The sequence below is a fragment of the Deltaproteobacteria bacterium genome, from assembly GCA_016874735.1.
GTDB lineage: Bacteria > Bdellovibrionota_B > Oligoflexia > Oligoflexales > CAIYRB01 > CAIYRB01.
Genome location: VGTI01000001.1, coordinates 1 through 57,671 on the forward strand (window position 1 = coordinate 1; position 57,671 = coordinate 57,671).

Here is a 57,671-nt window from a genome sequence, read left to right on the forward strand (position 1 = left end):
TTTTTTGATCCAACAAATCTCGTGCCAAATCCGCCAAGGTAGGCAACGTCACGTCCGAGTTGTCCAGAAGATCGCGGTCCGAGTTAAACTAAGAATTTGGGGCTATAAAATCGCGGTAGGTAACAGGGGGGCCCCTCTCGAATGCATTCTGTGCAGGGCGCCGTCGTTCTTGCAGGCGGCGCTTCCCAATCCAACAAGGCTGGTAAGGATCATCACTATAAACTGGATTGAGTTGCGCTGAGCCATGGCTGATTCCAACGATAATTTCAACGATTCGCATTCTTTACTCGCACCAAGACTTGGTCCCAGACCACGTCAATGGGCGATGTTTTAGGTGTGACGACGAATCTTAACCACACACTTGCTTGGCAGAGGCGAAGGTTGCGTCAAATCCAGCCTTGTAGATGTTGTACGCCGCACCAGCTTCGACATCCGTCGGTGCATTCTCCAGTGCCGTACGGAAATTCTGGTACAGGTTTTCTAGACTAGGAACAAAGCTGGCTCTGGCTTGCTCGCATGTTAGGCTCGACTGAAGATTCCGTAGTGTATTCGCCTGGTCTTGGATGGTCAACTTAGCGTTTAGAATTTCAGCCTCGCGCTGTGCGCCCGCGGCGCGCATCTCCTCAATCTTCCGTTGTGCAGCAAGACGGTCATTGAGAAGAGCTCCTACGGGACCACCCAATATAAAGCCAGACCAAGTGGCATTCATGCCGGGGATTTCGATGGGGCCGCACCCCCTACATCTCCAGTGGGACGGCCCAAATTCGTTTGCTATTCCGACGATACTCACATCGGTAGATGTATCGTTGATTTGGTCAAAATCGAAAGCGGCATTACGGTCAATTGCCTGCTGGTAGCCAAGATGAATACCAACCACCAAGTTGCCCTCTAACATCGGGGCGCCAGACATCCCAGGGATAGTGTCACAGCTGTGAGTAAACACTCCAGAACGTGGAATGCGCTTCTCGAGTTTGCAGCCTTCATTTGTGTAAAGATCTTGTTTGCCTGGTGTAGAATCATATCCTACAACTTTGAGCCTGGTGCCCACTGCTTTACCCACATTTAAAACTTTATCAAAGGAGTGTACCGTAGTTAGGACCAAGCGATCCTGCTTCGCATTAACATCAGCTACATCAGAAAGAGCCGTAGTGACACCGGTTCCCGTCCGAAAACTCAATTTGCGATAATATTCGCGGTCGGTAAGGCTCTTTGCTTCGGTGATACAGTGGGCAGCTGTTGTGATTTCGTTCTTGCCGGTTACAAATGCGGTACATACACCTTTGTCAAGAGTTAGTAATCCCACTGTAGCTCGTAGAGTCTGATCTTGTTCTGGTACAAGGTCATTATCACCGATGACCTGCTTAACTCCAGAGCTTCCCGCAGTGCTGCTGGATTTGCACCCTGTCCAACTTAACATAGTCGACATCAAGCTGATGGTGAGCGCTAAATTGCTGCGTCTATTTTTTTTGCTTTTGATGAAGTTTCTCGCAGATTTTTTGCCCTTCGCTTTTGCAGATTCGTTGTTAGTGGTTCGAACGGATAACCTAAAGACGCATCGAAACTTATTTCTGTAATCTGCAACGAGTGGGACAAGGAGTGAGTAAACGCAAGAAGAGAAGCAAAACTATGCTCTTTATTTTATCAGTTCGATTTTCTCTCGTGCAATTGCTGTGCCGGCTGTCGGCGTCCCATAAGATTTAATTCTTAGGTCGCGCCCATCTGGGCGATGGGAATTGAGAATTTTTTCTTTCGGCGTACTTCAAATGTCGCGAGTGTGAGTTTAGTTGGCAAGCAACTGTCCAAGACGTTGGCAGAAGACCAAGGTGGCGACGTCTTGGAGTCATAAAAGTACGAGCAAATATTTGCAGGTAATATCTGGATAGGGCAGGGCAGCATGAGTCGTTATGTGTATAAAGCCGATCATTTTTGGGCAGATGGAAGCGCAGCCTGATGCTGGTCGTGGCAGTGAGTAAAGTTATTTGTCACCCTGTATATTACTTAGCCACCTTTAGAGAAACCTGTACGCATGAGTCATCTAAACAAAGGATGCCGATGGACGACGGCGCCAAAATTGCTCTAGCGGCGTTCAAGGATAGGATGCGGCAGGTTTGCGTGTTACTGGGATGGCGCTGTTGATGGGCATGATTTTGGATTGAACCTCTCAGAAAATGGGAGTTTTTTTGTTTATAAACGCACTTGAATTTCATCAGCGGGTCATGTAAGGGGTGGTCGCGCTGATCGCGCCCAACCCCTGACTCCGGGGAATTCATAATGTTCAATATAATTGTTGGCTTGCCTTTTCTTTGGATGCTCTGGGGATGTGGATCAAGTGATCAGAATGGATACACGCTGAAGCATGAGGTGGGCCAAATCACTTCAGGTGATCCTAGAGACTGGGTAGTCACCACAGATGAGATTTATACACTCGCTCACCCCGGTGCAAAGCTTTTGCCGGTCGACCACCCCATAGTGAAACGTATAGGTTGGTGGGTAAGTTGGATTGATAGTGGCCTGCGTAGCCACCCCAACTACCAAGCTCAAATGGCTCGTGTGCCAGTGCCTGAGTTAGTGGTTTCGCACAAATACCACGAAAACGCCTGGTCTAGCGGCGTTCCCGTTTGCTATCCGAATATAGTGGTCAGCTTTCCGGGAGTAGCTGGCGAAGAGGTCGAGTCCATGGAAGACTGCTTACGACTGCCTGCGACCAGTGTGGACGACGTAATGAAGATTTTTGAGGACTTGTCGACTAACTGGTCGCAGTCAAGTGGCTGTGACTTGTCGCAGCAGAATATCTCGCTAGAGGACGACGGAACCATCAAGGTAACTCCTCCCGAATCGTGCAAAGATCCAGATGACGTGAATATGCGTGGTTTTTTGGGCACCAAGACGAGCAATCGGATAACTGTAGATACACAGTTACTGTCTCAAATAAATGAACAGGAGCTTGTGGCAACACTTGCCCACGAACTAGCCCATTATTATCGTGCCCATCAGACGCGTGCCGTGAGCTATTACTACGTAATGAGTGACGAGGCTATAGTGTCGAGGCCAACGCCCATTACGCCGGCTTCTGATTTGTGGCAACTTACGCTGGAATTAGATAAAATGCGGAATGCCAGCGCGAGGTTTGTGGATCTCTATAACGCTTTTTCATCAGAATTTCCGGAATTCGAAAAAACACAGTCACCTGACTTTAAAACGGCAGCGACTTTGGCGACAGTTTACGGGATTAGCAAACACGAACTGGTGCCGAGACTCGAAAAAGTTACTTCGTTTTTGACGGACCACATCCCAGCTCCGAGCGTCAAAGTTTATGTTGATAAAATATTGGCCTTTCTGACGGAGTGGACCAAGGAGCCGACTGATACCGTTGAAATTCTGTCTCGCGCAAACAAGGCGCGACTTGGCTGGTATACAATAGAGCAGGAAGCGGATGATGTCGGTGGCGAGATTTTAGCGGTCCTAGGGTTTGATTTTGGCGAAATCACTGATCTCTTGCTGCGCGGCGATCTCATGAAAGGCTCTTGTCTCCAGCGTAGATCATCCGGTTGGATGACCAATGGGAAGATCGAAGTTGAGCCGTTGCACCGGTATATAGACAATCACCACACAGGATGTTTTCGAGTGTTCAATATCGACCGTGAGAAAACGGCGCATCAGTACCAGCCACTGACTGGTACCAAGTGGAAAGAACTCTCCGAAGTCCCAGGCTGGAATCAGCTAAATGCCGCGTTTACCTGGGAGCAAATTCAAGCCAAGGCCCGTGAATCCGTTAACAACTGAAGCTAACAGCAAACTCATTGTTAATCTTCAGGAGGCCACTGTTAAGGAAATGCCTGACAGTATGGCGCGCAAACTCTCGCAGCTGCAGGGCTCGGTGTTATCGTATGACGCTAAATCGGAATGAGCTCACGATGCGCGATAGATTGGTCCCTTCAGAAACTTCAAGTGCCGCATGATGCAGCACTTGAAGTTGAATTTTGGGCAATAGAATCAGAGAATTTGCGTTTGCTTACTTTACTGGAATTGTTTCATCCAACTTGGTCGCCAGCCAAAGCTCGGCGCTCACGGATTCTTGACTGTCGCTGTCAGTCAACGAAATCGATTTTGTGTATACGCTCGACTTTGAGATTAATGTCTTAGAAACATTAACTCGTGTCTTAGCATCATCGCCGTCAGAAAAGAGAACTGCAACCATCATCTCGTTTTGACCTGTGATCGGATTATATTGCTCTACTTCCGGCATCGCTTCCATCGTTGACTTATGAGTACTCGCCTCGGCTACGAATTCATCCTCTAGGGGAAGTTTATTTTTGATGAATGTCAGTGGGTCACGAATAAATTCTATAGATGCTTCTGCACTGTGCTTTAGTAAGGCCACTGGTACGGGATTAGAAGTTGACGGAAATACTTTGTCTGGAGCAGACCAATATTTGGTAGAGGTCTTGACCTGACCCGTGTCCTTGGTGCTCCAGTCATAGGTATAAATGGACGCAGAGCTTGGTGTTTCGGCACAGTCGTTATCGACGTCAATAAAGTAGCCCCGAGTGAGTTCTGAAATCCTTTGTCCATCCTTGACGTAGATCACTTCGACGGTACGAGTTAGACCCAACCTCTTGGTAATCGAGTAGGGATACAGCCGAAGATGGTCGGCATAGGAAGATCCTGCAAGTGGTCCCTCAAGTATATCGAGAGAGGCGTCGATGTGGATGATTTTACCGTCTTCGAATGAGCGGTCGTATGTGATCTTATCGGGCTTAGTTGCGAGGATAGTATCACCGCGAGATTCAGCCGTCTCACCAAAGTCTTGGTTTGTTATTGCAGGTTGGAGGTCAAAATTCGGCACCTTAGCCTGGAACCGAGCGACACAGCGGGCTAGCGCCGATTCCTCCGCCGGTACATCCGCTTTAATACTTGCCGCGGACTGTAGGCGGCCGGTTGAGCAGGCGGCTAGGCCAGCGGCTAGTAGCAAGTTAGTACTGTAGGCAAGTGCATTCTTTGATTTCATGATAACGACCTCTATGACTTTAAGTTGCTCCCCAACCGTAAAAGCTCCGAAGAAGCTCTACGGATGTATGACTAATCGCAACCTTCGTGCCAAATTGCGGAGGTGTCTCATGCTCTGTTATTACTGGGTCTTAGGCCGGACCATGAAAAGTGGCTGGTAACGAATTGAATCGAAAATAGGTCATTTGTGGTTTTTCGGTAAAGTAATGATACCGCTCCGAGCAAAATGATCCTGCAAAGCGTGCACCCCGAGTCCTCGTTCAGCAGCACAACTACCCTTAAGAATTGCAGACTTTAGATGCGCGCTTTTGGCATGTAAATTGCTGATGCCATTTTGCCACAGTGATCGAAGGCTAATGGTGCTGGTATCGCGGATGTCGAGATTGCTGGTGCGCATAATCCGGATCCAAACTTTAGTTTCACGAATACAAACGGTAAAGGAACCGCAATGAAACGGATTTTTCAAATTGGTATCGTCTGTGCAGTTAGCCTGCTTATGACTCACTGCATTCACGTGGAGCCATTGACGCAGAATGACATCCAGCGGCTGACTACTTGTCGCCACACAAGTCTCGATAATATTCGCAAATCTCTAATCTTGTCTGGATTCGAGATCAAATCCAAAACTGCCACCGACTTAGTCACTGAGTACAAACAAGTCGGCGGTTACAATGATTATCGTTATTTTAGGCGTGTAACAGTGTTCCAAGACAAGCCCAAAGTCTTCCGGTTTGCCGTCCGCGAGAAAACTATTGTACTGGAGAGAGAACGCCCTCAACAAACCAACACCAATCCAACTAACGCAACGGCTGTGACTCCAGCCACCATCGTGAACGTCAATATGCGTGATCAGCAACCTCGCCAATTCGAGAACGAATTCGGTCCAAGTTATGACGAGAGCACCCGCGATTTACACGAGGGTATTAAATCTCAAGTGTGCGGCAATTAAAGTTAGATCTCTGATTGGCACCTCAACGGTGGCGCTATGATCACTGTGGCAAACAAAAACCCACCGACCCCAGAGCGAGGTCGGTGGGCTTACCAATACTTTAGTTGCCGAGTAGGCCAGGCTGTAGGTTCACGAACAAGCTGACGTCGGACTCTGCCGGAGCAAAGCTGTGCTTGAGCTGGCTCGAGACCTTTTTGTTAGTAACGCGAATCGCGTCTTCAAGCTTCATGCCTTTGCTCAGACGTGCGGCCTCAAGAGCGCGCGGCGTATTGAGCACACCACTCGACTTGACCTTGCCTTTGAGCTCAGGTGTGACGTCGACAGTGGACTCGACCGAGACACCAACAGCGCCGAAATCCACACTAGCCTCGCCGTAGTTGGAGAACGGAGCTAGGCGACCGTCTTCAAACGTAGCAGCGACGGAAAGCTTATTAGCGATACTTGGTGCGTCGCCACCTTTTTCAGGAAGTAAGCCGGCAGCTTATCGACCTGCGCTTGATTTGGTTCAGAGCCGCGTAGTGCAATTTTTAGAATGCCGCCGATGAGCATCCTTGCCTGCTGCGGTTCGAATCCAAAAGAGCCGTTAGCGACATCCGCATGCTCGAGCGAGGCAGACATACCGATTGGCTCAAGTGCTGTGCGAGGGATACAGAGGCAATCTAGTCAAAGTCTGTGCCGTCACAGAACTCATGCAAGCTAGACGTTATCTAAAATACGTGCGCCTAAACTACGAGTTCCCGTCACGGGCACCACAGAGAATTGAGAAATATTAGTGGAGCTACTTGCTTGAAGCCGAAGCTTCTCGCTTTCTCATCTTTTTTGACGCTTCGCCGTCCTTGCCAGATTCGCTTCGCTAAGTTGGTTTTATGTGGACTCCACGTCCGATACCCGCCTTGCAGCGAGCAACCCCGTTCCAGGGTCTAAAATGATTTGTACGCTAGAAAGTTATTTCAGTTTTAATCCGCGTTGGCGGAGTGAGTGTAGCCACGTACAGGTACACTCGACACAACACTAAGGTTTTTACCCATGCCATGTTTTGAGCATCGAACCCGTACCTTACTTATCAAAGAGCGAGGGGATAATACTCGATACAATTTGCTAGTAAAAACGGATTTAGCGGCGGTATTCGCTAACGCGAAACTTTAGCAGATCGCCTTGACCGCCCCATAAATAAGGCGGATTGCGGCGATCATATGTTCAAATCTGCTCAGTAAAAAAAGAATGGCAAGTGCGAAGGCTAGTTTCGTAGATTAAAGACTTGGGCGGGCTGCTAAGTCGGCACGGTTGATCAAGAAGCGTGCTTACAAACAACCCTTGATTGCCCCGCAGACGATGCTCTTTTTTTATTTTTTATTAGTCTCCAATTTTGTGGAGGCGATTGGCTAAAATAATAAATGGTTGGATATTAGCCAGTGAATTTAAAGTTTCAGGATAAACAGTTGAATTGTCGCTTTTTTTTCCAGTCAAAGACGGATGATTTTAGTGTTGCTTCGCTTGGTTGCAGAGACCCACTTTTTGCCTCTCTTTGTTTCTTCCACTCGCAATGCTACACTCAAAATCTCGCCTATTAGCACCTCCAAGAATGGGATCCATCTATGAAAAATTTCGCCCTTACGCCAGCTATTGTTGCCATAGTTGGTCTGTCAGCATGTAAAAAAAATGACTCGGACACTGGGACCGGCACGGCTATTACAACTGTTGCGAAAACAAATGCGACGACTGAAGGCGAAGGCGGAAAAATTCCCGCCGATCCTAGATTCGGGGCACTTTATGCCCAGCTCAAAGGACTAGACTACATCGCAAGAGGCTATCCAAAGATAGCTGTTTTCAAAGACGCGAGCGGCAATGAACTGGCAACATTTACAAATACATTTGACGATAAGAAACGCATCGTCTCTCAGTCATACACAATAGCCTCAGGTAAAACTGAAAGCGATCTAAGGAGCTGGACAGGTCATAACTTCTACTCACAAGCGCAAGCGTACAGTAGCTTTGGGCTTTTCGCAGCTTACGTAACTGGAAACCCCTCTAAAAATGGTTCCCGGACTTACTCAGCAGCCGGTACAGGCTGTCCAGATTGGCTTGAAAATTCCGAAGAGGTAGCGGGAGAGAACACAGTTTCGACCACATTCACCTGTGAAGGCACTAAAGTTTCATTGAACCAAGTGCGGATCGAGGCGCTAGGTAACAACAATCTGGTTAAGTACACCAACACCTTGCAAACCGAATTCGATGCGAATTTCGTGGTACCCATGAAAACATCGGGGACCTGGGTGAGTGAAGCCGGCAATAACGGAACATTTACGACACAATCAAATTCAACCAATACCTCCGAGTACACCTATACCGGCGACAAAGTAAGCGGGTTCAAGGCAGACTCTTCATCAACTGGCAGCTCGATGCCAGCCAGCAGCTCGGCGCGCGAGTGCGCACTCGTCGATACAGATTTGACATGTAACATAACACTCACATCTGGTTCGACGTCGTCAACGTCTACCTCGGTGGTTTCGCTTCAGGCCAATAAAGTTTGGCCGTGGGTCAACGGCTATCTGACCCAGATCACAAAGTCGAATACCACGACGGGTGGAACCCCAGTTCCCCAGCAGGAATTCGACGAAAAAGGGCGATCGACGGTCATAGTAAACATGCGGATTGATCAGAACGGAACGAAATCTTACCTTTACTATGCACTCGAGTATCCTGACGCGACCTCACTCAAGGCGACCAAGATGACTGTGCTCGGCAACGATAAAGCCACGGCTCAAGGTACGGTTGAGTTCACCTGGGACTGATACCGACGTAAGCCCCGTTTGAATGCGAACATCCCGACTACGCAACATTTGGCGAGGTCGGGATTTTTAATAGTTGGAGTACGGATAATAGGGAGGGTAGGACTATCAATCCCCATAGTCCCCGCAACCAGACTTGGTTCCCACGCCAACCTGTCCTCATCCTCAATCCAATCTCTGCGTAAGTGGCAATATTGCTCTGTACCAGGCGCCGTTGCGGCTACCTGGACTAGAGCAATTTCCGCGTTGGTTCCTGGCATCGGTATTCGCAGCAAGCGCACCTGAGCCCATGAGCTAAATGGACTCTGCCTCACCATCCAGCACATGCCTCCTTCAGCTCAGGTGTTGACTGTGACAGTCATGAGGCCCATACGTGAACTCCCCCTGCTCGTGTCTCGGCGGTAAGTTTGGCAGAGGCTCGTAGCCCATGCCCTTATGTTTCAGATTAAACTCGGACGGCGTGAAGACTTCGTTCTAAGTGTCAGGATCGATAGTTCGAAACTGTGCAACATATACCAATTTTGTGTAAACACCAGGGCTGGGTTAGTGCGACGCCGCCCGGCGTCGCTTTGGCGATTGATTCAAACATCGACGCTCAAAACATGTCAGGTTAGACTCGTGAGATACTTTGTACTCACTCGGGTACGTGCCTTATTTGTCCGCCTTAAAGGATAGAGTAGTGCGGCACAAGAGATTAAAAAACCCACCGACCCCAGAGCGAGGTCGGTGGGCTTACGAATACTTTAGTTGCCGAGTAGGCCAGGCTGTAGGTTCACGAACAAGCTGACGTCGGACTCTGCCGGAGCAAAGCTGTGCTTGAGCTGGCTCGAGACCTTTTTGTTAGCAACGCGAATCGCGTCTTCAAGCTTCATGCCTTTGCTCAGACGTGCGGCCTCAAGAGCGCGCGGCGTATTGAGCACACCACTCGACTTGACCTTGCCTTTGAGCTCAGGTGTGACGTCGACAGTGCCGAGGATCACTTGCTTGATACCTTGCGCATCAAGGGCTGGGTTGATGGCCTTGACGGCGCCTGCGGTCCCCGCAACATGTGGTGACGCCTGGCTGGTGCCCGACATGGCAAGGCGGCGGTTGTCAGGGACAGTGGACTCGACCGAGACGCCAACAGCGCCGAGATCCACACTAGTCTCGCCATAGTTGGAGAACGGAGCTAGGCGACCGTCCTCAAAGGTAGCAGCGACGGAGAGCTTATTAGCGTGGTCGATGCTAGCAGGGCTGGTGGGATAGATGTCGTTATTGCTGCCGTCATTACCAGCGGCGAAGACAAACAGGGTGTCTGGAGCCGCTTTAACAAGCGATGCTTGGTGCGTAGCTACCTTTTTCAGGAAGTAAGCCGACAGCTCATCGACCTGCGCTTGATTGGGTTCAGAGCCACGCAGCGCAATTTTTAGAATGCCACCGATGAGCATCCGTGCCTGCTGCGGACCGAATCCAAAAGAGCCGTTAGCGACATCGGCGTGCTCGAGCGAGGCGTACATACCAACTGGCTCAAGTGCCTTAGCCTGAAGTTTCGCAAACAGCGAAAGTCCGGCCTTGATGGTGCGCTTGACAATCCAGTTCACGTCCTTGCCTGCAGCCACGTCCTTACTGACTTCGTCACTGAGCGCCTGCAGCGGATTTTTCGTCGGGATCAACTTAACGCCGATGACCTCGACGTCGTCACCTTGACGCGAGACGATGCCCGAGACGTGTGTGCCGTGGGAGTAGTTGCCGTAAATCGATAGTTGTTTGATGAATTCGCGATCTTGCGTGCGTTCTTTGGCCCAAGCTTTTTCCGCGTCGGTAGCTTCGCCCTTGAGTCCTTTAGCTTGGATCTCAAAAAAGCGCTCGATCTCATCATTGAAGATACTTGAATAAGCGCGGTCGATGAGGTCCGCCGAGTTTTCGGCAAAATTCCATCCATGAATGTCGTCCATGAAGCCGTTCTTGTCTTCATCAACGTTGTTGGAACTACTGTCGACGGGATTGAGCCATACCTTCTCAAGTAGCTCAGGATGCTCAGTATCAAGACCACTGTCGATAACAGCAACGGTAGCCGCCTGGGCAGAAGTTATGCCAAGACCAAAACCAATAAATTGGCCGAGGAGAGCGATGCCGGGTTTCCATGCTTTCGATTTCATTAATGCACCCCCTTGTTACAGAAAATTGACTGAACTTTAACACAGGGCTACGGGGCGCAATAATGAATTCTGCAGCTAAGGGGCAAAATGAGAAATAAGGTCAAGGAAACGCACGCAGCATCTGGAAGGTGTAAATCCCCGTTGCATGGCCATCGCTAAAGTGAATCTTCAGAGCATAGGCGCCCACGGATTCAATCTTTAGCGGCCTGACCGTGTCGGGAACATCCTCAGGCTTTAGCCTTTGCTCCCGTGTCCACTCATCAATACAGGAGGCGCAGGGACAGCTGCGTCGCAATTTTACTACATCAAATTGGTCCTTGTGCCCGTCGCTCCAGGTGATCGCTAGCGTGCGCGGTCCAGCCTGCTCGATAGCAGAAACGCGAATATTGTCGGTGGCTAGGCTCATGTCGGTGCTTCCACTTCGTTGATCTCTTAGTTCTTCCACTCGAGGGCAAACTGATTCAGGATGCCGCTAGCTTGAGCATTCAATATCGATAACTGCTGCGCCGCCGCACCAGCTGCAGCGATATAGGCCTGCGATGCAGGTGCATCGGGGAACGCCGCTACGTGTGGACGACCCTCGTCGCCACCCACTGCCACGCGCGGATCAATCGGTATCGCGCCAAGCAGACTGACGCCAGACTCCCGCGCAAGACGCTCACCGCCACCGCTACGGAATATCTGGTGCTTTTTATCGCAACCATCACACACGAAATAACTCATAGTCTCAATGACGCCGAGCACCGGCACCTTGAGCGTCTTAAACATGCTCATGGCCTTGCGCACATCGATGAGCGATACTTCCTGCGGCGTGGTCACAATCACGGCTCCCGTGACAGGTGCCGTCTGCGAGATGGTCAGCTGAATGTCGCCGGTTCCCGGTGGGTAGTCGATCACCAAGTAGTCGAGCTCTCCCCATTGCACCTGAGTCAGAAACTGCTTGATCACACTGCCGGCCATCGGCCCACGTAGGATCGTCGCATCACTCGCCTGCGTAAACATCCCAACGGAGATCACTTTGATGCCATCAGCCAATGGCGGGATGATGACATTGGGGCCACCCTCTTCCGCCAACTGCGTGATCCGTACCATGCGCGGAATCGATGGGCCGTAGACGTCAGCGTCAAGCAGACCAACCTTGGATCCAGTACGCGCCAGGGCATAAGCAAGGTTGACGGCCGATGTAGATTTACCGACACCGCCCTTACCGCTCGCAACGGCGATGATGTTTTTGACGCCAGCCAGCGCCGGTACCACTGCCGCATTGTTATCACGCTGCGCTGCACGCGTGGTCGCTGTCATCGTCACGTCGGCTTGAGCGAGGCCTGGGATCTCCTTAAGCACAGCTTCGCACTGCGCCTTAAGCTGCTCTTTCACAGGACAAGCTGGGGTGGTCAAATTGACCTCCACCGACACCTTGTCACCTTTGATGACGATGTTGCGGACAAAACCGAGGGCGACAATGTCCTGATGCAAATCGGGATCCTGCACCTTGGCGAGCGCCTCTTTAACCTGCGCTTCGGTAATGCCGCTGCGAGTGCCACCGCCACCTAGTTTGTCTTTAACGCTGGAGAATAAACCCATAAACTAAGCTCTCTTTATCTCGGTAAACTACTTTCAGTAGTGCTCTTCAATGAAACGAATCGCTTGCATCCCCGCCTGACATCCCATGCCAGCCGCCGTGATGGCCTGGCGGAAGACGTGATCAGCAATGTCACCAGCCGCAAAGACACCCGGGACATTGGTGGCGGTAAAGTTGTGTACTTTCAAATATCCGTTCTCATCTGTGGCAAGTTGGTCAGCGAAGACGGTGGAGTTCGGCCTATGACCGATGGCCATAAATAAACCGTCAACAGCCACTTCTTCGCGCTTGCCGCTGTCAAGATGACGCAGTACTGCATGCGTGAGCCCAGCATCGTTAGCGATGGTGTCTTCGACCTCGTAAGGGATCATCAATTTAATCTTCGGGTTCTTTTTCGTGCGTTCCACCATGATGTTGGAGGCACGGAATACGGGACGGCGGTGGATCAACAACACTTCGCTAGCGAGTTTGGACAGGTAGTTAGCCTCCTCCATCGCGGAATCACCACCACCAACGACGGCGACGCGCTTGTTCTTATAAAAGAAGCCGTCACAGGTAGCACAGGTCGAAAGCCCGCGCCCCATCAGTGGACCTTCTGACGGAAGTCCTAAGGTCTTCGCTGTGGCACCGGTTGCAATGATGACTGCTTTGGCCTCGATCTCACGATCGCCGGCCCAAAGACGCAGCGGCTTTTTTGAAAAATCGACCTTGGTGATCTCCTCGTAAACGATCTCGGCCCCAATGCGCTCAGCCTGCGCTGACATATCTGCCATCAACTGCGGACCCATGATGCCCTCGCGGAAGCCAGGGAAGTTCTCCACCTCAGTCGTTGTCGTCAACTGCCCACCGTGCTGGATGCCAGCAAACACCGTGGTCTTAAGACCACCGCGCGTGGTGTAAATCGCCGCGGTCAATCCGGCAGGTCCTGTACCAACAACTACGACATCGCTCATCGCCACGTGCTCCCTGGAGAATGGTCAAACTGCGGGGGTACCCCGTAGGGCCCTCAACTTAGCGCGATGGTCGCCAAAAGGAAAGCCGTGCGCGACCTCTAAGCCCCCCGGTCGGCACCGGGACAGAAATGTGCTAAAAATTTAGGATCACCAAAGGAGCCATCATGATCAGTCGCCTAGCTCGCCTCGGACTTGCCGTCGTCACCGGAACGCTGAGCTTGAGCTTCAGTGCCAGTGCGGCTAGGGGGGATATCACCAAGGCCCTCACTCAGGGAGGCTATTCCGTCCAGCAGGGCGTTCTGGTTACCCGCCTTAGCGACGGCAAGGTGCTCTTCGAGCGCGAGGCCGATACGCTGCTGGCTCCAGCATCTTTAACCAAAGTGCTGACCTCAGCTGCGGCGCTGGTCAAATGGTCCCCTGTCCATACACTACCGACTACGTTCTTTCACACCGGTCAGCGCAAAGGTCCCAAAATCAGTGGCGATCTCGTGGTGGTCGGTAATGGCGACCCCTTCGTGGTGTCCGAAAAGCTATGGCAACTCGCCGCTGACATACGTGGACTCGGGATCAGCGAGTTTGCGGGCGATCTAGTCATCGATAATAGCCTTTTTGATGACGAGAGCCGCGACGAGTCTCGTGAAGAAGGCCGACTCCGCTCGCGGCACGCCTACGATGCTCCAGTGTCTGCTTTTGGCGTGAATTTCAACACTTACGCCGTTGGTATCGCGCCCGGTGAAAAACCAGGCCACGCGGCATCCGTGTCGCTCGACCCCTACCCTCTAGGCGGCGTTATCATCGAAAACAAAGTGACAACCACGGTAGCAACCGGATCTAAACCGAAAACGGGCACCATCAGCGTGACGCGGCAAGTGCGCAAAGACGGTGTCGAGCTGCTCAAGGTCACCGGTCAGATTGCTGCCGACTGGCCCACGCAAAAAATCTATCGCTCTGTGGCTAATGATCTAACTGCTGCGGGCGCATATGTCAGGGCCTTCCTTAAAAACGAGGGCATCAACGTCAGGGGTACCATCAAGGCCGGCGTTAAACCGGCCAATGCCACACCGCTCATCAGCATGGACAGCTACGAGATGCGACGTATCGTTGCCGGGTTGAACACGTTCTCGAATAATTTCATTGCTGATGTTCTGATCAAGCGCCTGGGGGCTGATTTTCCCACGTCGGGTCAGCCCGGTGCCCCGCGGTCAGGGACCTTTTCCAATGGTCTGGCAGTGCTCAAGGACTTTCTCGTGAAGGACGTGGGCATTAAGACCAATTTTGTCCTCGAGAACGGCTCGGGTCTCGATACGGATAATCGCCTGAGCGCACGTCAGATCAATGCGGTCCTAGCGCATATGGAGCGGCATATGGATGTGTTCCCTGACTTTCTCGCCAGCTTGCCAGCGACTGGGTGGGACGGCACCTTGAAGAAGCGGTTTAACCGCAGTGCCACCGAAGAATTTAAGGGTATGTTCCGCGCCAAAACGGGCACTCTCACAGAGCCCATCGCGGTGTCCGGTATCGCCGGATATTTTCGCCACCCCACCCAAGGCATGGTTAGCTTCTGCGTTATCGAGAACGGTCATGGTGGCCAGCGCCAGCCCTCAGTCGTTGATCTGCGCAATCGTCAGGACCACATCCTAACGGCGTTCCTTAACGATCTATAGTGACTTTGTTGACGCCCTCGCTGATCGCTTCACTGCGACGCCGCTGCGCTCAAGGCAGCATGCCAAGACTTAGCCGCCAATGCTGCAATGGCCTTGAGCGTCCTGGACCGGTGGACCGTGTGTTTAAAGGGTGCCGCGTATTCAGCTAGAAAACTCTGCCCGCCCACGCGCCAGCCCAAGGTCCAGTTGCCGCTGGCATCGACACCCGCCACAGCCAGTACCAAGGCAAACCGAGGGGCCTTATCCAAGGCGTCCGTGACGGCGTCCTTAGGTGACTTTTGGGCGGCGCGCCATTGGGTTTGGACGAGGATGTCACGTGTCGCGGCGATCTCACGGAGCTGGTCTGTGAGCATGGCGGCCAGATGACCATGGGTGGCCATATCGATCACTGCAACACTGGGGTAGGTCGCTAACAGGGCGACGAGCTGTGACGGCGTGTCTTCCTTGTCGGTTTCGAATAACCAGGGCCTGAGCAGCGTCGTCAGCTGGTCGCAAAGTGCTGCATGACGCGCCTTATCGCTGGCAGGAAAGCTCACCTTGAGTTCGACATACGGTGCATGCACCCGGTAGGCAAGGCCGACATCGTGTCCATGCACGACTGGCGTGACAAGCTCCGCCAGGTGCGACTCGCCCTTGCCAATCATACGCCACATTTTGGTGATCTTGCGGTCACGCGGCGGCACACGTCCCTCAAGCTCGCCGTGCATGTGATCTTGCCAGAGCGCCTCGATCTCGCGCGGTGGTCCAGGCAACACCCAGATCTCTTTGCCTTTGGCCGAGAGCCTAAAACCGTTGGCCGTACCGGCGCTATTGGTGAGTATCTGTGCTCCAGTCGGAAAAAAGCACTGCTGCCTATTGGCCTCGGGCACAGCAACCCCGACGCGTGTGAGCTGTGCTTTCACGTGTTCCCAGGAGTCAGGATCAAAGATGAGCGGCAAGCCTGCCCACTGGGCAACAGCATTACGCGTGAGGTCATCCGAGGTAGGCCCTAGCCCGCCAGTGATAAAAAGAACGTCGATTTTTGAGGTGAGCTGTGCGATGGCAGCGACGATGTCAGCCTCGATATCGTCCACCGTCAGGTGATTCGTAACGACTAGACCGAGGTCTCCAAGGCGCGTCGACAGCCAGGCAGCGTTGCCGTTGACGATTTGGCCGGCAAGTAGTTCGGAGCCCACGGCCAAAATGGCAGCAGTTGCGGTGGCATGAGTCATGATCGGTCCTCACGTGGTCAGGAACTTCGAGCATAACCTATTTGTCCGGATTCGTCCGGCCCGTCCTGTTGCCTTGGCCAGAGTCGACGAAGAGCCGGATTGCCAGGGATTATACGGATTATAGCGTTGATCAGGAGGCGCGAAACTCGCATGATACGGACTGACTGACCCACAAGCGGAGTGACTGTCATGTTGCACGAGTCCCACCTCACCTATTTTCGTAAACTCCTCGGTGATGCCTTTGTCCTCACCGGAGCCAATGATTTAGAGGCCTACGGTCGGGACTGGACGCGCATCCATACACCCAATCCAGGGGCAGTAGTTTTGCCGGCATCGACGGCAGACGTTGCGGCCATCGTCAAGTACTGCAACGCCAATCAGTTGGCAATCGTACCAAGTGGAGGACGGACAGGACTCGCAGCAGGTGCGGTCGCTGCCAACGGCGAGGTAGTGCTGTCGCTCAACCGCATGAACCAGATTGAAGACGTTGATGCCGTCGGTATGACGATGCGCGTGCAGGCTGGGGTGACCACGCAGCAGGCGCAAGAGGCTGCCAAAGATGTGGGCCTATTTTTCCCGCTAGATTTAGCGGCTAAAGGTAGCTGTCACATCGGCGGCAACATCGCGACTAACGCTGGCGGCGTTAAGTTTATCCGCTTCGGCGGCATGCGCGAGCAAGTGCTTGGTCTTGAGGTTGTACTCCCAAGTGGCGAGGTTCTCGATCTCAACACCGGCCTGCGCAAGAACAACACAGGTTACGACTTGCGTCAGTTATTTATCGGCTCCGAAGGTACACTCGGGATCGTGACCAAGGCGACCATTCGATTGACGCCACCACCGCGGAATATGCAGGTCAGCGTGATGGCCGTGCGCAAGTTTTCCGATATTCCGGCGATCCTTGGCGTTTGTAATCGCGCTGGCGTGCAGCTCACGGCTTTTGAATTCTTTACCCGCGTGGCGCATGAGATCGTACTAGAGCATGCGATGGGTGCCCGGACACCATTTGCTGAGATTTCGCCTTACTACGTGCTCCTAGAGGTTGAAGAAGGACCGAGTGGCCAACAGGTGATGGAGCCACTGCTTGAGCAGATCTTCAACGACGATCTGATCACCGATGCCGTGATTGGACAGTCCTCGGCACAGGCCAAAGAGCTATGGGGCCTACGCGAAAACATTACAGAAAGTATTGCCAAGCATGGACACGTGCGGAAAAACGACATTTCGCTCGCCATCAACCAGCTCACGGATTTTATTGCCGACCTCGAGCCGATAGTGCAATCTGCGCCCAAGGATATGCAGCTAGTAATCTTCGGTCACCTTGGTGATGGCAATCTGCACATCAACTATGTTGGGCCAAAATCGCAGGATTTTGCCGCCTTTCAAGCCCGTGCTCGGGAAGTTGAATTGCAAGTTTTTGCGTTACTTGGGCGTTATAAAGGGAGCATCAGTGCCGAACACGGCATTGGGCTTTTGAAGACTAAGGATCTGCATTTTTCTCGCAGTGATGCTGAAATTGCGCTGATGCGGCAGATCAAGTCGCTGCTGGACCCGAAAGGGCTCTTCAACCCGGGGAAGATCTTCCCGGGGTGATTTTTTAAGCATCTGTATTTACTTGGGTTTTTCTTTTCCCATCAAGCCTGGCGGACGATGTCTGATAAGGTCTAAGTCTGCCTTTGGTTCATATTTCAGACACTTGGAGTCTATATGACGCAGCAGACCACAACGATCAAAGAGACCCTCAAAAAACTTGGCCTCGATAAGCTTGGCATTCACGATGCCACCGAGCTTATTTACAACCCCAGTTACGACCAACTCTACACCGACGAAACCAGCCCTAAGACGCCAGCGGCTGAACGCGGCACGCTGACCAAGACCGGTGCGGTATCGGTCGATACCGGTCGTTTCACCGGTCGTTCACCGAAGGATAAGTATCTCGTTGTTGATCCGAATAATAAGGACAACGTTTGGTGGGCCGGTACCGGCTCCGACAACCATGCAATGAAGCAAGAGACGTGGACCAGTCTCAAATCGCTAGTGACCAAGCAGCTGAGCGGCAAAAAGCTCTACGTGATAGAAGCCTACTGCGGCGCTAACCCAGCGACGCGGATTGCTTTGCGTGTCGTCACGGAACTCGCATGGAAGGCGCACTTCGCCAAGAACATGTTTATCCGCCCGACAGCTGAGGAGCTTAAGACTTTCAAGGCTGACTGGACGATCTTGGACGGATGTAAGACTCAAGCGGATAACTTTAAAGAGCTGGGTATTCGCTCCGAGGTATTCGTGGCGTTTCATCTAGACGAAAAAGTGCAGCTCATCGGTGGGACCTGGTACGGCGGTGAGATCAAAAAAGGCATCTTCAGCGTGATGAACTACGTCCTGCCTCTTAAGGGCATCGGATCGTTCCATTGCTCTGCCAACCAAGGCAAGAGTGGTGACACGGCACTCTTCTTCGGTCTCTCCGGTACCGGCAAAACGACGCTCTCCACTGACCCTAAGCGCGCCCTGATCGGCGACGATGAGCATGGCTGGGATGATGACGGTGTCTTCAATTTCGAGGGTGGATGCTACGCGAAATGCATCAATCTATCGGAAGAGACGGAGCCTGAAATCTTCCAAGCGATCAGGCGTGACGCTCTCCTTGAGAACGTGGTTGTCAAAGCCGATGGCACCGTTGACTTTAACGATCAGTCGAAGACGGAAAATACCCGCGTTTCGTACCCGATCTACCACATTGAAAATATCGTCAAACCAGTGTCTAAAGGTGGTCACCCGAAGAATATTATCTTCCTCACCTGCGATGCCTACGGTGTCTTGCCACCAGTGGCTAAACTAAGTTTTGAGCAGGCGCAGTACCAATATCTGTCAGGCTATACTGCTAAAGTTGCGGGTACTGAGATTGGTGTCAAAGAACCAACGGCGACATTCTCGCCGTGTTTTGGCAATGCCTTCTTGTCGCTGCATCCTACGGTTTACGCCAAAGTGCTGGCTGAGAAAATGCGCAAGCATGGGTCCCATGCTTACCTCGTCAATACGGGTTGGAGTGGTGGTCCCTACGGCGTCGGCAAGCGTATGAGCCTCAAGATCACGCGCCGCATTATCGATGCGATTCTAGATGGCTCGCTCGAGAAGGCCGAGTTCGAGAAGTTCCCAGTGTTCAATTTCCAAATTCCAAAAGCTTTGCATGATGTTGATAGTGCCGTGTTAAATCCACGCACGACTTGGGCCGATAAGAATGCCTACGACCAAACACTGCGCAAGCTAGCAGCAATGTTTGTGGAGCGCTTTGAGCGCTTTACCGACAGTGATGCAGGTCGGGCTCTGGTCCAATTCGGGCCCCAACTGTAAGTAAAGACGCGTGTCACAGAGCGACGACTCAAGCCCTCCAAGTGCTGAAGGCCCCAAGCCTTCAGCATGGACCGACCCCCTGTTTTTCAAGCGATGGAAGCTTGGCCGGGTTCTACTGCGCGTTGTCGTATGGGGGCACGTAGCCAGTTTGATCCTGTTCCTACTTGCCCTTTTGGCTCTGGACAGTGCCCTGACGCCAACACGCACGCGTCGCGCCCTCGTTGCTTTAGTCGCCGCGCAAACGGGCGGTAGGCTTGAGTTGGGTCAGGTAGATGTTGGGCTTTTCAAGGGACTGATATTACATGATCTAGCTTTTTATCCGCCGGTTCAGGGTGATACCCGCGGTATTAGAAGTGGCGGCGAGGTTAATAAAGAGCCGCTCCTGCAACTTAAAGAGTTTCGCTTTACGTACAGCACACGTCAGCTCTTGGCAGGATATGTCCATCTGTCGGCGTTACAACTGATAGAGCCGGTCATCAAACTGAAAAAAGCTGGTGGGCACTTTAACTTTGATTCGATCCTTGCCTACCGAGCGGCGCATTTCCCGGCTGAGCCGAAGCCAAAGCCACTAGCAGAGGAGCCAACCGCGAAGACTGGTGACCTCATTCCCATCGATCCAAGGCGTCTGTCGCTCCCCGTGCGACTACTGATTCAAAATATTGGCATTGCTAATTTGAGTCTCGACATCAAAACGGATGAAGACAAAAACAACAGCACGGTTGCACAGCATATCACCTTGGAGGGACTATCTCTTGATCTTGGTGTGAGGGGGTATCGTCGTGACAGTGATATTTGGATCTCATCCCTGAGTCCTATCGATCGGCCCCTCAAGATCCGCGTACAAAAAGCTGCCGCATTGGGTCAGAAGCTCCAGCGTGCCTTGCTTGTTGAGGAACCTTTCGCCCTGCGTCTCGATGTCCTAGAGCTAAGTCGTCTTCAGATAGACCTGATCGCTAATACGGCAAAACTTGCGACGCCAGTTTTGCAATATAGCGATCTGGCTACTGATCTACGCGTCAGGCTTGGGCTCACGGAGGACTTAAAGGGTGTAAAGATCGAGGGCATCAACGTCGCAGTGGCTGATGCCTTAGCTTATGAGTTTGTCGGATTAATCGGTGTCAACGACGCGAGTCTATCGCGTTTTGATTTACACCTAAGTCAGGATCTACAGATCGATCTAGCAGAGGTTGCCAAACTGGGGCGCCCTTTTGTCCCAGGCCTCACGGCCGAGGGGGAAATCGCGCTTGAAGACTTCACGATTGAGGGTAGCGTTGAGCCAGCAAAGCTCACAAAAGTTGCTACCGAGGGTGGCAAGCTACCAAATGTTTCGATGAAACTTTGGCTGCGTGATGTCAAAGGTGATTTGCCTAAGCTCGGTCTTGATATGGCGCCCCTTAGTAGTGAGATTTCTCTTCAGGTTGCTCCTGCCGTTGCCAGCGATAATTCGCAGATTGATCTTAGTGTTGACTTCGACCTTCCCAAACTTTTCATGAAGAAGGATACGGGACTTGGCCCGGTCACAGCCGGTGTCCATGGTCTTACCACTAAGGTAGCGGGTCGTTTATTGTGGCCTGACAAGCTGGTCCCCATCTTCAAGGTGGATGTTGAGGCTGATAGGGTAGTCGCCTCCGGACCTAAGATAGCTAAAGTCGATGTTCCGTTGGTCATAGATATCGATGCTCAGGGACGCCAAGATCTGTCGCGCTTGGCATTCACAACCAACGCAGAACTAACTGGCCTAACCTCCCTATCGGCAATGATCGACTGTCAAAATGCCTGCCAAAGCCTGAAAGCCAACGTGGATGCCAATGTAGATTCATTTGCTAAAATTCACGCCATCATGGCCTCAATGACAGACACTCTTAAACTAGGTGCATTTATGCCGCAGCGCATGCAGGGTAGCGCCTCGTTCAAGTTAGCAGCGCGCGCATTGATACCAGATCCTCGCACGACTAAAACCGAGGAGCTCGTCAAGCGCGCTGATCTTAAATTTGACCTGGCAGCGGATATCAAGAGATTAGGGCTCACTCTGCCCTTTGATGAGCTGAAGCTAAGCGATGCTGAGACGCATGTTGCTATTGCCGGCGATTTGCATAGTCAAAGAATGGCGTTCCAGCAAAAGTTCGGTCAATTGAAACTGATTCATCCAAAGCCAGAAGCGCCACCGATGCCAGTGGAAATCGGACAATTCCATTTCACCACTAATGTGGACAATCATCTACCCTCGCCGATCGATATCAACAAGATCCCAGAACTACTTGGCCAGATAACTACCGATGTCATGACTAAAATAACCATTGCTAATACTAGCGTCGGGGGGATTTTGCCGCGACCAATTAGCAATTTCACCTTCGGAGCAAAGATCCATCAATCCGGTCTCAGGGAAATTAAGGTTCAGGATATGGGTGTCAAGGTCCCTGATTTCGGTGCAGCCTTCGCACTTAATGCTGAGACCAAAATTGACCAGGAATTTTTACCTACCAATCTTGATCTCCGGCTTACGAGTACGATGACCCATGCTGGTAATGAGGCCCTTGCCGATGGGATGAGCACCAAAGGCAAAGCCGCATTTGATCTGAGCATGATCAGTAAAGATATGCGGACGATGACTGTTACGGGTGCTGCCAAATTTGACCACTTCTTTGTCTCTATTCCTGCTAAAGAGCCAGGTAAATCAGCGATCCTGATGGTTGAAGACATAGATGGTGAGATTCCGTTCAAACAAGATGTAGCTCTACCAGATCTAAAAGAAGTCAAAAGGCGTGCGGCCGAAAAAAAGATTGCTGCGGCGAACGGTGCGGTTGCTGCAGTAGTCGACAAAGGCGCCAGTGTTGATCCAAGTGCCACCTCAGTCCCGGAAATTGCCGTGAGTGATGACGATGCCGATCGACGCCAGAGCGGCAGTAATGCAGAGGATAGTGCCGTCACCAGAGCCATGGATCAGTATCTAAAGAAAAATGACACGAGGATGCCGGCAGATACCAATATGATGGCAATGGTTGATTATGCGGCGGTGAAGCCGTTTTATCCCGATAGACGCCCACTTTCGATTAAAAGGCTCGATGTGGCGAATTTAGAGGTGACAAATATGGAGCTCGATATGGAGCTTCGGCAAAGCCTCTTTGCTCTCAATCAGTTTTTGATGAACTTCCTGGGCGGCAAGATAGAAGGTGACTTTAAACTTGCCTTTGACACGACAGAGACGGAGCCAAAAAAGATCCCTAAAAAACTGTGGACGTCGGTTCATATGACTAGGTTAGATACGCGAAAGTTGATCGAGCGATTTCCGAATCTGAAAGACAAGGCGGCCTCATGGGATATCTTTGCAAGTCCCTACATTGATGCCACCATTCACATTCTCTTTGACCTAAATTCAAGCGACATCGCCGGTGATATTGAGATTTCATCGATCGGTAAGGAACAGTTGAAGATGATGCTGTTCTACGTTGATCCTTACGAGCAAAATCCGACCATAAGAGACATCCGTGGAGCGCTAAACATAGGCGAGGTTAGGCGCGTCTCTATCCCCCTTCGTAACGGAGAAGTAGGCATGGATGTTGACGTGCGTGTACTAGCAGCACCAATTCCGACACCGAAGCTGCAAAAATTTCCCATTAGACAAATCCTCCAGAACTTTAAGGATCAAGCGAAGGCGGGTTGATGAAGAGAGTAATCGTGAAAAGTAAGCATTTGCTATTCGTGTTGGTATGTGTAGTCGGGCTACCAGCATGCACCTTTAACTTTAACGTCACGGGCTCTCGCTCGGCGCTCGAGAATCAGGTGATGGGCTCCTACAAGGAGCTGGATGACGATCTCATTCTTGCCAGCTCTGTCCGTGGACCAAATGTACCTGTCGTACGCAAGCCGGCAGTTGATGCACGACTCAACCAGCAGTTTAACCAAGATGACATCGGCGAACTTGCTGATCTAGGTCTCATCGGTGAAACGTCCACGGGCATGGTAGTCTTGCTACCAAGCACACTTGCCAGCGGGGCTAAGGTATCACCGTCACAGCTGCAGCTTGCCAGAAAATTAATAGGCGAAGAAAATCGGGATCGTGCAATTATTTGGCAACGCATTATCGCTGCAAATCCAAATCTACACGCAAGTGATCTGCCCGAGGTTCAGAAGACGTATGCCAAGATCAGACGACAGGTTCTCGCGCCTGGGCAATGGTTCCAAGATGATCGCGGTACCTGGCAAAAGAAGATCGCTGATGTGAGTAAAAGCTCATGAGTGTCATCGTGCAGCGTTGGTTAGGTTTTGCGCTTGTTTTTTCGGCTCTTGTTGGAGCGGGTTGTCGGCGAGACATCTACACGGAACCAGTTAGGACCGACCTGAGTAGACAGGCTCAGCTGAAATTTCAGGAACCTATGCAGGTAACAGCCGGCAATGAGTCAAACTTTGCGCCGGATCTATCTCCTAACGGGGCTTACGTCTTCTATACGTCCGATCGAAACGGTAATAAGGAAATATGGGTCAAGCGTTCCGCGGGCGGCTTTGGTCGCCAGCTTACGCAACATCCGGCTGATGATTTTGCCCCTGTAGTTAGTCCCAACGGCAAAAAGCTGGCATTCATTTCGCGGCGGCATGATGCTGCAGGTGATGTTGCCATCATGGACCTCGGATTCAGCGTTAAGGGACTATTCTCTAGCGGTGAACGCGATGTGGAGCAAGTGAATGCGCCACGGTCGGAGGACACGAGCCCTTTCTGGTTCCCCGACGGTCAGAAGCTGGTATTTGCGGCAAGAGAACCAGGCGAAAAGATTCCACGCCTGATGACAGTCAATATTAAAGATTTGAAGCCCGAGCCACTTGGCGATCTCTGGGGCGAGCAGCCCAGTGTATCTCGAGACGGTAAACTTCTGGCATTCGTTAGAAGCGGGGCTATCCATGTGTATGATATGCGCACAAAAAGCACCATGCAAATCACCGTCGGCGGAGCCGTACAAGATGGTCAACCGCAGTTTTCCGATGATAGCAAAAGCCTGGTTTTTATTCGGTATGCGGACGATACCAATAACGACGGCAAATTAAATGGCGACGATCGTCCTACCGTCTGGACGGTCTATTTAGGTGCCTTGGCCGCGGGTGAGGCTAGGGAAACTTACGCCATGAAACCTCTCACATCAGCCAAATTTGGCGCCTACTATCCACAGATTCGCGGAGGCCTCCTCTACGTAGGCCTCCAAACCAACGAAGGGTTAAACATATTTAAATTGCCGGCAACGGGACAGGCGGCCGTCGATGGTGACTTGAGCGAACTGAAGAGCCAGTTAGCTAAGGTGGAAAATGAGCATGAACGTACTTATCTAGTGAGGCGGGCGGCCGCTACGTTCTGTGACCGCAAAGACGCGACCAACACTATCGAGGCTGCTCTCCTAGAGCTGGCGTGGATGGCGAGACGAGGTCATCGTGTCGAAGCTAAATGGGCATTCGACAAGATCCAGAGCAATGCTTCTGGCAACCAAGAAGCGCAGGCATTGGCCGCCTTAACCATGGTCGATTTGGACTTGGATCCGTTGCTCTACCCAAACTACGTAGGGGCCTTGACGGTTGCGCAAAGACTTCATCTTTCAGGTCTCGACGGCCGACGGCGGCAGATCGAGGGCGAGTACGGTAGAACCTCTTCAAGAGTGACGCATCGTTCGCAATATATTGAGTCCAGACTGCAGGCATCACAGCGACAGTTTTTTGCAGCTAACAAGACGCTTGCTGCCTTGGTTGCAAGCACCCGGCCTGACGATGATATTCAAGCTGAGGCGGCACTTTATGCAGCGATGATTACGCCTGCTACAGCCGATTTAGATGCCGCTTTACGCGCTTTGCGCCATGTAGCAGCAAATTATGCAAAGAATCGGGAGATCGGACTTAGGGCCGCACGCTTTATCGTCCGATTAATCGACGAACGCAAAGATCGGATGGAATTACTGGCACAACTCAGGGCTGATGCCAAGGGGATACCATTAGTTCCTGCGGTAGCACACATGAGAATTGCGGAAATCTATCTGGCCGATGGGAAAAAGACCGTGGCCGCCAATGAGCTACGACAGATTGTTGATCTCTATCCAGAGTCACCTGAGATTATACTCCTCGCGGCAGAGAAACTTGTTGCACTGGATCAAGAAGCAGAGCGCTACGATTTAGCTGAAATAATGCTCGATAGGCTCGTCGCCAATGTCAGGAGTGCAGCCCCAGAGTTTAAGGTGAGAGCAACAAATCTCAAGCTTGGATTTTTGCTTAGTCAAGGCGAGTCCTTGCTGCGTGACAGGGAGTCAGGCTTGGCCCTGAAAGTTTACGCAAAAATGTTGGCAATTGATCCTGTCAATACTGGTGCCCATAGAGGACGAATTGACGCCCTATACATGCGCGGTGAGACAGCTAAGGTTAAAGAGTACTACGAGCAGAAAGTTGCAAAAAATCCGAAAGCTGGTGTGTGGAATTATGTTTTGGGCTACCTGCAGACTTATGAGATCGATCAGGCGGACGGCAGAGGCACGCGCCTGGCTGCGATTGATAAATCTATTAAGACCCTTGAAACAGCGCGCCAACTCAACGGCCAAAGTTTGTATGTACACCAAACTCTAGGTTGGCTGTACATGCAGAAGAGCTTCTTCACAAAACAGTATCAGCGGGAATCTCTGATCGGCGACTTGGGTAAGCGCGCCAATATGGTAGCCGAGTTCTTCGGGTCCGGAGACCCTGATTGGCGTGAACTGGCCCTCGATTCCTATCAGACTGCATATTTTTTGAGTGCTTCGGATTCCTTAGAGCGAGCTAGCTTGGCGCAAAACCTGGCTATCGCTTATTATGCGATGAATAATTTTCAAAAGAGTCTGGTTTATTATCTGCAGCGGATAAAACTTCTGCAAAGAGTTCCCGTTCGTGATCCACGGACCGAGGCGATCATCTACGAACGTGCTGGTAGGTCAGCTTTTCAGGTAGAAGAATTGGCACTGGCAGAAGACCTGCAAAAGCGAGCTTTAACTGCTTGGCAACGTGTCGCTAATGATCAGCGCATTGCCTATACCATTGACGCCCTCGCCCTTACTCTGCGCGAAGAGAACAAGTTCGCCGAGGCCATCGAGTATTATGAGCGGTTACTGCGCGACGAAGAACGTCTCGGTAAGTCCCTCAATATGATCGGTACGTTATCAAATCTCGGGTTTTGTCATTACATGAACCAAAACCAGTCTAAGGCCTTAAGCTACTTTGCCGACGCAGAGCGAAAACTGAAGTCCATCGAAGAGGGTGACGGCAAGGGAGCTAATGGTAATGGTGATGGTGAGGCAATCAAAGTCGATTTAGGAGGCGGAGGCGCGGCTGCAAAGGGTTTTGATCTCTTCTCTAAGCGGATGCTCATCGTGACGTTCAGGGCTAAGATTTTCGAGGCTCTCGACCGACCTGACCTGGCGCTTGCTACCTATCAACAGAAGTTGGCGACGCTGCAAAAAGCAGAGGGAGACAAGCTGGCGCGAGCAGAGGAGATTAGTATCCTCCAAAATAATATCGGCGCTCTTGAGCTCAAAATGGGCATGCACGAGGCGGCAAAAAAATCTTTCATCGCAGCAGAAGCAGAGGCCAAAATACGTCGGGCCAAAGATCAACCTGACCTTTCGCCAGCAGAACTAAGTAACCGCCTCGCGCGTGCGCGCGTCGAGCTGCGACTGGCAAGTTTAGGCCTCTTGGCTTCGACCTATCAAATGGAGGAAGAACGAGCTCTCGACACATTGGCGGCCGGCATGCGCACAGCATACGAAGCTGGATCTAAAGGGCAGGCTAGGAGTCTTGCCGATACCCTTGCTATCTCGGCTGCTATCAAAGCGACGCGCTCCGGTGCCCCCGATGAGGGTATACTCGAGCAAATTCGAGAATCCCTAAGGTTGATGAAAGCTGCAACCACGCCAGATAGGCGGATCGATGGGGCTATGTTGACGCTACTGTCTAGTATACGTAGTAAAACTGAGACGCCTGAGGTTAAGGCTCTCGTTGAAGAATGGCAGAATAAAGTAGCCAGGAACGACGACCTCCTCTGGAAAATGAAATATCAGCGTGGGGAGCTTCCTGAGGCGCTAAATGCGGTCGAGTCGGTGTTGGCACTAGGTATACCACTTGCAACGCCGACTGATCGCGCACTTTTACGAACTTTGGTAGAAGCGGTCACCGTGCAGCGGCCCGCCTCTCCTGACGGTCTACGAGAGAGAGTCAGGCTTATAAGGCAGCTGCAACTCCTGAGTGCTAGGGATTTGGCACTTCGGATTGGAATGCCATCGTCTAAGGTGAATTCACTACTTGCCATGCAAGACGTGAAGCAGTTGCAGGCAGCGCTTGGGACTAAAGATACTTTGGTGATGCCTCACAGGATGCGTAACGGGGACATTATTGCTTGGATTCTGACTAAAACTAGTGACGAGGTCGTCAATATTGCGGGAAATGGTTCGTCGTGGCGCGAGATCAGTTCCTATCGTTCTATAGGTAGCAAGATCCCCGCGGCATCGGAGGGTGTAGTTTATCTTTGTCCAACCGATGAGCTTTATGATGTATCATGGGAACAGCTGGATCTTGGTGGTAAGCCGATGATCGCTTCGAAGACAATTACCTATCTGCCGTCGCCCGACCTTCTCAAGACAGTGAGCGGACTTAAACGTCTAACTAAGGCGCATCTAGGTTACGTGGGCGCGGGTGATATTCCTACACCGATTAAGCAGGGTAACGTGGCACGTGTAATAGACAGCGTCCCATTAGATTCTACCGAAAATCTCACGGTGAAACTTGGTAAATTTGATTTAGTCCATATCGGTCTACCTCTGTCTTTGAGCCAGCTAGAACCGAACGTATCGGCGACCAGGTACGTAGATGGTGGCGCGCTTAATCACCGCAATCATTTGACATTAAGGCAGCTTGCATCTTCAAGCTGGCCGTTAAGTACTGCTCTTATTTTTGCCGATGTAAGAAATATACCAACGGAACTACAAGCAAGTGGTGAGGGGTACGATGGGTGGGCTAGCGTTGCTTTGGCAGCGACGGCAGCTGGAATTCCAAGTGTTCTTTTAGTTACCGATGGAGCCGGAGCTGATTGGAGTAGATTTTATTCTGACCTGGGTCAGATGTCTCTAGCTGAAGCGACGAGACTCGCGAGCATCAAGGGCCGGGTCCTCGGTTTCGCAGGTATACCCGGTACGGAAGAAAAGAGTTTTGCGGCGGATCAATTCGACCCGCTATTTGAAGCAGCCGAGGACGCTCTTGCAGATCAGGACCTCAATGCAGCAATTGTCACCTACAAGAAGGCGCTATATCTGGCTACACGCTTAGCAGATACCAAGCGCCAAGATCAGGTACTGAAGAGGCTGGTGACCGTGCTGTTTCGCGAGCGTAATTACGCTGAGGCGTTTCGTTATCAAATGTGGATCGCGAAGCCACTGAAGCCCACAGGGCAGACCGATGGTAAAGAAGAACTCGATCCCGTCGACTACGCCAACGCAATCATTGACGCAGCGGTGCTGGCGGTGCGTGCGAATAAGTTCGACGACGCCACGCGGCTTCTAGATGAGGCGGAGATCATATTCGTTGACGAAGGTATGAACGACCAAGTCGCCAAGATATATCAATATCGCGGCATTAATTTTGAGAATCAGAGGAAATATAAAGAGACGATTATTGCCTTTACCAAGGCAGAGGAACTTTATCGTAGGAGTAAACCCGAGGAATCAGCAAATCAGCTCCTCAATATTGGTAATATCTATAATCGCTACCTAAGTGAATATCAGATAGCACTCGAATTTTACGGCAAATCCATTGATGTTTTTAGGTCGCTGAATAAACCGGACCTTTATATTCCCATCTTGATCGACGCCGCCAATGCCAAGATCGTTCTCGGTGATTTGGAAGGGGCTATCAGGTCGCTCGAGCAAGACGTGGTGCCGAAAATTGATCGGGAAAAGCAGCGCTTACTTTGGGTGCGCGCAACGCAAATGTTGGCTAACGCGTATTTTCGTGCCGGGCTGTATCAGCAAGCTAGGGACTTAAATAAGGTTACGCTCGCGGAGGCTGAAAAAATCGATCAGCCCCAAAGTAAGGTGAATGCTCAAATCGATGCTCTCGGATTAAGAGCTATGATTGCGGCAAAGCTCGGCCAGTACAAGGTGGCGTTTAAGGATTTTCATGCCGCCATCACGATGGCACAGGAGTACAAGCTTCGTAGCCAAGTTTCGCTTCTTTATAATAACTACGGATTTTGGGCGCGCGATTTTGGTGCGGTCGATGAGTCGATTAAATTTCTTAACACGGCCTTGCGCATTGATGAAGAACTTGAGTCGCGGAGTGCACAGGCGTTCGACCGTCGGAATCTTGGTCTGAGCCTTATATTAAAGGGTGATTTCAATGCTGCTACCGACCTGCTGAACCAGGCTTTAAAGGTGAGTGAAGAATTGGGGCAGGTGTTTAATGCGGCATATTGCCACTTTGGTTTAGCTGATATAGCCATGAGAAAAGGTGCCTGGGAGCAGGGCGAAGCCGCTTTTCAAAAGGCTTTGGTAATAGCTGAAAAAAGCTCGATGCGTGATATGGCCTGGCGCGGTTATGCTGGTATTGCTGCTGCTAGAGTCAAATTAGGAAGCCTGAAGGATGCCGCATCAGCTTTTGAGAAGGCCGTCACAATCATAGAGTCGATGCGCGCTGGATTGCAGTCAGACGACGCTCGTAGTGGTTTCTATGCAGATGCGGGAGTTCAAGAAGTTTACTCATCCTATGCCGCCCTGTTGATGAGCCAAGATCGCGTCGAGAAGGCCTGGAACTTGAGTGAACGGTCGCGAAGTAGAGCCTTCATGGATTCGCTTGGTGCGCAGAAATGGCGTTTGTCCAGTGTAGAGAAGCTGCGAGGCCCTCAGGCAGCATCCTTCGACCAGGTGATGGCGATCGATCTGAAAGAGTTAACTCAGTTGCTCGGTAAAGAGACTGCAGTCGTTGAATATCACGCAACGCGTGATCAGCTCCTTATCTGGGTGATTAAGAACAATACCGTGAAAGGCTTTACAGTAGCGATTACAAGCGATGATTTAATGGATTTAGTTACGGAATTTCGTGAGCTCATAGAAAACTACTCAAGCACGGAATACATCGGACGACAGCTTGCTGATTTGCTTATAAAACCTATAGAGAATGAGATCAACGGCAGTCGTCGCATTGCCGTTATTCCCTTTGGTAGCCTCCATTTTCTCCCTTTTGCAGCATTGCCGCTTAAGGCGGATGAATTGCTCATCGACCGCTTCCCTATTTTTTATTTGGACAGTGCGTCGACGACCCCTTTTGTGCTTGGTAACCAAGCCTCACCTCTAAATAAAGATAGTCATGTCGTTGCACTGACGAACCCGCAGCGGGTGCAGGCCAAAAATGGACCGTTGCCATTTGCTGATCGCGAGGGCGAAGTAATAGGGCGTTATTTCCCTCGTCGAAGTCAATTCTCTGGAGACCAGGCTACTGTGACTCAGGCTGTCAAAGCGGCCGCGACTTCAGATGTTTTACATCTAGCGGCTCATGGTGACTTTAGGCCAACGTCTCCTAGTGACTCGAGTGTGCAGTTAAGTAACAGTGGCGGCGTTGATGGCGATCTGACGGTGGCGGGCATGTTTACTTTGCCACTAAAGGCAAGGATGGTCACACTATCCGCCTGTGATACGGGATTAGGTCGAATTTCGCGTGGTGATGAAATTGTTGGCATGAATCGCGCCCTTTTTTACGCTGGGGCTAAAACGGTAGTTGCCAACCTTTGGCGCCCTAGTGACGTGGCCAGCGCTGTGGTTATGAAGCGCTTTTATCGCTACATCGCAGAAGGACATGACAAATCAGAAGCCATGCGCAAGGCGCAGTTGGTCGTACGTCGCTATTTTGCTCACCCCGCCTACTGGGGAGGGTTTAAAGTTAATGGTGATTTTCACTGAGGTGATATGTCATCAGGCAACGTTGATCGAGCGTAAATGATCTCTAACCTGATCGAAGTTGACATGTGCATTGATCTCACGAAGAAGTAGCAGCATCCCGGTCAATTTTCTGCCGATGAGCACGAGGTCTTTAGGTGGCGAGGTATGCCTGATGCCTCGACCAACCGAATGCGCTGCGGAGCGGAGTTGTCGGTGGGGGAGATCATCGCGTAGGGCCACAGGCTGTGGATAGGCGGCGCCTACCTCGCCGAGTAGGCGTAGTATTTCGCGCAGATGTTCTTTAGTCTCGTTCGATTCTTTATGGTCGAGATATCCGCGGTGGTAGATGCCAGTCATGACTTCGTCTATCTGACCGGAAAGTAGCGCCAATGTGAGTTTCTGCATATCTCGTCGAAATTCCTGCGTGTAGGTCCACGTGGCACCAAAGTCGAGTAAAACGAGTTGCCGCGAGCTAGGTCGGTAAAGAAAGTTGGCGTAGTTGGGGTCAGTTTGGACTACACCGGTCAGTAGCATTTCGTCGATCATGAGCTTAATGACTAGCTGACTGAAGTGCTGAACTTCGTCGCGCGATGGTGATCCTTGGATCCACTCGTTGACTTTTAGGCCTGTCTCGAAGGACTCGGTGAGCACAGTTTCCGTAGTATATTCGTGATATACGCGCGGGATGACGTAGTCGGAAGCTGTGAGAGCTTGCCGTACTAGTTCAGTATTGGTCGCTTCTTTTAAATAGTTGACCTCCTGTTTGAGGCTCTTGTTGATCTCGTCCAAGACCGGTTCAATATCCAGCTGCCGTCCTGTCATCTTGGCGAGCGACATGATTAGGGTTTTCAAGGCGGCAAGATCAGCATCGATAGTCTTAGCGACGCCCGGATACTGAATTTTTATAGCGACAGGAGTTCCTGCAATTGTGGCCGTGTGTACCTGACCTATGGATGCCGCAGCTATAGGTTCCGCCGAGATGTCTTCGATGGTGTCAAACTTATCACGACCGAACTGACGCAAGAGAATAAACCTAACTTGGTCTAGAGGCATGAAACTTGCGTGGTCCTGGAGCTGCCGGAGCACGGCGACGACCTCTGGGTCGAGAAAAGAGGCAGCCTCTATACTGAGGAGTTGTCCAGCTTTCATGGCCGCTCCCTTGAGTTTGCCAAGGGTATTGACGATGTCCTGGGCTTGTTTCATACGGGTCTGGCCAAGCGACTTACCGCCATTGAGGTGGGAGGCCATTTCGCGTGCCATGACCTTGGCCCCTGAGGCAAAAATCTTACTGGCACGAATGAAAGCGCTTTGGGGTATGTTGTTTTTGGGTTTAGTAGGCATGAGGTCCCTTAATCGGTCTGAGGGCCAGGCACGACGCGGTGGTGCCACCACACGAAGAGGGGTCGGCGCGTTTGTGGAAAACTTGAGGAATAAGGTTATTTATCTTGTGCTGACGGGGTGTTACTCTGTTTGAGCGTGCCTCTTCTGCCTGGTGATTAAGGGCTTTTCTATAAACTATAAAAGTATTATAAGAACTCGATGCGGACTCTTATTAAAACTCTATTAAAGCTCTTGGTTGTCGCCGCCCTACTTGGGTGGCTCATCCACTCCGACAAACTCCACGTCGATCAGCTTAAAATACTGGTTTCCAATCCTTGGATTGCCGTTGGTAACTTGGCTGTCTGGGGAATTGGCAGTGTGCTACTGGGGACTTTTCGTTGGTGGTTGCTGCTGCGCGGACTGGGTTTAGTAGTGAGCTTTTTCAGAGCGCTACGGTTGCAGCTCATTGGACTCTTTTTTAACACGACGATGCCCGGTGCCGTTGGTGGCGATATTATCAAAGCCGTTTACATCATTCGCGAGCAATCCAAACAAGGTAAAACAGCGGCAATGCTGACTGTTCTCCTGGACCGTGTGGTTGGACTCGGTGCACTGTTTGTCATGGCAGCGACGGCAGTTCTGGCTAACCCGAGCTTTTTCTTCTCGTCACCGACTCTGCTGCCGCTTGCCGTCTTTGTATTCGTCGGATTGGCGAGCCTACTGTTCGGGTACGCCGTAGTGATGTATCCATTTAAAGAGGGGCGGGATCCATTCCGATGGTTATTTACGCGCAACTTTCCCGGACTCGGTAAAATCCACGGAATTTACGATGCACTGCGAGCTTACCGTAAGCACCCCTGGTTGCTTGTTGCGACTGTGCTGATCTCGATTGTCATTCAGTCAGGCGCCGTAGTTTACGGCTTGTTTTTGACACGCGTGCTGACAGGACAGGCACCAGATCTTGATATCTTCTGCACTATTTATCCACTGGGTGTCATGACAACGGCACTGCCACTTGCGCCCGGCGGCCTTGGACTGGGTCATGTCGCTTTTGAGCGCCTGTTCTCGATGGTCGGGCTCACCGGCGGTGCCAACATCTTTAATGTCATCGTCCTTGGTCAATTGAGCCTAAACCTGCTGGGTGTTGTGCCTTACGTACTCTATCGATCCAGCTTCGCATCCCTGCGTGAGATGGAAGCTGAAATCGACGCTCAACTTGAGCCCAACGTGACCTGCTAACGTAGCGGCAAATTAACCTGGCCACGCGTTAACGATGTGGCAAGATCTCACGAGAATGGAGTCGCGAAAGCACTTACCAAGCGCTTCGTTACAAGCTTGGTCACGTGCCCATGGTCCCTCGCCGTAGCTGTAGCCATAGTACTCAGCGCCGCGAAGGTTGCGGGCTACGCACACGAATCCGGTCAGAGCATTCTCGCCATGCTCCAATGCAGCAGCACCTTCGTTGGCTGATGCTACCGTTGCGATTGATAAAGTGAGAGCCGGTACTGCGATGAGTGACTTGAGCAGAAAAGTCATGATTGCCTCCAAAAGCTTGGTCCTAGCTTCTGTAAATAGGCGCTCTGACTGAGGTTTTCAATAAGTCATTTAGGCCGGGCTGGCTGGCTTAACCGTTAGGCTACTGGCACCATGGGTTAGCCGCTAAGTCCTCGGGAGATCTAGAACCGAGAAGCCCAAGTCCACTGGTGATCAGGGCGTTGCTCAGGAGCGTACGCGCCTTACGCTCGGCAAATATGAAGGCTTGAGGTGGGTGTTGCCAGAGCGCGAAGGACGCAAATTGCGAGGTATAAGTATCTCCGTACTTCTGCAGCATGGGATGAAGATCTGGATTTACGGCCGCAATACTGGCTAGCACCGCGGCAAAAGTTTCGTCGCGCACTGTTTTGAATAGTGGCTCGAGTGGCAGGCGTTCAGCAACGTGTGCGCCGATGGTAAAGGCCGGTCCTTTGATCAGACACGCTTGTTGCAACGACCTAGCGACGGTGCTGATGTTTGCTGCGAGAAATTTGTTGTTCAGGTCATAGTGGGGTTTGTAGCGACGTAAAAAATCGACCCGAGACTTCATCACTCCGCTTGGACAAGGGTGGGACTTACAGTGCGTGGACGGCGGAAACTCTTGCGCCCAAAATTGGTCGTCAAAAACAACGGCCAACAGCGCTGTTGCCATATGAGAACTAAGGTATACAGCCGTCATGTCGAGCGCACTTTCCAGCGTGCCAAGGCCGTTACTAAGCGTGCGAGATGCTGAACCGCAAATGCCTAGGGCATCGACCGATAGGCCCTGGCACTCCTCGACGCTTAGCACCAGCCACCGACTCATAAGATCAGCCAGCAGATCCCCAATCAGGCGACTCTGACGATCGGCGATGGCAAGATCACCGCCGCATCGCTCTCTGTCTCTGACCTTGGTCATAGCCACATAAGAGGTGGGATAAGCGGCCAGAGGGGTTCCGAGCAACTTGTCACTGGTTGCGAGCTTAGCCGTCTCCTCCTGAACCGTCGCGGCGTTCCACAGCGGCAGTAGCCGTGGGTCGGCTTCCCTGGCAACGTTCGGTGACAGGGAGCAAAAGTCGTAGTTGATTGGTGCACCAGCACCGGCAGCATGGGCGGCGGTGGAAGTTAGACAGACGGCTATGAGGTGTCGCTTTATTTTAAACATATTTTAAATCTTTATTGATGTTGACATAAAATAATAAAAATTGCATAACATTAGTACAGGATTTTTTCTCCCAAATCAACATAATTGATGGAATGGAGATAGTAACTATGAAAGAATCATTACTACCTGACCGTATACTATCGTTAGGATTCGGGTTTTTTTCCTCTCAGACTCTACTCACTGCCGCTCAAATGGGCCTTTTTACCGAACTAGGCAAACGTCCAGCTACCGGCCCTGAGCTGGGGGCCATTCTGGGACTACACCCACGCGGTCTTTATGATTTTCTCGATGCTCTGGTGGCACTGCGTTTACTCAGTAAGGATGGTGTCGGTCCGACAGCCATCTACAGCAACACGGCGGAGGCGGCACAGTTTCTTGATGCGGCCAGTCCTGCCTACGTCGGTGGCATATTTGCCATGTCGGGCAGTCGACTCTACCGCTTTTGGGGTGACTTAGCTGAAGCCCTGCGTACGGGCCAGCCTCAGAGTGAGGTGAAACACAAAGGTAAGCCTCTATTCGATGAGATCTTCGCCGATGAGGCGAAGTTGCGGCAATTTGCATCGGCCATGTCGGGGCTGTCAAAGCACAACTTTGATGTGTTTACCGACAAATTCCCGTTTGCGCAGTTCAAGCATCATCTAGATCTCGGGGCGTCTACAGGTATTTTAAGCAAGTTGGCCGTGACTAAGCACAGTCATCTCAGAGCAACCGCATTCGATCTACCTGGTGTCGCTACGGTCACTAAGGAGCATGTCATAGCATGGGGTCTCGAGGATCGCATCGCCGTTGTCGGCGGTAGCTTCCTCACTGATCCGCTACCGCGAGCCGACCTGATCACGCTGGGATTAATTCTTCATGATTGGAATTTGGAGCAGAAACGGCAAATTCTGCGAGCAGCCTATGATGCTCTAGAGCCAGGAGGTGCCGTAGTAGTCATTGAGAACTTGATCGATGATGAGCGTCGCGAGAACGCATTTGGTCTGCTCATGTCGCTCAATATGCTCATCGAGTTTGGTGACGCTTTTGACTACTCTTTTGCTGACTTCACTGGATGGTGCAAGGATATTGGCTTCACTAGATTTGAAAAGCTGCACATCCATGGACCATGTAGCGCTGGAATAGCTTACAAATAATATATACTACATGAAGCTCACTGAGCCTCGTCCTTGTACGTACCAGGCTCAACCTCGGTCGCCTCTATTTCAATTACCTCGTTATTACACTTATTTTCCGGTGGGTAAGTGTTGTTGATTTTTTCAATCCGAAACTCACTGCCGGGGATGAATAAGATTTCACGCTCATTGGGAATCACGGCAAGGGCTGAGATTTCGCGGCCATAGTTGCCGTGAATCGTGTACAAGGCCTCGCGACATCCAAAGGCCTGTCTAATCCCGTCGGGATTATGGAGCGACGTAGACATGAAACCTTTATCGACGAATATTTGTCCAACCTTGAAACGAGCGAGACGATCGGGGTCGACCGTTTTGATGCTGTGGAACGGGGAGAAATAATCACCGTTACCAAATGCCGGCAGCATACCGCCGCGATAGACTGTGGCCTGCACAGCCGGTAGCTTGTTGAGGGCAGAGCTCAATACTTTGATGAAACCTGCCTGTTTGGCGGTATTGGCAATATCCGCCTTGCGTAGCACCGCATTGAGAGTACGGTAGCCCATCGATGAGTAGTGGTAAATCGCGACGGCTTCCTCTTCGGTGAGTGAGTCGAAAATTTTGGGAATCTGACGACCTGTCTGTTTGCGGGCCTCCGTTAACTGCTGCAGTTGCCTTTCGTATTGGGTGCCAAGCTCAGTACGAAATTTGGCGTAGTCTTCCGCTGTGGCCTTGTATTTGGTGAGATCGAGAATCTCTGATTCAGAAATAACAGTGCTAGCAGCGACCTGAGATTGCGACGTAGATTTGCAGCCGGCAACCAATGCTAAGGCTATCAGAAGATGCATGATCATTGATAAGATCCTCGCAAAATAGTTAGACTGTAAGATTGTAGCACTGTTTCAAGCTAGTAAGCTTAAACCAATTTTGTCCAGAGCTGCCTTGAACGAGGGTGGATCCTTACTTAGGCTCTCAAGTGGTAAAGCAAAGAATGCTTCAAAGCGTTGCCGCAGGATACTGTAGGCCCGATAAAAGGCCTGGTCGATCTCCTGATCTGTTCCGCTAACGTGAGCAGGATCGTCGACACCCCAGTGAGTTCTCAACACAGGTCCCAGGTAAGCCGGACATGTCTCGCCAGCGGCGCTGGCACATACGGTAATCACGATATCGGGGGTATGAGGGAGGTCGTTCCATGACTTGCTGTAATAGCCTGAAGTCGCGATGCCCTCGCGTGCCAGCAAGGCTAAAGACCGCGGGTGCACTTGTCCCGTAGGTTGACTGCCGGCACTCATCGCACTCCAGCCAGACGGAGCTAGGTGGTTAAAGGTCGCTTCACCTAGAATCGAGCGACACGAGTTTCCTGTGCAGAGAAAGAGTACTTTCATAGTGACCTGTGAGTCATTTTGATTCGCGGTCCTTTTTTGGCGCGGTTTGAATAGATCTAGAGGTCTAGACACCTTGAAGCTCAGGCGCTATAAGGATTGTAAGTATACCAACGTCATCGAGAGGAACACACTATGAAACTTATGTCGGTATCAGCTTTGGTGGTGTCCGTATTAGTGATTGGAGTCCAGATGTTCATGCCTGCGGCGCTGGCCGATGGTGGTAAATGGGTCTGTAAAACTAGCCCTATTTGGAATGGTCGCTCGAGTACTCCGGCATTCCTTGAGGGGAGTACGCGAGATGAGGCTTACGCTAGAGCAGTGGCTACGTGCCAACACAGTGGTCAGTTTGACTACTGCAAGAACGCTATTACCTGCTGGGCTGAATAAGCTGAAATCAATGATTGAATGGAAGCGGCCAGGATCCAAATTGCCTTGGATCCTGGCCGTATTTTGTTCGACCTAATCAAGGTGAACTTAGTGGGTTGGCTTGCAGCCAGACTTGCATTCGTTGCCTTTGTAGCCGTAGTCAAAGTCGATGTACTCAACGCACTTCGTAACGTCTACGTCGACATCAACCTTTACCTTTACTGGAACTTTGATGACGGGGTCAGTTGAGTGCTGGTCCTCGTGTTTGTAAGGTTGGTTTTTGTCTTCGGCAAGGTCGCGTTGAATATCATCCAATTTTGATTTGCCAGATCGCCCTTTGTCATCATCGAGCCCTCTTCCTGATCGTCGGAGGCAGCTGTCAGTGTAAAGTCCGCGACAGGATGCTTGATCTTTATTGAGCTTTTCACAAGCCGCTTTAAATCCCGACTGTGCCTTGTCACTTCGTGACTTCAGATTTTTGCCACGCCACAGCTCAATCTCGTCGTCGGCCATCACGCCATCTGCGTTTTGATCGACTTCTAATTCTTGAGCTTGTTTGTAAGCCCATGCAACGCTGGTCAGCTCACTTGAGCTAAGGTCACCATTGCGATCAGAGTCATATTTGCTAAGGAGTATCGCATAGTACTCCCGAGCTTTGTCGCATGCACCGAGTGTGCGCACCAATTTGTCATCGAGCTCTGAGCTTGGTGTATCGTCAGCTATTTGGGCCGTGATGGCTTCAAAGCTACACCCAAGATCTAGAGTCGAAACGGTCAGACTAAGTTCGTCCAGTTTAGTATCTTTTGCAGGTATGGTCGCCGTCTCCTTCTTGACGGCGCCACAAGCGAGTGTTGCACTGATGGTGAGGGCTGTTGCGATTAGTTTTACTGCTTTCATGACACTTTCCTTTCCACGGGGAGTTTAGTACCGGCCACGACATTGTGACTTGGGTTTGGAGCGAGAACGGGAACTTGAATTATTAACTTCGTTTATACCGAAGTCTTGTGTTCCTATCTGCAACCGCTGTACCACGGTGTGGAAAGCTCCGGAGTGCGACTCCCTATATCACGGTAATTTTTGAGTTTTTTCGGTCGTTATCGCGAGCGGAGGTTGCATAAATGGCGTAGCTGCTGGTTGTCGAAATTGTGGACGGTCTGACCCTAGCTAAGTAGGTACTTTTGAGTTCCATTTACCCGAAGTAAAAAGCAAAAAGCTGAAGTAGCGTGTTGTTACTACTTCAGCTCAGCGTTGTTAATTCTTGTACACTACCTGGAAATCAGAAGTCCTCATTGAACGCGACATCTCCCGAAACGCCCACTTGGTAGGAGGATACGCGACGCTCGAAGAAGTTAGCCAGCTCTTGCACATCCTGCAGTTCTAGGAAGCTGAAGGGATTGCGTGCGTTATATACTGGCGGGATGAGTAACGCGGCGAGCCGTTGATCGGCCACATACTGAAGGTACTGCCTCATATCGCGTGTCGAGAGGCCAGCAACTCCTTGTGAGAGCACATCTTCGGCAAATACCATTTCGCACTCAATGGCCTCGTCAATCATCGTGACCACTTGGCGATTCATCTCCGCATCGAATAGATCTGGCTCTTCTTTGCGGACTTGCTTGATCACGCTGAAGGCGAAGTTCATGTGGCAGCTTTCATCACGGAACACCCAGTTGGTGCCGCCAGCCAGCCCATGCAATAACCCTTTAGAGCGTAGGAAATAGACGTAGGCAAAGGCTGCGAAGAAGAATAGTCCCTCGATACATGCGGCAAAGCAGATCAAGTTAAGTAAAAACTGTCGGCGATGCTCTTTAGTTTCTAGGCGATCGAGCTTGTGGACGGAATCCATCCACTTCATGCAGAATGCGCCCTTTTGCTTGATCGATGGGATGTTCTCGATGGCAGCAAAAGCGGCGGCGCGGTCCTTGTCGTCCTCTAGGTAAGTATCGAGCAATGTTAAGTAGAACTGGACGTGAAGAGCCTCCTCGTACAGCTGCCGCGAAAGATACATACGCGCTTCGGGCGAATTGATGTGCTTATAGAGATTAAGCACCAGGTTATTGGCCACGATGGAGTCACCAGTAGCAAAGAACGCTACAAGACGATGAATCAGATGTCGCTCGGACGGCGGCATTCGCTGGAGATCGCCAATATCCATCGAGAAGTCGACCTCATCAACCGTCCATGTGTTCTTGATGGCATTACGATACATCTCGTAAAACATGGGATAGCGCATTGGGCGTAATGTCAGGTTTAAACCTGGATCTAGTAGCATCATTGGCAGGCCTCACAGGCTTCGGGGTTTTCGAGCGAGCAAGCAATCGCTTCCGTTTCCGTGTAGTTACTGACGGTGGTTTTTTCGATCTTGGTCGCAGCACGGGATCTTAGGTAATAGGTTGTTTTGAGCCCCCTCTCCCATGCATAAGCATACATGGACGAGAGTTTGCCGATCGTTGGGTTCTCCATGAAGAGGTTCAGGGACTGACTCTGATCGATGTACGGTCCGCGCTCGGCAGCCATGTCGATTAAGGAACGCATCGGGACCTCCCATACGGTCCGGTAAATCTGCTTAATGTCGTCTGGAATCTCTTCGATGTTCTGAATTGACCCCTCGTTAAGCTTTATCTTGGCGCGGATCGACTTGTTCCAAAGTCCGAGCTTGCGGAGATCATCAACCAAATAGGAATTGATCTGCAGAAACTCACCTGACAGGGTTTCACGCTTAAATTGATTGGAAATCTGGGGCTCAATGCATTCGTACGATCCGACAATCGAGGCAATCGTGGCGGTAGGCGCTACGGCGACTAACAGTGAATTGCGGAGACCATACTCGCGGATTTGGGCTTTTAGTTCGTCCCACTCGGGCAGTGTCGGTGTGACACCCCAAAGATCGAATTGCAGATCTCCTTTTGCAGCCCGGGTTTCGGCGAAATTACTGTGCGCTCCTTGCTCGCGAGCAAGTTCACAGCTGGTCTTCAGGGCATTAAAGTAGATGACTTCTTGGATCTTAGCGGAAATCGCGCGCGCCTCAGGTGCGTCAAAAGGCAGGCCGAGCCTGAAGAATACATCTTGGAGGCCCATGACGCCGAGGCCTACGGGACGCCAACGATGGTTGGATGCTTCGGCTTGCGCGATTGGGTAGAAGTTGATGTCAACCACCCGATCGAGGTATCTGACGGCAAGCTGGACATTTTGCGCCAGTTTGTCGAAGTTGACGGCGCCATTGTTGACGTACCGAGCGAGGTTAAGGGAGCCGAGGTTACATACAGCTGTCTCTTGTGCAGACGTAACTTCCAGGATCTCTGTGCAGAGGTTAGATAGATGAATGACGTTTTCGCCGACCCCAGTCTGGTTGGACTTGAGATTTGAAGCGTCTTTAAACGTGATCCAGCCGTTGCCCGTCTGCGCCAAAGTCTTCATCATCAGGGCGTAGAGCTCACGCGTTTTGACCTGCTTTTTGGCGAGTCCCGACGCCTCAGCGGCCTCGTAAGCAGCCTCAAATTCGTGGCCGTAAAGATCTGTTAGGTGGGGAACGTCACAAGGATCAAACAGCGACCAAACGCGGTCCGTTTTAAGACGCTTCATGAACAGGTCAGGAATCCAGTTTGCAAGGTTGAGATTGTGAGTTCTCTGCGCCTCGTCACCCGTATTATTGCGGAGCTGCAGGAAGTCCATGATGTCGGCATGCCACGTCTCAAGGTAGATGCAAGCGGCGCCCTTGCGCTTTCCGCCCTGGTTGACTGCTGCTACGGAAGAGTCGAGTGTTTTTAAGAAGGGAACGATGCCGTTGGATTTACCGTTGGTGCCGCGTATGAGAGATCCACGAGAGCGGACACGGTGATAAGCAAGGCCAATGCCGCCGGCAAATTTCGACAGCATGGCGACGTCTCGGTACTTATCGTAAATGGAGCCGAGATCATCGGCAGGGCTGTCGAGGAGATAACAGGAGCTCATCTGTTGGTGTGCCGTACCCGAGTTGAAAAGCGTCGGTGTGGACGGCATATACTCAAACGACGAAATAAGATTGTAAAACCCGATGGCCTCGTCGACGTTCGTCGAAAGGCCGCAGGCTACCCGCATAAAGAAGTACTGCGGTGTTTCGATCACATGGCGACTCAATGGATCGCGGAGGAGATAGCGATCATAAACAGTCCTGAGACCAAAGTACTCGAAATGATTTGAATTTTTGCGTTGAATCGCGGTGTTCAGCGTGTGTGCATGGCGGCAGACAAATTCATAGGTCGACGGCGAGATGATGCCAGCGCGGTAACCGGCCATGATTGAGTCGTAAAATGACTCAATACCACGAACGATATAGACCTCCTTGGCGATATAAACGTCGAGGAGACGTGCGGCCAGCTTAGAGTATTCCGGCTCCTCGGCGATGAGCATAGCGGCGTTGCTGATGAGCAAGGAGTCGAGCTCGGTGGTACAAACGCCGTCGTAAAGGCCGCGGATCGCCTTTTCAGCCACAAGCTGAGGATCGATGTTGGGAAGACCCTCGGCGGCTCGGGCGACCTTCAAAACGATTTGTAAGGGGTCGACCGTTTCTAGGTGGCCATCGCGCTTGCGCACCCGGATGGTCGGGTCGACGGCGCCAGCTTGGGCCGGCTTTTGAACTAGTGCTGCACGCCTGTCAGTCGCAGTGGCGGGGGCAGTAATTGGGCTGTGTTGTGACATCGGGACCTCCATGAAAGGAACTGATGGGACCGGGACTTGGGACTGTCCGGTGCATCCAAAGTCAAAGGGATACTGAGGCTCCCCGCAGAGCCCACTTTAGGACCCCATGGGGAACTGACGTATGCCTCGAATTAGACAGGGCGAACAGCTCTATAACCAGCATATCTAGTGCCGCCTTGAAGCGTCAACCACTATCTATAGTGTAGCCTAGACCCCTTGGGGACCAGGCGATTCACCAGACCCCGAATGTAACTGAAAACTAAATGGGGGCAAGAGTTGAGGCAGAATCTTTTTTTCTTATGAAAAAAAATCGCGTCTCGCTGGGGTCTTAGGTACCAGCCGCCAAACATGATTTGCTGTGGTAAGACAGGTAAAGAACGCCATGACCGGAGGTAGACATGCCGCAGCTGTACCGTCCAGGAGTCGAGTTGAACTATGAGGTTTGGGGCGACCAAGGCCAATGGGTCACTCTGATTAACGGCCATAATCGGTCACTTACGGACTTTAAGCTCTGTGGGCGTTATCTGGTAGAGAGAGGCTGGCGTGTTCTTGCTGTCGATAACCGCGGGGCAGGCCTGACAAAAACATCGGCGGCCTTTACGATCGCCGACATGGTCGCTGACATTGGTGCCGTGTGGGAGGCTGAGGCCATCTCGCGCACACGCGTCCTGGGTATCTCTATGGGCGGTTTCTTGGCCCAGATCCTGGCGGTTGAAAGAGCTGCCCGCGTAGCTGCCTTGGTCCTCGTGTCCACCGCGATGAATCAAGCCCACATCCAGCGTGACGAGGCACCGTGGACTGCAGACCCCGAGCTTTGCGAGGCAAAGCTGAAGCCCTATTTCACCGCGGACTTTGCCAAGCGAAACGAACTGCTTATTCGCAGCATGGCCAAGCAAATCGCCAAGTCGGTGGCGGACGGGGATTTCGCCGCCCGCAGTAACGCTCAGCGGCAAGCCATGGCGGGGCTTGACCTTGTAAATCTGGCGCCGCGCATCAAGGCGCCAACCCTGGTCATCCACGGCGAGGACGATCAAGTTATTCCGGTTGCCGCTGCCTATGAACTAGCGAGCGCGATCAAAGGCGCCAAGCTAGAGCTCATACCTGATACCGGTCATCTCTTGTTGGCTGAGCGACCCAAGGAGTTATATGGCCTTATCGCGCAATTCTTTGCGAGCACCTCAGGTGGCTACTCCTAGGTTATCAGGCAGTCGCCACGGAGCCAGTGAGACCCGCAACGAGTCGCACCTCGGTCTCACTCATGCCAAGCTCGGTGGCGACAGCAGCCGGAGAACGACCGCGAGCCAGGAGCAACCTGGCATCGGCATATTTTTTGTCTTCGATTTCGGCGATCACATCCTCGAGCGGAACGCGGCTGTCCAGAAGGCGACAAATCTTTTCGCCGCGAGCAAGTAGATTCTGTAGACTTGTCTTCTGATCCTCGACGCGCCGCAGCATCGACTCTAGGTAGGTCTGTTTTCTTGACAGTTCTTTGAGTGGGTCCGCAAACCGCTCTGTAAGATCGCTAACCACTTGCTCCATCTCTTTAGCGATCGTGTGGGCTCCCGACTTCACCTCTTGTTCGGCCTCGGTTGCCAACTTGACCGCCTTATCAAGGGTCGAACGTGCCTTGGCCTGAGCCGCTTCAAGTTCTTCCTGAACCGTGTTCCGGAGATCGGCTAGTAAGCGACGCTCCTCGGTCAATTCAGCCACAAGCTCTAAGTGGGTTTCCCGGCGTCGGCTCAGGGTATAAACCGCCACCATTAAACCTAGATCTAAAAAGATCAGTGCTGCGATCAGTATGCTCGTCATTTAGCCGTCCTGGAGGTATGACTTGAGAACTTGTTCGTCAACTTCATCCATGTTGACCATTTGGACTAGAACCAGTTTCTTCTTACCGCGCTTACCGACGTCTGTTGATTTGACGACTTTAGCTAACACTTTAAAGGTGCCGGGGGTGTCGACACGTCTATATTCCACTAATCGCTGCTTACGGTTCCAGTAGTCTGGCAGGGAAATATGAATTTTAAGGAGTGTGCCCTGGGCGTACTCATGAGTGCCCTGAAATTCTATGCCGTGCGGACTTATGTGAAGTGTCTGGGCCTTCTGTTCCCCGTTGTCTTCGACTAGTCCGTAAGGTTTCACGTCGACCACTACTTTACGGTTAGAGCGCGGATATTTTTTAATGAGGTCTTCGTCGAACCCATCATTTGCAGCTTCCTGCTCTGCTCCATCGACTGGGGCTTCTGGGGTTGGATTGGTCGTCACTACGGCCGTTGGGTCGAGGGGGTAACTGTTCTGATCTGCCATAGGTGGAGACTCCTCTAGCTCGCCTGTTTCTTAGCGTTATGAGCCTGAAAGATCTTTGCTAGCTTGTCCTGTAGTGTCTGTCCGGTAAACGGCTTGACGACGTAGTTGCTAACACCTGCCTGTACAGCGTCCACGATGTTTTGCTTCTCTGCCTCCGCAGTAATCATCAAAAAAGGTAAGTGCTGAAACTTTGGGTCAGCCCGTACGGCTTTGAGAAAATCCAGACCGGTCATATTGGGCATGTTCCAATCGGAGCAAATAAATTCAATGCCGGGTACACTGCGCAGGGTTTCCAGTGCCTTTGCGCCGTCCTCGGCCTCAATGAAATTCTCGTAGCCAAGTTGTTTAAATAGGGTTTTGACGATCCGCCGCATGGTCGGGAAGTCGTCGACTACCAGGATTTTCATGTTACGATCGCCGACAGCCATAGCTGCTCCTGTCTCCTCAGATGACCCACTCAGTCGATAAGAAGATTCTTCAATTTAGCCCTAAGTTTAGTCACCGCTTGGGTGTGTAGCTGACTGACGCGTGATTCCGTTACCTCGAGAATTTTGCCGATTTCCTTCAAGTTTAGATCTTCGTAGTAGTAGAGCGATAAGACTAACTTTTGCTTCTCTGGAAGCTCTTCGATATTTTTTATGAGGAGCTGCCGCACACCCTTGCTTTTGAGCTGAGTAAACGGGTTTTTCGATCCGACGTTCTCAAGACATTCCAGTAGGCTTTTACGATCGTGTTGATTGGGACCAGCTAGCTCATCGATAGAGAGCATCGTCACCGCTTTGACCTTGGCGACCATACCGTGGTAACCATCGAGGCTCATTCCCAGCTGAGCCGACACTTCTGAATCACTAACTGCCCTGCCAAATCGTTGTTCGAGCTCTTGGTATGTGCGTTCGATTTTTTTGGCCTTATCCCTGACGCTGCGTGGCACCCAGTCTTGCGAGCGCAGCTCATCTAAAATGGCACCCCTGATCCTAAATTCTGCGTAGGTCTTGAATTTATTGTCGCGACTAGGGTCGTACTTCTGGATAGCGTCCATGAGGCCGATCACACCAGCGCTAATGAGATCGTCAATGTCGATGTTCGACGGCAGGCGCGCGGCAATGCGTTGGGCCACGAACCTTATCAATGGAGCGTAGTCCATGATCAGCTGGTCACGTAGCTTGCCATCAACCCCTTGGGTGTCCTGCTTATAGCGTTTGACAAGGCCTTTCATTTCGCTCCTTCCACTCGAACCGGCTCCTGCCTGAGCAGGCTACGCCAAAAATCTTGAGCATCAGCGTGTTGGTTGGGTGCGGACATTCCCAGCAATTTCCGCGCTATCTGCGACCAGGCTTGACCAGATATCGTGTAAGTCGACTGTTCCGAAGCAGCGCGTCGCTGCATGACCGACCTGGTTACCTGGGGATCCAGGGGTACATGGCCAGCATAAGAAACTTGTACGTTAAGGAATCGCATTGCTACTTCGGTGATCCTCGAGGCGGACTTTAGTCCTTCACTCTCTATTCTGGTTTGGTTGATCATCAAATGCGGTCTCTTTACACCGTGAGATTCGGCTAGAACTTTGATCAAGGCATACGCGTCGGTAAGGGCATGAGGCTCTGGTGTGGTCACAACAAGGACTTGGTCAGCTATTGAGCAGAAGTGAGTTACATTGCTAGCGATTCCTGCTCCAGTATCAATGAATAGAATATCGTAAGTTTTGTTTATACTTGGAATTTGATCGATGATTTGCTGTTGTTGGACGTAACTGAGATTTGTAAGGCTGGCGATGCCTGAGCCAGAGGGGATGACATCGATACCGAGAGGCCCGGTGAGGATAATATCTTGCAGGGACACATGCCCGTCTAAAACATCTCTTATATTGTAGCGAGCCTGCAGTCCTAGCACAACGTCGACGTTAGCTAGTCCCATGTCGCCGTCCAAAATTAGCACCGAGTGGCCCATCCGCTGCGCCGCAACAGCCAGGTGTACTGTGCTTAAAGTTTTGCCAACGCCACCTTTACCGCTGGTGACTGCAATAACCTTAGGTGCCTTAGCACCTCCCTGAATTGACCGTACTTTAGACACGAGACCTCCGTTACAGGCCAAAGATACGCTCGATCACCCGCTCCCGCGTGGATCGTTCGATGTCGTCTGGGATTTGTTGGCCGATGGAAAAGAAACTAAGCGGTATCGACCACTTGCGAGAGGCGTTGAAAATCTCACCAAACGCCCAACTTTCATCTAACTTGCTGAAGATGAGACTGTTGATGCCGAGATTTAGAAAGGCGCGAATCTCCTGTTCAACCTGAGATTCTTTAGACGTTGCTGCTACACACAGATGAAAGTCGATTGGAATCCCTTTAGCCTTGATTTCTGAAAGCGCGGTAATGGCCATGGGATTTTTTGGACTTACACCAGCAGTATCAATGAGCACCAGCTCCACTTCTTTGTGAGTTTCTGGGATCTTGAGAAGGTCCTCCGGAGTAGAGGCCGCTACAAACGGCAATCCAATTATTTTGCAGAATATTCGCATCTGCTCTGTGGCTGCCAGACGCTGATGATCGAGGGATGCAACTACCACTTGATGCTTTTCCTTCAGAGCATACATAGCTGCTAGCTTAGCGGTGACCGAAGTCTTGCCCACACCGGAAGCACCGATAATTGCCTGATAGGATGTAGATCCGGTCATAACGGACCAGCGTGGTGCAATCTTGATACGTTTCATCATCCAGCGAATGGCTTGATCGCGGAAATAGCTCTCGCCATCCTGCGCCTCTGGAGGCGGAAGTGCTCGCAAGTGTTTTACTAACTCGGCGGTACTCAGATCGCTAACGCCCATCAAGCGGAGCTGTCGTTCAAGTGGCACCATTTCCTTAGGCAAATCATGAATGGAAGACCCCTCCTTAGTGCGAAGGGCCTCGGTGACAAGTATCTTAAGCTCCTGTAGACCGGCCTCTATTGCTTGGACTTGCACTTTGGTGGCAGCCGTATCAACTAATGCGGAAAGTCTAGCCTGGAGATGCTCAATCCCAATGTCGCTGGTTGAAGGTGTATCCGGTGCGTAGCGACTGGAAGCGCCTTTTTTGGTGCTACCAGCTGTTGCTGCTGTGATTTCGTAGACGAGGCCTTTTCCACCCGGCGCTGGTCTCTCCCGCGTGGAAAGTATGACGGCGTCAGTGCCGAGTTCGCGCTTGACCGCTTTGATGGCGTCCTTCATCGAAAACGCTTCGAAAGTCTTTACATCCATCCGGGTGGGCTCCAGAAACGGTGGGGCTAATCAAGGATAGGTAGCTTGGGATTGGTGGGTCGAAGACGAGATTAGAGAGATACGGTACCGATATTTTTTGACTGAATATCGCTGGGTATTTCGTCAAATGCGAGAACTACCAGGCCCGGAATAAAACGTTGGACTAATTTACGTAAGTCCCAGCGGATGCGCGAACCACAAACAAGAATAGGCTGAGTTCCAGTTGATTCAAAATGACGCATGCATTCGGCAATACTGTTGAGAAGGCGTTGGGCGATTTCTGGCTCGACATTGAGTGAGGTGCTGCCGTCTTCCTGATACTGAAGTCCTGCTACCAGAAGGTCTTCGACAGCGCGGTCAAGGGAGGTAATAATCAGCTGGCCGTCCGGAGTTACGTACTTTTTGATGATACCACGACCCAGCGACTTGCGCACATGTCTTGTCAACGCGTCAGGATTGCGCACGATTTTGCAGTGATCGGCAAGGCTTTCGAAAATAGACAATAAATCCCGAATGCTGACATTTTCGGCAAGAAGATTTTGCAGAACCTTAACGACGTCACCAAGCGTGAGCCTATCCGTTGCTACGACCTCCTCAACCACCTTCTCATTTTCACGCTTAAGACGCTCAATCAGGGAATGCACCTCTTGTCGGCCAATAAGTTCGTGGGCGTGATCCTGAATCAGCTTGGTTAAATGCGTCACAATCACTGTCGCGCTATTGACGACTGTATACCCGCGGAACGTGGCTTCATCACGCTGACTTGGAGTGATCCAGATAGCGTCGAGACCATAAGCTGGTTCCTTGGTCCGATGACCATCGATCGGTTCCATGACGTCACCGGGGTCCATCGCTAGGAACCGTCGTGCCATCAGTTTACCCTGACCAATCATGTTACCCTTCAACATGATCTGATACTCGTCAGGCCGTAACTGAATGTTATCCCTAATCATCACCATGGGGACGATGATGCCGATGTCTTGTGCGAATTGCTTGCGCGCCGAAACAATACGCTCAAGGACCTCGCCATCTTGTTGCGTGTCGACTAAAGGCACCAATTCGACACCTACCTCAAGCGTTAACGTGTCGAGATGCAGGAGTTCAACTACGGCGTCACCCTTACCCTCAGGTTTTATCTTCTCATCAGCGGCGGCAAGTTTCAGGGTGTCGCGACGCACGATTTCGCTCGATGCGTAGCGACCAAGCATGACAAAGCCGGCAGAAAGGATGGAGAACGGTAAAAAAGGCATACCTGGAATCAGTGCCATGACGGCCAATAAGGCAGAACACACATACATAGCTTTTGGGTGTACAAAGAGCTGACTTGAGAGCTCTTCGCTGAGGTCTGTGCCACCACTCGCACGGGTCACCACGATACCAGAGGCCGTGGATATCACGAGCGCTGGAATCTGTGAAACCAGCCCGTCACCAACGGTTAGTAAGGTGAATTTTTGCGCCGCGTCCGCAAAACTGAGCTTATATTGAACGACGCCAAGGATCAGACCGACAATGATATTAATACCAGTGATGATAAGTCCAGCGATAGCATCGCCACGGACGAACTTACTCGCACCGTCCATCGCACCGTAGAAATCGGCTTCATGTTCAATTTTCGAACGACGCCTTTTGGCCTCATCGCGATCGATGAGCCCTGCATTTAGCTCGGCGTCAATTGCCATCTGCTTACCTGGCATAGCATCCAAAGTGAACCGGGCGCCAACCTCGGCAACCCTACCGGCACCTTTGGTGATAACTATGAAGTTAATGATGACAAGAATGACAAAGATTACGAAACCGACAAAGTAATTACCGCCAACAACAAACTCGCCGAAGGCTTGAACAACCTCACTGACGTTACCATTGGCACCGTTAAGTAACACACTTCGCGTCGTTGCCACGTTAAGGGCGAGTCTGAAGAGAGTGGTTAAAAGTAGGAGTGTCGGGAATGTGCTAAATTCCAGCGGTTCTTTGACATAAATTGATATCAGCAAAATCATGAGTGACACTGTGATGGAAACGGACATCAAGAGGTCGAGCATGAAAGGCGGTAGCGGTACCACCATCATAAGGATAATGGCCACGACGCCGAGCGCGAATTGTACGTCCGTACTCCTGAGCGCCGTCAAGAAGACATTACCGCCAGCGCCCGTCTCTACAATTTGGGTTTTAGCTGTTTGCGCCATTTACCCCTCTCTTCTTTGGAATGGACCGACCCTTGAGGCGGAATACGTAACGGATGATCTCTGCCACGGTCTTGTAAAACTTATCCGGAATCTCCTCGCCCTCTTTAACCGTGGCGTAGAGCTCTCTAGCTAAAGGACGATTCTCGATGATAGGGATTTGCGATTCTTTTGCGGCTTCACGCATATTGAGAGCTAGAAAATCGACGCCTTTGGCGAGAAGAATCGGCGCTCGATCACCCATCTCGTATCGCAAAGCGATAGCATAGTGAGTCGGGTTAGTGATCAGTACGGTCGCAGTTTTTGTCACGGCTATGGTTTTGCGTGCGGCAAAATCGCGCTGCATACGTCGCATTTTTGCTTTGACGTTTTGATCAACCTCGCGGCGTTTGAAGTCTTCCTTGACCTCCTGCTTGGTCATCTTCATCTTGCGCTCAATGCTGAAGAAGTTCCAAAGGTAGTCAACGCCAGCAATAATGAGCAGAAAGCCGGCGACCGCCCAAAAGAGCATTTTCGTGATGCCGCCCCAATAATTCCAGGTTGAATTCATTGGGTAATTCATAAGCTCTGGCACGCGGACCCATTCGCTCCGTAGAATCAGGTAAGCGACAGTAGCTACTGCGATCATCTTCGCAATGTTTTTTAGAAGCTCGAGTACAGTCTGAAAAGTGAACATCCGGGCTATGCCAGAGAACGGCTCCAATCTGGAAAAGTCGGGAGTTACCCGTTCCCAAGACCAGTTTAGGCGTGTTTGAGCTAATGTCAGTGCAACTGCAACGGTGGAAGTTATAAGAAAAAGCGGGATAATTAGCTTAAGCAGAATCATCCAATTGTCGTTACTAAAAGCTATAATGTTGTTGCCGTCGATCCGCCTTGTGGCCAAAGATTCAAAGCTCGCGGTCATCATTCTTGACAGCGCTTTGAGATAGCTTGGGGCAGCACCACCAATTGCAATGACGCAAGCCACCAAAATAAAGACCGACGTCAACTCTCGTGACATCACAACCTGGCCACGCTCGCGGAACTCGTCTCGTCGCTCCGGCGTGGCCTCTTCAGTGCGGTCTTCGGAACTGGCGCCTTCGTCAGCCATCGTTCATTGCGCCTAACTTAGTGGTGGTTATAAAACTGGAATCAGGGATGGGTGTGGGTTGTAGTCAAGCCGAGGATTGCACTGTGAATTTGACCCTTAACTTCGTCAAAGTGAGTGCCCATCCAGTTGGGAAAAAGTGGGAGCGTAGCGACGTAGATGACCAGCCCAACTGTGAAACTAAGCGGGAAACTCATGGTGAATGCATTCATATTGGGGACAGCGCGCGCGACCAGTCCCAATGCAGCCATCGTAAAGAGTAATGCGACTAGAATCGGAGCAGCTAATTCGATAGCGATGGTTAGTATGCCTCCAGTTAGTTTGACGATGATGTTGGCGGACGTACCTGTGAAGTTTGCGGCTCCGCCTGGAATCAAAAGGAATGTGTCTGCAATTGCTGTGAAGAATATTTGGTGTAAGTCGAGAGATAAAAAAATTAGCATGATGAGCATGCGATGCATGGCCGAGAAGCCGTCCATCTTCTCGTTATAATCGGGCAAATATAGATTGGCCGTTCCAAATCCCATTTGATAGGCAACTACTGCCGCAGCCATCATCATGCCGTCAAATGCGATCCGTGCACAGAAGCCAATGGTAAGCCCAACAAGAACCTCGCGTAGCACGTAGGAGCTCACAACCAGTACATCCGCATTCAGGTTAGGTGGCCACTGCGGCGGGATAACCCCGTAAATACCTATAGTGATAGCTAAGGCAAGTAAAACTCTGACTCGGATAGGCGTAGGAGAATCCCCGATCATTGGTAGCGCAAATAGAATGGCGCCGATGCGAAGAAAGGCCAGCGCACCAATTAGTAACTGATTTGGATTCGGCAACGCTTGCATAGTTTAGCGATTTACTCCCGGAATCCCGTTGAAAATGTCGGTTGTGAATGCCGTCATGATCTGGATGATCCAGGGCCCGCAAACCATAAGAGCCAGTGTAATCATGAGTATTTTAGGGACGAAGGAGAGTGTCTGCTCTTGTATTTGGGTGGCGGCCTGGACGACTGAGATAGCGACACCGGTGACAAGTGCCGCTATGAGCACGGGAGCCGAGATTTGCATCGCTACCATGACGGCTCTTGCGCCTAAGTCAATTACGGTCTGATCTGTCATGTGATTTGACCTCTACACGTTGAAACTTTTAACAATGTTTTCGACGATTAAGGTCCACCCATCTACGAGGACAAAAAGTACTAATTTAAACGGGAGAGACACCACGGTTGGTGGCAACATCATCATCCCCATGGCCATCAGAATCGAGGAGACCACCATGTCAATGATTAGAAATGGGATGTAGACTAGGAAGCCAATTTGAAAAGCTGTCTTCAGCTCACTGACCATGAATGCTGGCATAAGCGTTGTCATCGAAACGTCACTCGAATTGCGAGGTTTGGGTTTTTTCGCGATATTGAAGAACATAGCTAAATCGGTCTCATGGGTCTGTGCCAACATGAAGTTGCGAACCGGCTTTAACAGCTCGTCGAATGCCTCATCTTGTTTGATTTTCTTTTCAACGTAGGGGGTGTAGGCCTTGTCTTTGATATGCTCGATTACAGGTGACATGGTAAATGCTGTGAGAAAAAGGGAGAGTCCGACAATGACCTGATTGGGTGGCATCGAGCTGGTTCCAAGAGCTTGTCGTACGAAACTGAGGATTACGAGAATACGGGTAAACGATGTCATCATTAACATAATTGCTGGAGCTACTGACAAGATCGTCAAAATAGCCACAATTTTCATCGCCGGAACTAGGTCCGTAGGATCATCGGTTTCCTTTAGGTCGATTCCGATCGTTGGTATCTTACCATCTGCAGCAAATGCTTGGCAGGGAATACAGAAGCCCAGCACAACGCTGAGCAGAAATATGACCAAGGCGCACTGTCTCATAGAGGATGTCATCAAATACTCCGAAGAGTTTTGAGTTTTTCGCGGATCATACGTGTGACGTCGTCAATAGCTTCTTGAGGAGCGGACGGGGAAGAGGAAGAAGCGGTGGGCTTGACGCTTGGTTTGTTTGTAGCTGCTCTCGCCTTCGGTGCCGCCACCGTTTGGATACCTTCTTCACTTATGGCTATGTTTACCCGTGATCCCACCGCAGGTACCCCTGGATTGGGCGTAGACAGTTTAGTCTCAGCCACCGGCTTTTTTGCAGGTGCCGGCGCGAGTTTCATCGGAATTGCGTCACTCGACTCGGAAAGTTGCGTGGCAAAGTCTTTTGTGGCCTGGATCATCGGTGGCGGCACGGGTTTTTGAACGGGAGCCCTGTGATTATTTGTGGAGGATGTTCCAATGGTTGTTAAAAACGATACATTCTCAGGGGTGACGCCAATCAAAATTTTCTCACCGCCCACCTGCAACAGCGATACTTTCTGACGTGCGGCTAGATTGAGTGAGGCGAGGGTTTTGATTGTGACGGGACCATCGTCAAGAAATTCGTCTGCCCCAGATTTACGACGGCGTCGGAATGGCCGCATCATTTTGACAGCGATCAACAGGGCAAACATGACAGCCGAAAACGCCGAAACTTGAGTGAGTTTCGATTGGAAGTCGAAGCCACTATGGCCAACGGCCTGACGTTCTTTAATCTCGGCTTTTAGGCGCTCGCTTGGTGCAGGTTCGTCATGTGTGACCTGCGTGGACGCAATTACCTGTTCAGCGGTGGTTTCTGATAACTGCGGTGGTCCGACAACATCTATTTTTCTCTTGTCAGGGAACGAAGCCAATGCATTTGCATTTGCCTCTTGTAGCTTGTTGTGATCAATGGTTAGGACAATGCGATTGCCTAGGGTTTCCGTCTCAAGCGCTTGCTTCACTGTCGCCGCGTCTTTCTCGACAAAAAAGCGTAACCCGGCATCACTCGGGGTCAATTGGACGGCAGCAACTTTGGGGATGACTTTAGTCTCGGTGTCAAAAAATTTCCCCGGTTCTGGGACTAACGTCCCTGGCAATATCAATTGCAAAAACGACCCATGATCCTGCACGGGTCCAAGCTTGGACCAAGTCGGCTCATGGTTCAGGCGGATGTTAATTGTAGAAAGACTACCGTCTTCTTCACCATCAATCGTGCCAAGTGTAAGAGGTTCCGTACCACTAGTAGCTGAGTCTTGAGTCGGCACTTGATCTTTAGCAGATCCGATCGTGGTCAATAGATTCAGCGCAAATCCAGCGAGCAATGCCCTCGCGCGGTTGTGATTAAACATCTGAGCTACTCCTCCGAAAAATCAGCTAGCTTTTTCAGCGCCTGAAACGTCTCCGAGACCAAACTGTGAAACTACATCCGTAAGACGGACGCCAAATTTCTCGTTGACCACGACTACTTCGCCCATAGCCACTAATTTATCGTTTATGAGAATTTCCATCGGTTCACCGGCGATTTTATCGAGCTCAATCACGGATCCCTGGCCAAGCTGCAATAAGTCGTTGACTAGCATTTTGGTCCGGCCCAACTCGACGGACACTTTGAGAGGGATGTCGAGGATCATTTTCAGTTTCGAAAAATCGGTCTTTGAAGCTCTGGCTTCCTCTCCAGAGGTCCCGCCAGTATCAGCTTTTCCGCCTTCTCCACTTGCTTCAGAAAGCGCCTCCTCGAAATCGGCACCTAGCCCGAAATCCTCCGGATTAACGCTGCCCTCATTAGCCATGGGAGTCTCCTTCGACAGAAATTTCTCGGGTCAATTTTTTCGATGGATTATTCTGAAAGCGATTCAACAATACGTAGGGCTCGGTTGCCTCTAAGTAGGCCAGGGATGCCGCGGAATTTGGGAATGCCCTCGACAAGGATATCGAGGGGATTAGTGGCATCGGAATTTAGCTGGATGATATCTCCGGCCTGTAGTTCCATGAGGTCACGCATGGTGATGTCTGCTTCGCCAAGCTTGACGTTGATATTGGCAGCGGTTCCCATGATTTGTTCTTTAATGCGGTTGATCCAAATAAAGTCAACCTCAAGTTGCTCACTTTGGAAGCCGACCGATAATTTGGATTTTATCGGTTCGAGAGTCGCGTAGGGGATGACCACTTTGATGGTACCCGAGACCTTTTCCAGTTCGACGTCAAAGGTTGTGGCGATGACAACGTCGGAGGGCGGTACCACGGCGACAAATTGGGGATTTATTTCGGTACGGCTGTAGCCGACTTTAAGGGGGTAAACTGGCTCCCAGGCTTTCTCGTAATCATCGATAGCGGCCAAGACCACGCGGCGGGCAATTTTAATTTCAATTTGCGTAAAGTCTTTACCCTCGATTTTCGTGTACGGGACGTCATTGCCTCCGAAGAAGCTGTCGACGAGGGCATAGAGTAGTTTAGATTCAATGACTAGTACTGCGGCGCCACGAAGCGGATCTAGGCGTAGAATATTTAAGCACGAGGGCAAAGGGAGTGAGTTCATGAATTCACTGAATTTTAGAGGCCCCGTTGAATTGACGCTCAAATTCGCAATTTTGCGGAGGGCGTTCGACAGCGTGACGCGGAATAAGCGGACAAAACGGTCATGAATGATATCAAGTGTCGGCATCCGCCCACGAATGATCCGGTCTTGGTTTGCCAGATCGTACTGGACGATGCCTTGTTGGCCCTCCGGCGCTCCTGACTCTTCGGTGTCGACACGGTTGTCCGACACCGCAGACAGGAGGGCGTCGACCTCGTTCTGGGATAGAACCTGGTTCATTGGATACCTTTGTTAGTTGCGGGTCACTCGATGAGGATGTCAGTGATGTAAACGGCGTCGATCTTGTGGTTCATGTATTGATTGATGCGGTCGTAGAGTTCTTTACGAAGCTGATTCTTGCCGTCAGGGCCTAGTAGGAATTCACGTGTTTTGCGACTCACTACTGCAATAGCGACATCGCGGAGCTGAGGTAGTCTTTTATCAATTTCGGTGCGAGTGATTGGCTCGCAATCATATTCAACAGCAATCTCGAGTCGCATGTAGTGATTTTCAAGCGGATTGCCAAGATTTAGGTGGAATGGTGGAACGTTGGCAGTGCAGCCGAAATCTACACCTTCGACTTTGGTGGTTTTTGGATCTATTTTCTCTGCGGCCTTGGCGTCGCCGCCGCCACCATGACCGCCACCACCGCCGTGCTCGTCTTTTTTCTCACCATGGCCGCCGCCGTGCTCGTCTTTTTTCTCACCATGGCCGCCGCCGTGCTCGTCTTTTTTCTCACCATGGCCGCCGCCGTGCTCGTCTTTTTTCTCACCGTGGCCGCCGCCGTGCTCGTCTTTCTTCTCGCCGTGGCCGCCGCCGTGCTCGTCTTTCTTCTCGCCGTGGCCACCGCCGTGCTCGTCTTTTTTCTCACCGTGGCCACCGCCGTGCTCGTCTTTCTTCTCGCCGTGCTCGCCGCCTTCATCTCCCTCGGCGTGTTCGTCGGATTTTTCAGACTTGGCCTTGGCGGAACTACCACTCGCGAGGAAGAACCCCACGCCACCGCCGATGCCAAAGAGCGCCAGAACACCGCCGATAATCATGATCAACAGCTTCTTCTTCTTGCTCTTGGCGGCTTCTTCTTCGGGGGAAAGCTCCGCCTTGTCCGCCTTGGCTTCTTCTTTTTTTTCTGCTTTAGACATAAGACCTCTTGGGACCTTCAATACAAGAGCTGTGCCAATTTTTGCCGGCCACTAGGCGAAGGCTGCCTATTCTCTTCGGACGGTTGGGGCTCAAGGGTTAGGTGAGAGGGTATATGCAATATCAGTGTCAAAAGTTTAGCTTTTAGGCATTATTGAACATTGCAGGACTAACTCAAGGTTTTTGGTTTTTCGTCAAAATGTGCGTCACTAT

General features: G+C 51.3%; 45 protein-coding genes. 13 read left to right on the forward strand and 32 right to left on the reverse strand.

Annotation, left to right across the window (positions count from 1 at the left end; all coding sequences use genetic code 11):
* Nucleotides 1-349: 349 nt before the first annotated feature.
* Nucleotides 350-1,426, reverse strand: coding sequence for a hypothetical protein (locus tag FJ146_00005; protein ID MBM4250335.1), 1,077 nt, complete (start codon nucleotides 1,424-1,426; stop codon nucleotides 350-352).
* An 845-nt stretch (nucleotides 1,427-2,271) separates the two neighbouring features.
* Here FJ146_00005 and FJ146_00010 point away from each other — a divergent pair.
* Entirely contained in the window at nucleotides 2,272-3,783 is a 1,512-nt protein-coding gene (locus FJ146_00010; GenBank protein ID MBM4250336.1) for a hypothetical protein, read from the forward strand.
* Nucleotides 3,784-4,012: 229 nt separating this feature from the next.
* On the opposite strand, the gene FJ146_00015 is transcribed toward FJ146_00010, so the two are convergent.
* Entirely contained in the window at nucleotides 4,013-5,008 is a 996-nt protein-coding gene (locus FJ146_00015; GenBank protein MBM4250337.1) for a hypothetical protein, read from the reverse strand.
* A gap of 447 nt (nucleotides 5,009-5,455) precedes the next feature.
* On the opposite strand from FJ146_00015, the gene FJ146_00020 reads away from it, so the two are divergent.
* Nucleotides 5,456-5,956 carry a hypothetical protein gene (locus FJ146_00020; GenBank protein MBM4250338.1) on the forward strand — a complete coding sequence of 167 codons (501 nt, stop codon included), beginning with the start codon at nucleotides 5,456-5,458 and terminating at the stop codon, nucleotides 5,954-5,956.
* Nucleotides 5,957-6,056: 100 nt separating this feature from the next.
* Here the strand turns inward: FJ146_00020 and FJ146_00025 are convergent, their stop codons facing one another.
* Together FJ146_00025 and FJ146_00030 are read right to left on the reverse strand one after the other, a co-directional pair.
* Nucleotides 6,057-6,317 carry a hypothetical protein gene (locus FJ146_00025; GenBank protein ID MBM4250339.1) on the reverse strand — a complete coding sequence of 87 codons (261 nt, stop codon included), beginning with the start codon at nucleotides 6,315-6,317 and terminating at the stop codon, nucleotides 6,057-6,059.
* A gap of 29 nt (nucleotides 6,318-6,346) precedes the next feature.
* Entirely contained in the window at nucleotides 6,347-6,574 is a 228-nt protein-coding gene (locus FJ146_00030; protein MBM4250340.1) for a hypothetical protein, read from the reverse strand.
* 977 nt (nucleotides 6,575-7,551) lie between these two features.
* Here FJ146_00030 and FJ146_00035 point away from each other — a divergent pair.
* Entirely contained in the window at nucleotides 7,552-8,748 is a 1,197-nt protein-coding gene (locus tag FJ146_00035) for a hypothetical protein (GenBank protein ID MBM4250341.1), read from the forward strand.
* Between the two features lie 740 nt (nucleotides 8,749-9,488).
* Here FJ146_00035 and FJ146_00040 read toward each other — a convergent pair.
* From FJ146_00040 to trxB, 4 genes are all read right to left on the reverse strand, one after another.
* Entirely contained in the window at nucleotides 9,489-10,883 is a 1,395-nt protein-coding gene (locus FJ146_00040; GenBank protein ID MBM4250342.1) for a hypothetical protein, read from the reverse strand.
* A gap of 100 nt (nucleotides 10,884-10,983) precedes the next feature.
* Nucleotides 10,984-11,289, reverse strand: a complete 306-nt coding sequence (locus FJ146_00045) for a DUF971 domain-containing protein (protein MBM4250343.1) — start codon at nucleotides 11,287-11,289, stop codon at nucleotides 10,984-10,986.
* 26 nt (nucleotides 11,290-11,315) lie between these two features.
* Nucleotides 11,316-12,467 (reverse strand): Mrp/NBP35 family ATP-binding protein, encoded by a 1,152-nt coding sequence (locus FJ146_00050; GenBank protein MBM4250344.1) that lies wholly within the window; start codon nucleotides 12,465-12,467, stop codon nucleotides 11,316-11,318.
* 33 nt (nucleotides 12,468-12,500) lie between these two features.
* Nucleotides 12,501-13,418, reverse strand: a complete 918-nt coding sequence (gene trxB, locus FJ146_00055) for a thioredoxin-disulfide reductase (GenBank protein MBM4250345.1) — start codon at nucleotides 13,416-13,418, stop codon at nucleotides 12,501-12,503.
* Nucleotides 13,419-13,582: 164 nt separating this feature from the next.
* Here trxB and dacB point away from each other — a divergent pair, with 164 nt between their 5' ends.
* A complete protein-coding gene (dacB, locus tag FJ146_00060; protein MBM4250346.1) occupies nucleotides 13,583-15,082 on the forward strand; it encodes a D-alanyl-D-alanine carboxypeptidase/D-alanyl-D-alanine-endopeptidase in 1,500 nt (499 codons plus the stop codon).
* A 29-nt stretch (nucleotides 15,083-15,111) separates the two neighbouring features.
* Here the strand turns inward: dacB and FJ146_00065 are convergent, their stop codons facing one another.
* Complete coding sequence (locus FJ146_00065; protein ID MBM4250347.1) at nucleotides 15,112-16,293, reverse strand: competence/damage-inducible protein A; 1,182 nt, start codon at nucleotides 16,291-16,293, stop codon at nucleotides 15,112-15,114.
* Between the two features lie 189 nt (nucleotides 16,294-16,482).
* On the opposite strand from FJ146_00065, the gene FJ146_00070 reads away from it, so the two are divergent.
* The 5 genes from FJ146_00070 (at nucleotide 16,483) to FJ146_00090 (ending at nucleotide 31,574) form a co-directional block, all read left to right on the forward strand.
* A complete protein-coding gene (locus tag FJ146_00070) occupies nucleotides 16,483-17,883 on the forward strand; it encodes an FAD-binding oxidoreductase (protein ID MBM4250348.1) in 1,401 nt (466 codons plus the stop codon).
* A gap of 114 nt (nucleotides 17,884-17,997) precedes the next feature.
* On the forward strand, nucleotides 17,998-19,638 hold the full coding sequence (gene pckA, locus FJ146_00075; GenBank protein ID MBM4250349.1) for a phosphoenolpyruvate carboxykinase (ATP): 1,641 nt from the start codon (nucleotides 17,998-18,000) through the stop codon (nucleotides 19,636-19,638).
* A gap of 10 nt (nucleotides 19,639-19,648) precedes the next feature.
* Complete coding sequence (locus FJ146_00080; protein MBM4250350.1) at nucleotides 19,649-23,299, forward strand: hypothetical protein; 3,651 nt, start codon at nucleotides 19,649-19,651, stop codon at nucleotides 23,297-23,299.
* On the forward strand, nucleotides 23,299-23,874 hold the full coding sequence (locus FJ146_00085) for a DUF1318 domain-containing protein (GenBank protein ID MBM4250351.1): 576 nt from the start codon (nucleotides 23,299-23,301) through the stop codon (nucleotides 23,872-23,874). The genes FJ146_00080 and FJ146_00085 overlap by 1 nt, the downstream gene beginning before the upstream one ends.
* On the forward strand, nucleotides 23,871-31,574 hold the full coding sequence (locus tag FJ146_00090) for a CHAT domain-containing protein (GenBank protein MBM4250352.1): 7,704 nt from the start codon (nucleotides 23,871-23,873) through the stop codon (nucleotides 31,572-31,574). Before FJ146_00085 ends, FJ146_00090 begins: the two co-directional genes overlap by 4 nt.
* Nucleotides 31,575-31,586: 12 nt before the next feature.
* On the opposite strand, the gene FJ146_00095 is transcribed toward FJ146_00090, so the two are convergent.
* Nucleotides 31,587-32,894, reverse strand: a complete 1,308-nt coding sequence (locus FJ146_00095) for an AarF/ABC1/UbiB kinase family protein (GenBank protein ID MBM4250353.1) — start codon at nucleotides 32,892-32,894, stop codon at nucleotides 31,587-31,589.
* 198 nt (nucleotides 32,895-33,092) lie between these two features.
* Between FJ146_00095 and FJ146_00100 the strand changes: the two genes are divergently transcribed.
* Nucleotides 33,093-34,112: a flippase-like domain-containing protein gene (locus tag FJ146_00100; protein MBM4250354.1), complete on the forward strand. Its 1,020-nt coding sequence runs from the start codon at nucleotides 33,093-33,095 to the stop codon at nucleotides 34,110-34,112.
* Between the two features lie 12 nt (nucleotides 34,113-34,124).
* Here FJ146_00100 and FJ146_00105 read toward each other — a convergent pair whose 3' ends face one another.
* Together FJ146_00105 and FJ146_00110 are read right to left on the reverse strand one after the other, a co-directional pair.
* Nucleotides 34,125-34,409: a hypothetical protein gene (locus FJ146_00105; protein ID MBM4250355.1), complete on the reverse strand. Its 285-nt coding sequence runs from the start codon at nucleotides 34,407-34,409 to the stop codon at nucleotides 34,125-34,127.
* A 100-nt stretch (nucleotides 34,410-34,509) separates the two neighbouring features.
* Complete coding sequence (locus FJ146_00110) at nucleotides 34,510-35,550, reverse strand: hypothetical protein (protein ID MBM4250356.1); 1,041 nt, start codon at nucleotides 35,548-35,550, stop codon at nucleotides 34,510-34,512.
* Between the two features lie 107 nt (nucleotides 35,551-35,657).
* On the opposite strand from FJ146_00110, the gene FJ146_00115 reads away from it, so the two are divergent.
* The gene (locus FJ146_00115) at nucleotides 35,658-36,683 is read left to right on the forward strand and encodes a methyltransferase (GenBank protein MBM4250357.1); all 1,026 of its coding nucleotides are present in this window, start codon (nucleotides 35,658-35,660) and stop codon (nucleotides 36,681-36,683) included.
* Nucleotides 36,684-36,700: 17 nt separating this feature from the next.
* On the opposite strand, the gene FJ146_00120 is transcribed toward FJ146_00115, so the two are convergent.
* Both FJ146_00120 and FJ146_00125 read right to left on the reverse strand, forming a co-directional pair.
* Nucleotides 36,701-37,513 carry a hypothetical protein gene (locus FJ146_00120; protein MBM4250358.1) on the reverse strand — a complete coding sequence of 271 codons (813 nt, stop codon included), beginning with the start codon at nucleotides 37,511-37,513 and terminating at the stop codon, nucleotides 36,701-36,703.
* Between the two features lie 48 nt (nucleotides 37,514-37,561).
* A complete protein-coding gene (locus tag FJ146_00125) occupies nucleotides 37,562-38,044 on the reverse strand; it encodes an arsenate reductase ArsC (GenBank protein ID MBM4250359.1) in 483 nt (160 codons plus the stop codon).
* A gap of 132 nt (nucleotides 38,045-38,176) precedes the next feature.
* On the opposite strand from FJ146_00125, the gene FJ146_00130 reads away from it, so the two are divergent.
* The gene (locus FJ146_00130) at nucleotides 38,177-38,431 is read left to right on the forward strand and encodes a hypothetical protein (GenBank protein ID MBM4250360.1); all 255 of its coding nucleotides are present in this window, start codon (nucleotides 38,177-38,179) and stop codon (nucleotides 38,429-38,431) included.
* 87 nt (nucleotides 38,432-38,518) lie between these two features.
* Here the strand turns inward: FJ146_00130 and FJ146_00135 are convergent, their stop codons facing one another.
* The 3 genes from FJ146_00135 to FJ146_00145 all read right to left on the reverse strand — a co-directional run bounded on the left by FJ146_00135 (nucleotide 38,519) and on the right by FJ146_00145 (nucleotide 43,087).
* The gene (locus FJ146_00135; GenBank protein MBM4250361.1) at nucleotides 38,519-39,307 is read right to left on the reverse strand and encodes a hypothetical protein; all 789 of its coding nucleotides are present in this window, start codon (nucleotides 39,305-39,307) and stop codon (nucleotides 38,519-38,521) included.
* A 379-nt stretch (nucleotides 39,308-39,686) separates the two neighbouring features.
* Nucleotides 39,687-40,682: a ribonucleotide-diphosphate reductase subunit beta gene (locus FJ146_00140; protein ID MBM4250362.1), complete on the reverse strand. Its 996-nt coding sequence runs from the start codon at nucleotides 40,680-40,682 to the stop codon at nucleotides 39,687-39,689.
* Entirely contained in the window at nucleotides 40,682-43,087 is a 2,406-nt protein-coding gene (locus tag FJ146_00145) for a ribonucleoside-diphosphate reductase subunit alpha (GenBank protein MBM4250363.1), read from the reverse strand. The genes FJ146_00140 and FJ146_00145 overlap by 1 nt, the downstream gene beginning before the upstream one ends.
* 398 nt (nucleotides 43,088-43,485) lie before the next feature.
* Here FJ146_00145 and FJ146_00150 point away from each other — a divergent pair, with 398 nt between their 5' ends.
* Nucleotides 43,486-44,283: an alpha/beta hydrolase gene (locus FJ146_00150; protein MBM4250364.1), complete on the forward strand. Its 798-nt coding sequence runs from the start codon at nucleotides 43,486-43,488 to the stop codon at nucleotides 44,281-44,283.
* Between the two features lie 4 nt (nucleotides 44,284-44,287).
* On the opposite strand, the gene FJ146_00155 is transcribed toward FJ146_00150, so the two are convergent.
* The 15 genes from FJ146_00155 to FJ146_00225 form a co-directional block, all read right to left on the reverse strand.
* Nucleotides 44,288-44,896: a hypothetical protein gene (locus FJ146_00155; protein MBM4250365.1), complete on the reverse strand. Its 609-nt coding sequence runs from the start codon at nucleotides 44,894-44,896 to the stop codon at nucleotides 44,288-44,290.
* Entirely contained in the window at nucleotides 44,897-45,394 is a 498-nt protein-coding gene (locus FJ146_00160; protein ID MBM4250366.1) for a PilZ domain-containing protein, read from the reverse strand. It abuts the gene before it with no gap.
* Between the two features lie 14 nt (nucleotides 45,395-45,408).
* Nucleotides 45,409-45,801 (reverse strand): response regulator, encoded by a 393-nt coding sequence (locus FJ146_00165; GenBank protein MBM4250367.1) that lies wholly within the window; start codon nucleotides 45,799-45,801, stop codon nucleotides 45,409-45,411.
* A gap of 50 nt (nucleotides 45,802-45,851) precedes the next feature.
* Entirely contained in the window at nucleotides 45,852-46,610 is a 759-nt protein-coding gene (locus FJ146_00170; protein MBM4250368.1) for a FliA/WhiG family RNA polymerase sigma factor, read from the reverse strand.
* The gene (locus tag FJ146_00175) at nucleotides 46,607-47,485 is read right to left on the reverse strand and encodes a MinD/ParA family protein (protein ID MBM4250369.1); all 879 of its coding nucleotides are present in this window, start codon (nucleotides 47,483-47,485) and stop codon (nucleotides 46,607-46,609) included. The genes FJ146_00170 and FJ146_00175 overlap by 4 nt, the downstream gene beginning before the upstream one ends.
* Nucleotides 47,475-48,626: a hypothetical protein gene (locus tag FJ146_00180; GenBank protein ID MBM4250370.1), complete on the reverse strand. Its 1,152-nt coding sequence runs from the start codon at nucleotides 48,624-48,626 to the stop codon at nucleotides 47,475-47,477. The genes FJ146_00175 and FJ146_00180 overlap by 11 nt, the downstream gene beginning before the upstream one ends.
* A 71-nt stretch (nucleotides 48,627-48,697) precedes the next feature.
* Nucleotides 48,698-50,809, reverse strand: a complete 2,112-nt coding sequence (gene flhA / locus FJ146_00185) for a flagellar biosynthesis protein FlhA (protein ID MBM4250371.1) — start codon at nucleotides 50,807-50,809, stop codon at nucleotides 48,698-48,700.
* Complete coding sequence (locus tag FJ146_00190) at nucleotides 50,793-51,896, reverse strand: EscU/YscU/HrcU family type III secretion system export apparatus switch protein (protein MBM4250372.1); 1,104 nt, start codon at nucleotides 51,894-51,896, stop codon at nucleotides 50,793-50,795. Before FJ146_00190 ends, flhA begins: the two co-directional genes overlap by 17 nt.
* Before the next feature lie 41 nt (nucleotides 51,897-51,937).
* A complete protein-coding gene (locus FJ146_00195) occupies nucleotides 51,938-52,735 on the reverse strand; it encodes a flagellar biosynthetic protein FliR (GenBank protein MBM4250373.1) in 798 nt (265 codons plus the stop codon).
* Between the two features lie 3 nt (nucleotides 52,736-52,738).
* Nucleotides 52,739-53,008 (reverse strand): flagellar biosynthesis protein FliQ, encoded by a 270-nt coding sequence (gene fliQ / locus FJ146_00200; protein ID MBM4250374.1) that lies wholly within the window; start codon nucleotides 53,006-53,008, stop codon nucleotides 52,739-52,741.
* A gap of 12 nt (nucleotides 53,009-53,020) precedes the next feature.
* Nucleotides 53,021-53,782: a flagellar type III secretion system pore protein FliP gene (gene fliP / locus FJ146_00205; protein MBM4250375.1), complete on the reverse strand. Its 762-nt coding sequence runs from the start codon at nucleotides 53,780-53,782 to the stop codon at nucleotides 53,021-53,023.
* Between the two features lie 11 nt (nucleotides 53,783-53,793).
* Nucleotides 53,794-55,095: a flagellar biosynthetic protein FliO gene (locus tag FJ146_00210; GenBank protein ID MBM4250376.1), complete on the reverse strand. Its 1,302-nt coding sequence runs from the start codon at nucleotides 55,093-55,095 to the stop codon at nucleotides 53,794-53,796.
* A gap of 21 nt (nucleotides 55,096-55,116) precedes the next feature.
* Nucleotides 55,117-55,377, reverse strand: coding sequence for a flagellar motor switch protein FliN (fliN, locus tag FJ146_00215; GenBank protein ID MBM4250377.1), 261 nt, complete (start codon nucleotides 55,375-55,377; stop codon nucleotides 55,117-55,119).
* A gap of 206 nt (nucleotides 55,378-55,583) precedes the next feature.
* Nucleotides 55,584-56,561: a flagellar motor switch protein FliM gene (gene fliM / locus FJ146_00220; protein MBM4250378.1), complete on the reverse strand. Its 978-nt coding sequence runs from the start codon at nucleotides 56,559-56,561 to the stop codon at nucleotides 55,584-55,586.
* Nucleotides 56,562-56,584: 23 nt separating this feature from the next.
* Nucleotides 56,585-57,460 carry a flagellar basal body-associated FliL family protein gene (locus FJ146_00225; GenBank protein MBM4250379.1) on the reverse strand — a complete coding sequence of 292 codons (876 nt, stop codon included), beginning with the start codon at nucleotides 57,458-57,460 and terminating at the stop codon, nucleotides 56,585-56,587.
* Nucleotides 57,461-57,671 lie beyond the last annotated feature (211 nt).

Bases quoted from the DNA above. Each gene is read 5' to 3' on its own strand.
- FJ146_00005 (MBM4250335.1), bottom strand. From the start codon at position 1,426: ATGTCGACTATGTTAAGTTGGACAGGGTGCAAATCCAGCAGCACTGCG.
- FJ146_00010 (MBM4250336.1), top strand. From the start codon at position 2,272: ATGTTCAATATAATTGTTGGCTTGCCTTTTCTTTGGATGCTCTGGGGA.
- FJ146_00015 (MBM4250337.1), bottom strand. From the start codon at position 5,008: ATGAAATCAAAGAATGCACTTGCCTACAGTACTAACTTGCTACTAGCC.
- FJ146_00020 (MBM4250338.1), top strand. From the start codon at position 5,456: ATGAAACGGATTTTTCAAATTGGTATCGTCTGTGCAGTTAGCCTGCTT.
- FJ146_00030 (MBM4250340.1), bottom strand. From the start codon at position 6,574: ATGTCTGCCTCGCTCGAGCATGCGGATGTCGCTAACGGCTCTTTTGGA.
- FJ146_00035 (MBM4250341.1), top strand. From the start codon at position 7,552: ATGAAAAATTTCGCCCTTACGCCAGCTATTGTTGCCATAGTTGGTCTG.
- FJ146_00040 (MBM4250342.1), bottom strand. From the start codon at position 10,883: ATGAAATCGAAAGCATGGAAACCCGGCATCGCTCTCCTCGGCCAATTT.
- FJ146_00045 (MBM4250343.1), bottom strand. From the start codon at position 11,289: ATGAGCCTAGCCACCGACAATATTCGCGTTTCTGCTATCGAGCAGGCT.
- FJ146_00050 (MBM4250344.1), bottom strand. From the start codon at position 12,467: ATGGGTTTATTCTCCAGCGTTAAAGACAAACTAGGTGGCGGTGGCACT.
- trxB (MBM4250345.1), bottom strand. From the start codon at position 13,418: ATGAGCGATGTCGTAGTTGTTGGTACAGGACCTGCCGGATTGACCGCG.
- dacB (MBM4250346.1), top strand. From the start codon at position 13,583: ATGATCAGTCGCCTAGCTCGCCTCGGACTTGCCGTCGTCACCGGAACG.
- FJ146_00065 (MBM4250347.1), bottom strand. From the start codon at position 16,293: ATGACTCATGCCACCGCAACTGCTGCCATTTTGGCCGTGGGCTCCGAA.
- FJ146_00070 (MBM4250348.1), top strand. From the start codon at position 16,483: ATGTTGCACGAGTCCCACCTCACCTATTTTCGTAAACTCCTCGGTGAT.
- pckA (MBM4250349.1), top strand. From the start codon at position 17,998: ATGACGCAGCAGACCACAACGATCAAAGAGACCCTCAAAAAACTTGGC.
- FJ146_00085 (MBM4250351.1), top strand. From the start codon at position 23,299: ATGAAGAGAGTAATCGTGAAAAGTAAGCATTTGCTATTCGTGTTGGTA.
- FJ146_00090 (MBM4250352.1), top strand. From the start codon at position 23,871: ATGAGTGTCATCGTGCAGCGTTGGTTAGGTTTTGCGCTTGTTTTTTCG.
- FJ146_00095 (MBM4250353.1), bottom strand. From the start codon at position 32,894: ATGCCTACTAAACCCAAAAACAACATACCCCAAAGCGCTTTCATTCGT.
- FJ146_00100 (MBM4250354.1), top strand. From the start codon at position 33,093: ATGCGGACTCTTATTAAAACTCTATTAAAGCTCTTGGTTGTCGCCGCC.
- FJ146_00105 (MBM4250355.1), bottom strand. From the start codon at position 34,409: ATGACTTTTCTGCTCAAGTCACTCATCGCAGTACCGGCTCTCACTTTA.
- FJ146_00110 (MBM4250356.1), bottom strand. From the start codon at position 35,550: ATGTTTAAAATAAAGCGACACCTCATAGCCGTCTGTCTAACTTCCACC.
- FJ146_00115 (MBM4250357.1), top strand. From the start codon at position 35,658: ATGAAAGAATCATTACTACCTGACCGTATACTATCGTTAGGATTCGGG.
- FJ146_00120 (MBM4250358.1), bottom strand. From the start codon at position 37,513: ATGATCATGCATCTTCTGATAGCCTTAGCATTGGTTGCCGGCTGCAAA.
- FJ146_00125 (MBM4250359.1), bottom strand. From the start codon at position 38,044: ATGAAAGTACTCTTTCTCTGCACAGGAAACTCGTGTCGCTCGATTCTA.
- FJ146_00130 (MBM4250360.1), top strand. From the start codon at position 38,177: ATGAAACTTATGTCGGTATCAGCTTTGGTGGTGTCCGTATTAGTGATT.
- FJ146_00135 (MBM4250361.1), bottom strand. From the start codon at position 39,307: ATGAAAGCAGTAAAACTAATCGCAACAGCCCTCACCATCAGTGCAACA.
- FJ146_00140 (MBM4250362.1), bottom strand. From the start codon at position 40,682: ATGCTACTAGATCCAGGTTTAAACCTGACATTACGCCCAATGCGCTAT.
- FJ146_00145 (MBM4250363.1), bottom strand. From the start codon at position 43,087: ATGTCACAACACAGCCCAATTACTGCCCCCGCCACTGCGACTGACAGG.
- FJ146_00150 (MBM4250364.1), top strand. From the start codon at position 43,486: ATGCCGCAGCTGTACCGTCCAGGAGTCGAGTTGAACTATGAGGTTTGG.
- FJ146_00155 (MBM4250365.1), bottom strand. From the start codon at position 44,896: ATGACGAGCATACTGATCGCAGCACTGATCTTTTTAGATCTAGGTTTA.
- FJ146_00160 (MBM4250366.1), bottom strand. From the start codon at position 45,394: ATGGCAGATCAGAACAGTTACCCCCTCGACCCAACGGCCGTAGTGACG.
- FJ146_00165 (MBM4250367.1), bottom strand. From the start codon at position 45,801: ATGAAAATCCTGGTAGTCGACGACTTCCCGACCATGCGGCGGATCGTC.
- FJ146_00170 (MBM4250368.1), bottom strand. From the start codon at position 46,610: ATGAAAGGCCTTGTCAAACGCTATAAGCAGGACACCCAAGGGGTTGAT.
- FJ146_00180 (MBM4250370.1), bottom strand. From the start codon at position 48,626: ATGGATGTAAAGACTTTCGAAGCGTTTTCGATGAAGGACGCCATCAAA.
- flhA (MBM4250371.1), bottom strand. From the start codon at position 50,809: ATGGCGCAAACAGCTAAAACCCAAATTGTAGAGACGGGCGCTGGCGGT.
- FJ146_00190 (MBM4250372.1), bottom strand. From the start codon at position 51,896: ATGGCTGACGAAGGCGCCAGTTCCGAAGACCGCACTGAAGAGGCCACG.
- FJ146_00195 (MBM4250373.1), bottom strand. From the start codon at position 52,735: ATGCAAGCGTTGCCGAATCCAAATCAGTTACTAATTGGTGCGCTGGCC.
- fliQ (MBM4250374.1), bottom strand. From the start codon at position 53,008: ATGACAGATCAGACCGTAATTGACTTAGGCGCAAGAGCCGTCATGGTA.
- fliP (MBM4250375.1), bottom strand. From the start codon at position 53,782: ATGAGACAGTGCGCCTTGGTCATATTTCTGCTCAGCGTTGTGCTGGGC.
- FJ146_00210 (MBM4250376.1), bottom strand. From the start codon at position 55,095: ATGTTTAATCACAACCGCGCGAGGGCATTGCTCGCTGGATTTGCGCTG.
- fliN (MBM4250377.1), bottom strand. From the start codon at position 55,377: ATGATCCTCGACATCCCTCTCAAAGTGTCCGTCGAGTTGGGCCGGACC.
- fliM (MBM4250378.1), bottom strand. From the start codon at position 56,561: ATGAACCAGGTTCTATCCCAGAACGAGGTCGACGCCCTCCTGTCTGCG.
- FJ146_00225 (MBM4250379.1), bottom strand. From the start codon at position 57,460: ATGTCTAAAGCAGAAAAAAAAGAAGAAGCCAAGGCGGACAAGGCGGAG.